The 50062-nt window shown below is 64.1% G+C and carries 42 protein-coding genes; 19 read left to right on the forward strand and 23 right to left on the reverse strand.

Translation table 11 applies throughout. From position 1 onward, the window contains the following. The 4 genes from RJQ10_RS05245 to egtD all read left to right on the forward strand — a co-directional run. Window positions 1–929 (forward strand): efflux RND transporter periplasmic adaptor subunit (locus RJQ10_RS05245; protein ID WP_350144338.1); only part of this gene is annotated, 929 nt, incomplete at its 5' end. Continuing rightward, window positions 929–4036, forward strand: coding sequence for an efflux RND transporter permease subunit (locus tag RJQ10_RS05250; RefSeq protein WP_350144340.1), 3108 nt, complete (start codon window positions 929–931; stop codon window positions 4034–4036). The genes RJQ10_RS05245 and RJQ10_RS05250, both read left to right, overlap by 1 nt. Window positions 4037–4119: 83 nt before the next feature. Further along, window positions 4120–5460 carry an ergothioneine biosynthesis protein EgtB gene (egtB, locus tag RJQ10_RS05255; RefSeq protein ID WP_350144342.1) on the forward strand — a complete coding sequence of 447 codons (1341 nt, stop codon included), beginning with the start codon at window positions 4120–4122 and terminating at the stop codon, window positions 5458–5460. Window positions 5461–5516: 56 nt separating this feature from the next. Continuing rightward, entirely contained in the window at window positions 5517–6422 is a 906-nt protein-coding gene (gene egtD, locus RJQ10_RS05260) for an L-histidine N(alpha)-methyltransferase (protein WP_350144343.1), read from the forward strand. A gap of 4 nt (window positions 6423–6426) precedes the next feature. Here the strand turns inward: egtD and RJQ10_RS05265 are convergent, their stop codons facing one another. From RJQ10_RS05265 to malQ, 7 genes are read right to left on the reverse strand one after another with little or no spacing between them, the layout of a single operon-like run. After that, on the reverse strand, window positions 6427–7974 hold the full coding sequence (locus RJQ10_RS05265) for a glycogen synthase (protein ID WP_350144345.1): 1548 nt from the start codon (window positions 7972–7974) through the stop codon (window positions 6427–6429). A gap of 2 nt (window positions 7975–7976) precedes the next feature. Further along, on the reverse strand, window positions 7977–9611 hold the full coding sequence (locus tag RJQ10_RS05270; protein ID WP_350144347.1) for an alpha-D-glucose phosphate-specific phosphoglucomutase: 1635 nt from the start codon (window positions 9609–9611) through the stop codon (window positions 7977–7979). 24 nt (window positions 9612–9635) lie between these two features. Further along, window positions 9636–10904, reverse strand: coding sequence for a glucose-1-phosphate adenylyltransferase (gene glgC, locus RJQ10_RS05275; RefSeq protein ID WP_350144349.1), 1269 nt, complete (start codon window positions 10902–10904; stop codon window positions 9636–9638). 42 nt (window positions 10905–10946) lie between these two features. Beyond that, window positions 10947–13403, reverse strand: a complete 2457-nt coding sequence (locus RJQ10_RS05280) for a glycogen/starch/alpha-glucan phosphorylase (RefSeq protein ID WP_350144351.1) — start codon at window positions 13401–13403, stop codon at window positions 10947–10949. 22 nt (window positions 13404–13425) lie between these two features. Next, on the reverse strand, window positions 13426–15555 hold the full coding sequence (gene glgX, locus RJQ10_RS05285; protein ID WP_350144353.1) for a glycogen debranching protein GlgX: 2130 nt from the start codon (window positions 15553–15555) through the stop codon (window positions 13426–13428). Further along, window positions 15552–17789 (reverse strand): 1,4-alpha-glucan branching protein GlgB, encoded by a 2238-nt coding sequence (glgB, locus tag RJQ10_RS05290; protein ID WP_350144355.1) that lies wholly within the window; start codon window positions 17787–17789, stop codon window positions 15552–15554. Before glgB ends, glgX begins: the two co-directional genes overlap by 4 nt. Then, complete coding sequence (malQ, locus tag RJQ10_RS05295) at window positions 17786–19849, reverse strand: 4-alpha-glucanotransferase (RefSeq protein WP_350144357.1); 2064 nt, start codon at window positions 19847–19849, stop codon at window positions 17786–17788. Before malQ ends, glgB begins: the two co-directional genes overlap by 4 nt. Before the next feature lie 133 nt (window positions 19850–19982). On the opposite strand from malQ, the gene RJQ10_RS05300 reads away from it, so the two are divergent. Then, the gene (locus RJQ10_RS05300; protein WP_350144359.1) at window positions 19983–21359 is read left to right on the forward strand and encodes an ATP-binding protein; all 1377 of its coding nucleotides are present in this window, start codon (window positions 19983–19985) and stop codon (window positions 21357–21359) included. Beyond that, complete coding sequence (locus RJQ10_RS05305) at window positions 21352–21882, forward strand: response regulator transcription factor (RefSeq protein WP_350144361.1); 531 nt, start codon at window positions 21352–21354, stop codon at window positions 21880–21882. The genes RJQ10_RS05300 and RJQ10_RS05305 overlap by 8 nt, the downstream gene beginning before the upstream one ends. Before the next feature lie 11 nt (window positions 21883–21893). Here the strand turns inward: RJQ10_RS05305 and RJQ10_RS05310 are convergent, their stop codons facing one another. The 4 genes from RJQ10_RS05310 to RJQ10_RS05325 are packed head-to-tail and all read right to left on the reverse strand — an operon-like array spanning window position 21894 to window position 25758. Further along, window positions 21894–22694 carry an enoyl-CoA hydratase/isomerase family protein gene (locus RJQ10_RS05310; RefSeq protein ID WP_350144363.1) on the reverse strand — a complete coding sequence of 267 codons (801 nt, stop codon included), beginning with the start codon at window positions 22692–22694 and terminating at the stop codon, window positions 21894–21896. A 32-nt stretch (window positions 22695–22726) separates the two neighbouring features. Continuing rightward, window positions 22727–23698 carry a methylmalonyl Co-A mutase-associated GTPase MeaB gene (gene meaB / locus RJQ10_RS05315; RefSeq protein ID WP_350144365.1) on the reverse strand — a complete coding sequence of 324 codons (972 nt, stop codon included), beginning with the start codon at window positions 23696–23698 and terminating at the stop codon, window positions 22727–22729. Window positions 23699–23724: 26 nt separating this feature from the next. Beyond that, window positions 23725–24111, reverse strand: a complete 387-nt coding sequence (locus tag RJQ10_RS05320) for a cobalamin B12-binding domain-containing protein (RefSeq protein ID WP_350144367.1) — start codon at window positions 24109–24111, stop codon at window positions 23725–23727. 12 nt (window positions 24112–24123) lie between these two features. Further along, on the reverse strand, window positions 24124–25758 hold the full coding sequence (locus RJQ10_RS05325) for a methylmalonyl-CoA mutase family protein (protein WP_350144369.1): 1635 nt from the start codon (window positions 25756–25758) through the stop codon (window positions 24124–24126). A gap of 156 nt (window positions 25759–25914) precedes the next feature. Between RJQ10_RS05325 and RJQ10_RS05330 the strand changes: the two genes are divergently transcribed. From RJQ10_RS05330 to RJQ10_RS05360, 7 genes are all read left to right on the forward strand, one after another. Beyond that, window positions 25915–27090, forward strand: coding sequence for an iron-containing alcohol dehydrogenase (locus tag RJQ10_RS05330; RefSeq protein WP_350144371.1), 1176 nt, complete (start codon window positions 25915–25917; stop codon window positions 27088–27090). Between the two features lie 24 nt (window positions 27091–27114). Further along, the gene (locus RJQ10_RS05335; RefSeq protein ID WP_350144373.1) at window positions 27115–27777 is read left to right on the forward strand and encodes a TetR/AcrR family transcriptional regulator; all 663 of its coding nucleotides are present in this window, start codon (window positions 27115–27117) and stop codon (window positions 27775–27777) included. Window positions 27778–27799: 22 nt separating this feature from the next. Next, window positions 27800–29416, forward strand: coding sequence for an AMP-binding protein (locus RJQ10_RS05340; protein WP_350144375.1), 1617 nt, complete (start codon window positions 27800–27802; stop codon window positions 29414–29416). A 62-nt stretch (window positions 29417–29478) separates the two neighbouring features. Continuing rightward, a complete protein-coding gene (locus RJQ10_RS05345; protein WP_350144377.1) occupies window positions 29479–31677 on the forward strand; it encodes a TonB-dependent receptor in 2199 nt (732 codons plus the stop codon). 121 nt (window positions 31678–31798) lie between these two features. After that, window positions 31799–32812 carry an LLM class flavin-dependent oxidoreductase gene (locus tag RJQ10_RS05350; RefSeq protein ID WP_502880215.1) on the forward strand — a complete coding sequence of 338 codons (1014 nt, stop codon included), beginning with the start codon at window positions 31799–31801 and terminating at the stop codon, window positions 32810–32812. 41 nt (window positions 32813–32853) lie between these two features. Next, window positions 32854–33756 carry an MBL fold metallo-hydrolase gene (locus tag RJQ10_RS05355; protein WP_350144379.1) on the forward strand — a complete coding sequence of 301 codons (903 nt, stop codon included), beginning with the start codon at window positions 32854–32856 and terminating at the stop codon, window positions 33754–33756. Between the two features lie 46 nt (window positions 33757–33802). Continuing rightward, window positions 33803–35059 carry a cytochrome P450 gene (locus RJQ10_RS05360; RefSeq protein ID WP_350144381.1) on the forward strand — a complete coding sequence of 419 codons (1257 nt, stop codon included), beginning with the start codon at window positions 33803–33805 and terminating at the stop codon, window positions 35057–35059. Here the strand turns inward: RJQ10_RS05360 and lipB are convergent. Genes lipB through RJQ10_RS05415 form a run of 11 tightly spaced genes read right to left on the reverse strand, consistent with a single transcriptional unit; the run spans window position 35049 to window position 44824 of the window. Next, window positions 35049–35678, reverse strand: a complete 630-nt coding sequence (gene lipB, locus RJQ10_RS05365) for a lipoyl(octanoyl) transferase LipB (RefSeq protein ID WP_350144383.1) — start codon at window positions 35676–35678, stop codon at window positions 35049–35051. The genes RJQ10_RS05360 and lipB overlap by 11 nt on opposite strands. 4 nt (window positions 35679–35682) lie before the next feature. Then, window positions 35683–35952, reverse strand: coding sequence for a YbeD family protein (locus RJQ10_RS05370; RefSeq protein WP_350144385.1), 270 nt, complete (start codon window positions 35950–35952; stop codon window positions 35683–35685). A 12-nt stretch (window positions 35953–35964) separates the two neighbouring features. Further along, window positions 35965–37140, reverse strand: coding sequence for a D-alanyl-D-alanine carboxypeptidase family protein (locus tag RJQ10_RS05375; RefSeq protein WP_350144387.1), 1176 nt, complete (start codon window positions 37138–37140; stop codon window positions 35965–35967). 49 nt (window positions 37141–37189) lie between these two features. Then, window positions 37190–38011 (reverse strand): septal ring lytic transglycosylase RlpA family protein, encoded by an 822-nt coding sequence (locus tag RJQ10_RS05380; protein ID WP_350144389.1) that lies wholly within the window; start codon window positions 38009–38011, stop codon window positions 37190–37192. Then, window positions 38008–38988 (reverse strand): lytic murein transglycosylase B, encoded by a 981-nt coding sequence (gene mltB / locus RJQ10_RS05385; RefSeq protein ID WP_350144391.1) that lies wholly within the window; start codon window positions 38986–38988, stop codon window positions 38008–38010. The genes RJQ10_RS05380 and mltB overlap by 4 nt, the downstream gene beginning before the upstream one ends. A 47-nt stretch (window positions 38989–39035) precedes the next feature. Next, window positions 39036–40181 (reverse strand): rod shape-determining protein RodA, encoded by a 1146-nt coding sequence (rodA, locus tag RJQ10_RS05390; RefSeq protein ID WP_350144393.1) that lies wholly within the window; start codon window positions 40179–40181, stop codon window positions 39036–39038. Then, window positions 40174–42027 (reverse strand): penicillin-binding protein 2, encoded by a 1854-nt coding sequence (mrdA, locus tag RJQ10_RS05395; RefSeq protein WP_350144395.1) that lies wholly within the window; start codon window positions 42025–42027, stop codon window positions 40174–40176. The genes rodA and mrdA overlap by 8 nt, the downstream gene beginning before the upstream one ends. Before the next feature lie 40 nt (window positions 42028–42067). Beyond that, window positions 42068–42538, reverse strand: coding sequence for a 23S rRNA (pseudouridine(1915)-N(3))-methyltransferase RlmH (gene rlmH, locus RJQ10_RS05400; protein ID WP_350144397.1), 471 nt, complete (start codon window positions 42536–42538; stop codon window positions 42068–42070). Next, window positions 42538–42873, reverse strand: a complete 336-nt coding sequence (gene rsfS / locus RJQ10_RS05405) for a ribosome silencing factor (RefSeq protein WP_350144399.1) — start codon at window positions 42871–42873, stop codon at window positions 42538–42540. The genes rlmH and rsfS overlap by 1 nt, the downstream gene beginning before the upstream one ends. Window positions 42874–42896: 23 nt before the next feature. Continuing rightward, entirely contained in the window at window positions 42897–43571 is a 675-nt protein-coding gene (gene nadD, locus RJQ10_RS05410; protein WP_350144401.1) for a nicotinate-nucleotide adenylyltransferase, read from the reverse strand. Continuing rightward, window positions 43568–44824, reverse strand: coding sequence for a glutamate-5-semialdehyde dehydrogenase (locus RJQ10_RS05415; RefSeq protein ID WP_350144403.1), 1257 nt, complete (start codon window positions 44822–44824; stop codon window positions 43568–43570). The genes nadD and RJQ10_RS05415 overlap by 4 nt, the downstream gene beginning before the upstream one ends. Before the next feature lie 87 nt (window positions 44825–44911). Here RJQ10_RS05415 and RJQ10_RS05420 point away from each other — a divergent pair, with 87 nt between their 5' ends. From RJQ10_RS05420 to bfr, 3 genes are all read left to right on the forward strand, one after another. Continuing rightward, window positions 44912–45550, forward strand: coding sequence for a 2-hydroxychromene-2-carboxylate isomerase (locus RJQ10_RS05420; protein WP_350144405.1), 639 nt, complete (start codon window positions 44912–44914; stop codon window positions 45548–45550). 79 nt (window positions 45551–45629) lie between these two features. Continuing rightward, window positions 45630–45833 (forward strand): bacterioferritin-associated ferredoxin, encoded by a 204-nt coding sequence (locus tag RJQ10_RS05425; protein ID WP_350144407.1) that lies wholly within the window; start codon window positions 45630–45632, stop codon window positions 45831–45833. Window positions 45834–45928: 95 nt separating this feature from the next. Next, complete coding sequence (gene bfr, locus RJQ10_RS05430; RefSeq protein ID WP_350144409.1) at window positions 45929–46411, forward strand: bacterioferritin; 483 nt, start codon at window positions 45929–45931, stop codon at window positions 46409–46411. Window positions 46412–46426: 15 nt separating this feature from the next. On the opposite strand, the gene grxD is transcribed toward bfr, so the two are convergent. Beyond that, window positions 46427–46756, reverse strand: a complete 330-nt coding sequence (gene grxD / locus RJQ10_RS05435) for a Grx4 family monothiol glutaredoxin (RefSeq protein WP_350144411.1) — start codon at window positions 46754–46756, stop codon at window positions 46427–46429. A gap of 255 nt (window positions 46757–47011) precedes the next feature. Here grxD and RJQ10_RS05440 point away from each other — a divergent pair, with 255 nt between their 5' ends. The 3 genes from RJQ10_RS05440 to RJQ10_RS05450 form a co-directional block, all read left to right on the forward strand. Further along, entirely contained in the window at window positions 47012–48184 is a 1173-nt protein-coding gene (locus RJQ10_RS05440; protein ID WP_502880216.1) for an aspartate aminotransferase family protein, read from the forward strand. Between the two features lie 32 nt (window positions 48185–48216). Further along, complete coding sequence (gene argF / locus RJQ10_RS05445) at window positions 48217–49128, forward strand: ornithine carbamoyltransferase (RefSeq protein WP_350144415.1); 912 nt, start codon at window positions 48217–48219, stop codon at window positions 49126–49128. A gap of 290 nt (window positions 49129–49418) precedes the next feature. Further along, window positions 49419–50062: ATP cone domain-containing protein (locus tag RJQ10_RS05450; protein WP_350144417.1), on the forward strand; the 644-nt coding region annotated here is incomplete at its 3' end.

The following is a 50062-nucleotide window of genomic DNA, read 5'->3' on the forward strand; positions in this document are numbered from 1 at the left end:
CCCAGCGCGTCGAGCCGGAGCCCTTCGAGAGCCGCCTGACCTTCAATGGCACCCTGATGGCCGATCAGTCCATCAATATTCGCAGCGAATTACGCGGCAAGGTCGAGCACATCCAGTTCACCGACAGCCAGAATGTGCAGAAGGGCGACCTCATCGTGGTCATAGAATCCGGCGAGACCGAGGCAGAGTTGCGCTCGATGCAGGAGCAACTGGCCCTGGCGGAAACCCGGGCCGAGCGCCTGCAAAACCTGTTTCGCAGCGGCTCGGTAACCGCCAGTGAGCGGGACGACGCGGTCAGCCAGCGAGAGGTGCTGCGGGCGGAGGTCGAGCGACTGCAGATACGGCTGGCCAAAAGCCGCATTACCGCACCCTTCGACGGCACCCTGGGGCTGCGCCACATCAGCCCCGGCGACCTCATTGAAGCCGACACACTCATCACTACCCTGCAGACAGTGACCAAGCTGACGGTGGATTTCAGCGTCCCCGAGCGCTTCCTGAACCTGGTACAGCCGGCCACGGAACTTTCGCTGCGGGTTGCCGGCCACGAACGGCCCTTCACCGCCATCGTCCGGGCCATCGACCCGCAGGTGGACATTGCCACCCGCACCCTGACCGTGCGCGCCGACGTCGACAACCCGGAACGCAGGCTGCTCCCCGGCAATTACGCCCGGGTGGAGCTGGTGAGCCGCAACGATGCGGCGCTGGTAGTGCCCAGCGTCGCCGTGCTGCAAAGCCTGGACGCGGTGTCGGTGTTCACGGTGGAGGACGGCGTTGCGGTTCGACACGCCGTGCAGACCGGCCACCGTGACGAGACCCGGGTTGAAATCCTGCAGGGACTGGACCCTGGCGCCGAAATCATCACCTCGGGTATCCAGTCGGTTCGCGAAGGCCAGAGAGTCAACATCCAGCGCCGCACGGACCTGGGCTGATGCGCCTGCATGAGCTGAGCATCCAGCGCCCGGTACTGGCGATGGTCATGTCCATTGTCATCATCGTCTTCGGCCTTATCGGCCTCGGCGAACTGGGGGTCCGCGAATTCCCCATGGCCCAGCGCCCCATCATCTCGGTGCAGGCGGCCTACCCGGGCGCCAACGCCAGCGTGGTGGAGAGCCAGATCACCGAGGCGCTGGAGGAGGAGCTCAACACCGTCTCCGGCATCCGCACCATGACTTCGATCAGCCGCGAGGGCCTGAGCACGGTGGTCACCGAGTTCAATCTCGGGGACGACCTCGACACCGCGGCCAACGACATTCGCGACCGCGTGGGCTCTGCCCTGCGCCGCCTGCCAGCCGACGCCCAGGCTCCCACCGTCACCAAGGCCGACGCCGACGGCGACCCCATCATCTTCCTCAGCGTGCGCAGCCAGCAACGCAGCCTGCTGGAGCTGAGCGCCCTGGCTGACGACCTGTTCAAGACCCGCTTCGAAACCATCAGCGGCGTGGGCCAGGTCGATATCTGGGGCTACAAGGAATATTCCATGCGCCTGTGGCTGGACCCGGACTTGCTGGCGGCCCACGGCCTTACCGCCATCGATGTGCGTGAGGCACTCCAGGCCGCCAACGTCGAGCTGCCCACCGGGCGCCTCGAGGGCGACAGCATCGATCTCAACATCCGTACGTTGAGCCGCCTGGGGGAAGATCCGGAGGACTTCGAGAACCGGATCATCAAGCGCAACGGAGACCGCGTGGTTCGGCTGCGGGACGTGGGCCGGGCCGAACTCGGCGCCCTGAATGAACGCACGGTGCTGCGGCGGGACGGGATAACCAATGTCGGCGTGGTGCTGCGGCCCCAGAGCGGCGCCAACGAAATCGCCATCGCCGACGAGTTCTATCGCCGCCTGGCCATCATCGAACGCGACCTGCCGGCGGATGTGGACGTGGCAGTGGGCTTTGACAACACGGAATTCATTCGCGCCAGTATCCGCGAAGTCATCCAGACGCTGTTTTTCGCCCTGCTCCTGGTCTGCGCAACAATCTTCGCCTTCCTGCGCGAGTGGCGCACCACCATCATTCCCCTGATCACCATTCCCATCAGCCTGATTGGCACCTTCTTCGTGCTGTATCTGGCCGGCTTCTCGATCAATGTACTGACCCTGTTGGGCATGGTGCTGGCCATCGGCCTGGTGGTGGACGACGCCATCGTGGTGGTGGAGAACATCTACAAGCGCGTCGAGCAGGGCCAGGCCCCCGCCCTGGCCGGCGCGGAAGGGGTACGCGAGATTTTCTTCGCGGTGATTGCCACCACGCTGGCGCTGACCGCTGTGTTTGCGCCGCTGATTTTCCTCGGCGGCCTCACCGGGGTGCTGTTCCGCGAATTCGGCGTAACCCTCGCTGCGGCGGTAATTATCTCATCGTTTGTGGCGCTGACCATGGCGCCCATGCTCTGCTCGCGCTTCCTCAAGAACCGCGCCCGGCACCCGGCCCTGTACCGGGCCACGGAGCCGTTTTTCGAACGCCTGGCCGACGGCTACCGCAACTCCCTGCGCAGTTTCCTGCACCACCGCAGCTGGGCACCGCTGATTCTGCTGGCCTGCATCGGGCTGGTCGTCACCCTGTACCGCGCCCTGCCCCAGGAGCTGGCGCCGCTGGAGGACCGGAGCCAGCTGATAGTCTCCACCCGGGGCCCGGAAGGCGCCGGTTTCGACTACATGTTCGACGCCATGACCCGCTTCGACGATATCATCCGGGAGAGCATCGGCGAGGATGTAAAAGCCCGTCTGACGGTGACTTCCCCTGGATTTGGCGCCTCGACCACGGTGAACTCCGGCTTCTCCCGGGTCATCCTCAAGGACCCTGCCGAGCGCGAGCATACCCAGGCCGAGGCGGCGTCCATCCTGTCCGCCGCGCTGGCGGGGTTTCCCGACCTGCAGGCCTTCGTGCGCCAGTTCGACACCATCAATGTCGGCGGTCGCGGCCTGCCGGTACAGTTTGTGGTGCAGAACACGGACATCAACAAGGTCAGGGAGGTCATTCCCCGTTTCATGGAGCGGGCCCAGCAGCACCCCGCTTTCAACTACGTCGATGTCGACCTCAAATTCAACCAGCCGGAACTGGTGCTCGATATTGACCGCGACCGCGCCGAGGCCCTTGGCGTCAGCACCCGGGACATCGCCGATATCGTGCAGGCCTCTTTCAGCGGCCAGCGCTTCGGCTACTTCCTCAAGGACGGCAAGCAGTACGAAATCATTGGCCAGATGGTGCGCGCCGGACGCAATGACCCCACCGACCTGGCACGCCTTTCCGTGCGTGCGGCCGACGGCAGCATGGTGCCGCTGCAGAACCTGGTGAATGTCCGGGAACAGAGCTCTGCGCCCGTGCTCTACCGTTTCAACCGCTTCACCGCCGCGACCTTCTCCGCCAACCTGGCCGAGGGCGTGACTCTGGGGGCGGGGGTGGAAGCCATGCGCGAGATCGCAGCGGCGGTGCTCGATGACAGCTACAGTACCGAACTGGCCGGGCAATCCCGGGAGTTCGACGAGACCGGCAGCAGCCTGCTGTTTGTCTTCGTGCTGGCCCTGCTGCTGATCTATCTGGTACTCGCCGCCCAGTTCGAGAGCTTCCGGGACCCGCTGGCCATCATGCTGACAGTGCCGATGGCGATTACCGGCGGACTGGTGAGCCTCTGGTATTTCGGCCAGACGCTCAACATTTTCTCCCAGATCGGTCTGATCATGTTGATCGGCCTGGTGACCAAAAACGGCATCCTCATTGTGGAGTTTGCCAACCAGCGCCGGGAGGCGGGTCTCGGCATCGCCGAGGCCGTCGAGGAAGCCGCGGCCGCCCGCTTCCGGCCCATTCTCATGACCACCCTGTCGACAGTGCTGGGCACACTGCCCATCGCCCTCGCGCTGGGTGCCGGGTCCCAGAGCCGGGTGCCGCTGGGGCTGGCGGTGATTGGCGGCATGCTGATCGGCTCGCTGCTGTCCCTGTACGTGGTACCCGCCGCCTATCGCGTGCTCGCCAGCCGCACCGTCAGGGGCCAGGCGGCAGGCGCGGTCGATAGCGCTGCGGGCCCTGAGGTCCCGTCACGCGGTTGAGATTGTCCTGAACAGCCCCTAGACTGAGGGAGAGTCGACTGCCGGTACATCGAGTATGCACAGGAAAGTGGCCGGGTAACGCCATGACTGCCTATCCGCAAGCACAGGGCGATCGCCAGTGGGCCGAACAGGGTTGCGCCGGCATCGGCATGGACCCCGGTAGTCGGCTGGTCCAATGTTACGAGGCAGTGCGCCGGGCCTCGGAACAGTTCTGCGCCCCCCTGGCGATCGAGGATTACGGGCTTCAGGCTGCCCCGGAGACCAGCCCGCCAAAGTGGCATCTCGCCCATACCAGCTGGTTTTTCGAGACCTTCCTGCTGTCAGAGTTTCTGTCGGGCTACCGGTCACCCTGGCCGGAATATTCCTACCTGTTCAACTCGTACTACAACGGCATCGGCGAACAATTCCCCCGCCCCCGGCGCGGGTTGCTGTCGCGGCCCGGACTGGAGCAGGTTTACGCCTATCGCCACTGGGTGGACGACCGCATGCGCGAACTGCTCGCTGACGACAACCATGCCGATCGCCTCCAGGTGCTCCAGCGCACCCGGCTGGGAATTCACCATGAACAACAGCATCAGGAATTGTTCTTCACTGACCTGAAGTACAGCTTTTCCTGCAACCCGACCAATCCGGTTTACCAGGTTTGCGAGGAACCGGCGTATCGCGCCGGAGAAACCTCGTTTCCCTCTGCCTGGCAAGAGTTCGCTGGTTGTGAAACCACCCTCGGCTATCAGGGCGAAGGGTTTTGTTTTGACAATGAACTGCCCCCCCATAGAGTGCTGTTGCAGCCGTTCAGGCTGGCTAACCGGCCCGTGACCAACGCTGACTATCTGGCATTTGTCGAGGCGGGCGCCTATCAGCAGCCAGAATGGTGGCTGGCGGACGGCTGGGCAGAGTTGCAACAACAGCGCTGGCGGAACCCCCTGTACTGGCGGCAACAGGATGGCGAATGGTTCGAATATACGCTGCATGGGCTGCAACCATTGCGCCCGCATGCTCCGCTGGCCCACGTCAGCGCCTACGAGGCGGACGCGTTTGCGCGCTGGTCAGGTTGTCGCCTGCCCTCCGAGGCAGAGTGGGAACATGCCGCCCGAAACTGTCCGGTCGCAGGGCAATTTGTTGAGACCGGGATCTATCAGCCAGTGGCTATCACTGGCACTACAGGCATGCAGGGCATGTTCGGCTCAGTCTGGGAGTGGACGTCCAGCAGCTATGCGGCCTATCCGGGGTTTTCGGTTGCGGCGGGCGCGGTCGGTGAATACAACGGGAAATTCATGTGCAACCAGCTGGTACTGCGGGGGGGCTCCTGTGTCAGCAGCCGGGCGCATCTGCGCAGCAGCTATCGAAATTTCTTTTACCCCCGTGATCGCTGGCAGTTCAGCGGGATCAGGCTGGCAAAAGATATGGAACAGTTGCTGACATGAATCGGCCGCGGACAGTGACTAAAGTTCCGCATGACAACCCCGTTCACCGTGAACTCATGGCCGGATTGCAGTCCGGGCAAAAGACCATCAACCCGAAATACTTTTATGACGAGGCCGGTTCCTGTCTCTTCGCACAAATTACCGCGCTGCCGGAGTACTATCCAACGCGAACCGAGACCGCGATACTGCAGAGCCATGCCGAGGACATCGCCGGGCAGGTGGGAAAGCAGAGGGTCGTCATCGAACCCGGTGCCGGCAACTGCGAGAAGGTTCGTCATCTCATTCCCGCACTGCAACCGAGCTGCTACGTCCCCGTGGATATATCCACAGACTTCCTTGCCGATGCCGCTGTGGCCCTCAATGAGTCCTTCCCGGAATTGCGTATTGAGCCGGTTGCCGCGGACTTTTCCCGGGCGATCTCCCTGCCTGAGTCGGTCGGCTGCCAGTCCGCGGTAGTTTTCTATCCGGGCTCGACAATTGGCAATTTCGAGCCCGCTGACGCGGTAAAGTTCTTGCAGCGGATGCGCAGCCTGGCTGGGCCCGCGGGTTCAGTTCTGGTCGGGGTCGACCTGCACAAGGACGATGCAATCCTGACCGCCGCCTACAACGACCGGGCCGGGGTCACAGCGGCATTCAACCGCAATGTACTCCTGCACCTGAACAGGCTGCTCGGGGCAGACTTCAAGCCTGAGCTGTTCCGGCATCATGCGTTTTATGACAGGGAGAAGAGACGTATAGAAATGCACCTGGTGAGTGAGCTTGAACAGACTGTGAACTGCGGAAGCACAGCGCTGCATTTCGCAGCGGGCGAGTCTATCCACACCGAGAACTCCTACAAATACACTCCGCAGGACTTTTCCGCGCTGGCCGCCGCGGCAGGCCTCAAGCTTGAACAAAGCTGGTCCGACCCCGGCGAGCTGTTCAGCGTCAACCTGCTCAGCGTGGCCGACTGCTGCGACTGACGACCTACCGGTACAGGCGTGCCTCATAGGCTCGCGCCACATCGCTCCAGTCAAACCGGGCAGCCGCTGCCTCCTCACTGATACGGGACCAGGCCGCCGGATCGGCGGCGCGCAGCATCAGCACCTGGTCGAAGCGCTGCAGCAGATGGCGCGCCTGCTCCGCCTCGCCGGCGCCGTCGAAGGCAAAGCCATTCACGCCGTCGCGTACCGTATCCGCAAGCCCGCCGACCGCGTGTACCAGGCAGGGCTGACCGGCCCGCATCGCCAGCATCTGGCTGATACCGCAGGGCTCGAAGGAGCTGGGCATCAGGAACAGGTCGCCCCCGGCATAGAGCATTTCCGACAACGGTTCCGAGAAGCCGCGCAGGAACAGGAAGTTATCCGAGCGGGCAGCGACCGCGGCGAAAAAGTCCTCCAGAGCCGGGTCGCCACTGCCCAGCAGAATGAACAGCCCCCGGCGTCCGAGCCGCTCAAGTATCTGCTCCAGCACGCTGCGCCCGCCGACGGCGACCGTGCGCAACAGGCGCACCTTCTGGTCGGTGAGGCGGCCCACCGAGGTCAGCAGAATCGCCGGCCGCTTCCGCCGCCGCCAGCGCTCCAGCGTGCTGGCGCCCTGCACCGCCGCAGCAGATCCCGGTTCCTCCCGCCAGCGTTGCAGCTGCGCACGCAACCCCGTCACCAGGGCGCCGAATTCAACCGGTGCCGCGCGGGATGAAGGGTACTCACAGCCATTGAGAATACCCTCCAGGCGCCCCTCGCGATCGGCCTGCCGCAGATCCTCCGCCAGGCCCTCGCCGGCGTCCCCCTGGATCTCCCGGGCGTAGGTCGGCGACACCGCATGCACCTTGCGGCACAGGCGTATACCGGCGCGCATGGGGTTGAAGCAGTCCGGGTAGCGGGGGTCGCCGACAAAGTCATAGTCGTAGCGCAGGTGGGGAAACCAGGCTTCCAGGGCCGAGTCATCCCCGCGCAGGGGACGGATACCCTGCAGCGCCAGATTGTGGATCGTATAGACGAAGTGAAGCTCACCCAGCCCTGCAAACCCCGGTTCAAAGCGAGCCAGGACAGGAACCATGGCCGTGTGCCAGTCGTGCAGATGGACCCTGTCCGGCCACGCCAGCGCACCGTCCCGCAGGCCAGTGGCAACTGCGGCACAGAACAGGGCAAACTTCGAGGCGTCGGTAGCAAAGGGGCGGTCGGGACCGTCATCGCAGTAGATTCGCCCCGGGCCGCAAGGTGCCAGCAGCGGGTGCTCCAGCACCTGGCAGCGCAGCCGCGGGTGCGCTGGATCCGGCGGCAGTAACCAGAGCTCGACGCGCTCCGTGTGCCCGCGAAAGTCCACCTCCAGGGCAGTTTGCAAGGTCGCACCGGGGAGTCGCGAGAACTGCTGGTAGCCCGGCACCAGCACCGTAACCTCGTGGCCCAGCGCCGCGAGGGCGCGGGGCACATCCCGGATCACATCGCCCATGCCACCGACCTTGCCGCCCGGCAGGGAACCGTTCTCGGCGGCGACCAGTAGCAGCCTCAGTGGCCTGTCCTGCGGTCGTCCCACGCTCAGGTAATGACGTCGGGCTGTTTGCGGCCAAGCAGGCGGGTGATGCCGGCCAGCTCGTCTCCGGCCGCAATCAGCGTCGCCAGGGCTCTCTGTGGCGCCTGCTCCAGCAGGGCCGGGTCGTGCTGGTAGCGGTCATAGTAGACTCGCAGGGTTGCACCGGCAGTGCCGGTGCCCGAGAGCCGGTAGACAATCCGCGCACCATCGGTAAACAGGATGCGCAGGCCCTGGCCAGCGCTGACGCTGCCGTCCACCGGATCCGTGTAGCAGAAATCATCGGCGGCCTGGACCGTATAACCACCCAGGCACTGACCCGGCAACTCGGGCAGGCGTTCACGCAATGCCTCCATCAGCGCTGCGGCCTGGTCTGCGTCCACCGCCTCATAGTCATGGCGGGTGAAATAGTCGCGCCCGTAGCGCTGCCAGTGCTCGCGCAGGATGGTGCGGGCGGGCTTGCTCAGGGACGCTATCAGGTTGAGCCAGAACAGTACCGCCCACAAGCCATCCTTCTCGCGTATATGACTGGAGCCCGAGCCAAAACTCTCCTCGCCACAGAGCGTGATGCTGCCGGCATCCATCAGGTTACCGAAATATTTCCAGCCTGTGGGAGTCTCAAAACACGGGATACCCAGTTCGGCCGCGACCCGGTCCACTGCGCGGCTGGTGGGCATGGAGCGGGCAATACCCGCCAGCCCGCCGGCGTAGGCCGGAATCACCGTGGCATTGGCGGCCAGGATCGCCAGCGAGTCACAGGGATTGATAAAGACCCCGCTGCCCAGCACCATGTTGCGGTCCCCGTCGCCATCGGAAGCAGCGCCGAAGGCCAGGGGCTCATCCCCGTTCATGCGTGCGACCAGGTCCCCGGCGTGGGCGAGGTTGGGATCGGGGTGGCCACCGCCGAAATCTTCCAGCGGTACGGCATTGATCACGGTCCCCGGGGGGGCGCCCAGGCGCCGCTCGAGAATCTCCAGCGCATAGGGACCGGTGATCGCATGCATGGCATCGAAGCACATGTGAAACCGCCTGTGGCCAAGCAGCGATGCGATTTTCGGGAAATCGAACAGCGACTCCATCAGCTCGGCATAGTCCGCCACCGGGTCTATGACCTCGACTGTGGTACTGCCCAGAGTGACTGTACCGGGCCGGTCCAGGTCGATATCCGGCGTATCCAGTACCAGGTAGTGGTCGAGCCGGGCAGTCGCCGCATGGATGGCCGCGGTCACCGACTCCGGGGCCGGCCCGCCATTACTGCCATTGAACTTGATCCCGAAATCGCCCTGCGGACCCCCGGGGTTGTGGCTGGCCGAGAGCACAATGCCACCGTCAAGGCCGTACTTGCGAATGACGCAGGAAGCAGCAGGCGTCGACAGAAGGGCTCCACGGCCCACCAGTACCCGCTTGAATCCGTTCGCCGCAGCCATGCGCAGGATCACCTGCGCGGCATGCCGGTTGTAGAAACGACCATCACCGCCGAGCACCAGCGACTTGCCGCTGCAATCGCCAAGTGCATTGAAGATCGACTGAACGAAATTCTCCAGGTACCCGGGGCGGCTGAACTCCGCCACCGTCTTGCGCAGACCGGAGGTACCGGGCTTCTGCCCCGCCAGGGGCTGGGTGTTAACCCTTACTACTGACATTCATGTTCCTTGCGAAGAAAGATATCAGGCATAGCCCTCGGGCTGGCCCAGCATACCGCGGGTGACCAATACCACCCCGCTGTCGGTCACCCGCAGCCCGTTGGCACGGTCCTGGCCGGCATCATGCCCAATTACCATTCCCTTGGGAATCACACAGCCGCGATCCACGATGGCATTGCGCATCTGCACATTGCGACCCACCTCCACCTCGGGCAGGATCACCGACTTGTCGATCGTCGAGTAGGAGTTGATCCGCACATTGGAAAACAACACCGAGTTGCTGACCAGGCTCCCGGAAACGATACAGCCCCCCGAGACCATGGAATCCACCGCGCTGCCACGGCGGTCATCGCGGTTGAACACGAACTTGGCCGGCGGCAGCTGCTCCTGGTAGGTCCACAGGGGCCAGTCCTTTTCGTACAGATTGAGCGATGGCGAGGTGCCGATCAACTCCATGTTGGCCATCCAGAACGAGTCCAGGGTGCCGACATCGCGCCAGTAGGCCTTGCCGCCGGTCTCGGGGTCGCGGAAGGGATAGGCGTGCAAATGGAAGTTCTTCAGCAGCTCGGGGATGATGTCGTTGCCGAAGTCGTGCGAGGACTGCAGATTGGCGGCATCCCGGATCAGGCGCTCGAAGAGAAAATCGGTGTTGAATATGTAGTTACCCATGGAGGCCAGGGTCAGGCCGGGCTTGCCCGGGATCTCCGCCGGCTGCGCCGGCTTCTCCTGAAACGCAGTCACCCGATTGTTCGAGTCCACCTGCATGACGCCGAAGGCGTTGGCGGCTTCCGCCACCGGCACTTCCAGGCAACACACGGTCATCTCCGCGCCGGACTCGACATGGGCGACCAGCATCGGCCCGTAATCCATCTTGTAGACATGATCACCGGAGAGAATCATCACGTACCTGGGCATTTCCGCCCGGATGATATCCAGGTTCTGGTAGATGGCATCCGCTGTCCCCTGATACCAGTCTTCCGAATAGCGCTGGGATGCGGGCAGAATTTCCACATACTCGCCCAGCTCTTTCTTGAAATGAGTCCAGCCACGCACCAGGTGGCGCACCAGGGAGTGCGCCTTGTACTGGGTCAGCACGCCAATGCGGCGGATCCCCGAATTGACGCAATTGGACAGGGGGAAATCGATAATGCGGTACTTGCCACCAAAATACAGCGCGGGCTTGGCGCGCCAGTTGGTCAGCTCGTACAGCCGCGAGCCCCGCCCGCCCGCGAGCACCAGCGCCATGGTGTCCCGGGTAAGGCGGCTGACATAGCGGGGATTCTGGTCGTCCATGGGCCTTCTCCTTCAACCATCGTTGCTACGGTCGGCAAATGATCACCAGACTGGCCGGCCGGGAAACCATATCTCATCGGCGTACTCGCCGATAGTGCGATCACTGGAAAACCGGCCGCTGCAGGCCGTATTGAGGATGCTCTTGCGGGCCCACAATGCGGGGTCGCGGTAGCAGTCACCCACGGACTGCTGCGCATCCACGTAGCTGCGAAAGTCCGCAGCGGTCATCCAGGGATCGCCGCCACTGCGAATCGCCGCCACGATCGGGTCAAAGATCCCGAACTCCAGCATATTGAAGTGGCCGGAGTCGAGCAGCTGCATGACCCTGGCCAGGTCCTCATCGCCGGCAATCAGGGCTGCCGGGTCATAGTTCCCGCGCCGGGCCTCCACCTCTTCCGCAGTCAGGCCGAAAAGGTAGAAATTGTCCTCTCCCACCGCCTCCCGGATCTCGATGTTGGCGCCATCCAGGGTGCCGATGGTGATGGCGCCGTTCATCATGAATTTCATGTTGCCGGTACCCGAGGCTTCCTTGCCAGCGGTGGATATCTGCTCCGACAGGTCGGTGCCCGGGCAAATCACTTCCATCGCCGTGACCCGGTAGTCCGGCAGGAACGCCACCCGCAGCCAATTGCTGACCCGCGGGTCACGATTCACCACCGTTGCCACATTGTTGATCAGCTTGATGATCAGCTTGGCCATGGCGTAACCGGGCGCGGCCTTGCCACCAAACAGGATACAGCGTGGCTGGATATCGGCAGTGTCGCCGTTGAGCACCCGCGCGTAGAGGTGAATAACGTGGAGTATGTTGAGCAGCTGGCGCTTGTATTCGTGGATGCGCTTCACCTGCACATCAAACAGCATATCCGGGGCAAAGCTGACCTTGCACCGGTCCTCCACCAGGCGGGCCAGGAGCGCCTTGTTGTCGCGCCGGATCGCCATGAAGCGCTCCGCGAAGCCGCTGTCGCCAGCCAGTGGCGCCAGTCCCTGCAACTGCTCCAGATCGGTCACCCAGCCCGGGCCAATGGTTTCGTTGAGCAGCCCCGCGAGACCCGGGTTGCACTCCGCCAGCCAGCGTCGCGGCGTCACCCCGTTGGTCTTGTTGTTGAATTTCTGCGGCATCATTTCATGGAAATCGCGGAACAGGCCCTCGGTCAACAGCCGGGTATGCAGGGCGGCCACGCCGTTGACCGAGTGACTTCCAACAATGCCGAGAAAGGCCATCCGCAACATGGGTTCAGGGCCCTCCTCCACCAGCGACATCCGGGCCTGGCGCCCGGTATCACCGGGCCAGTGATCCGCGACCCGCGACAGGAAGCGGGCGTTGATCTCGTAGATGATTTCCAGCAGCCGGGGAAACAGCTCGCCGAACAGGCTTACCGGCCATTTTTCCAGCGCCTCCGGCAGCAGGGTGTGGTTGGTATAGGCCATGGTGGCATTGGTAATCACCCAGGCCTCGTTCCACTCCAGGCCGTGTTCGTCCAGCAGCAGGCGCATCAACTCGGCAATGGCAATGGTGGGGTGGGTGTCATTGAGCTGGAAGCCGTTGCCTGCGGCGAAGCCGGTGAAATCCTCGCCATTGGCCGCGACCCAGCGCGCCAGCACATCCTGCAGGCTGGCCGATGCCAGAAAATACTGCTGCCGCAGGCGCAGAACCTTGCCCTGCTCACTGGCATCGTTGGGATACAACACCATGGTGATCTGTTCCGCCTCGTTCTTGGCGGCCACCGCATCCGTATAGCTGCCGGCATTGAACTCGTTAAAGTCGAATTCGTCGGTAGCCTCGGCTTTCCACAGGCGCAGGGTGTTCACCGTACCGTTGCGATAACCGGGAACGGGGATGTCGTAGGGTACCGCCAGTACATCCCGGGAGTCCGCCCAGCGCACTCGCCAGGCGCCGTTCGCGTCCTGGTAGTGTTCACTGCGGCCAAAGAACTGGATGCGCCGGGTTGCCTCAGGACATTCGATTTCCCAGGGATTGCCGTGGCGCAGCCAGCGATCGGGGTACTCGACCTGGTAGCCGTTCTCTATGCGCTGATGGAACATCCCGTACTGATAGCGGATACCGTAGCCGGTGACCGGCAGCTGCAGGGTCGCACAGCTGTCCAGGAAACACGCGGCCAGGCGGCCCAGGCCGCCGTTGCCGAGGCCGGCGTCCAGCTCCTCATCCTCCAGTTGCTCCAGCTCGCAGGCCCAGGACTGCAAAGCCGAGCGCACCGATTCCTCCAGATCAAGGTTGAGCACCGCATTGCCCAGGGTCCTGCCCATGAGGAACTCCAGCGACAGGTAGTTTATGGTCTTGGAACCCTGCTCGCGGCACCGCTCCCGGGTGTCCTGCCAGCGGGCCACCAGCTGGTCGCGCACGGTCAACGCCAGGGCCTGGTAGAGATGGAATCGCGTTTCACACCCACTGTCATCACGCCCCAGGGTCAGGCTGTAGTGGCGCTGTAAATCTTCTTCCAGGGTGGTGGCCTTGAGGGCGCGGGCCAGATTCTGGTTCATGGGCAGAGTCGCTCCGTGGGCATCAGGGGGACGGCGGGGCCGTCGGATGGGTGTCTTCGATCGTACAATTGGTGAGTATCTGCATTGAACAGGGCGCCAGCATCACGGTGACCGGAGCCAGCAGGCAGGGCGCGTCCATCCCGCTCCCGGCGTCCGGGTCCGCGGTGTCCACCACCAGCCGCCAGCCCGGGGTCGCTATCGCGGGGAGGGTGAAACTGTGTTCTTCACGGGCGGCATTGAAAATTACCAGCAGGCAGCGGGACTCCCCGGTCCGGGGATCGGGTTTCTCCGTCAGCAGGTAGCCCAGCAGCTGATTGCGGTGCTCGTGCCAGTGCTCGTCCCGCATCAGGCGGCCTTCCCCGTTCAGCCACTGGATGCCGTCATCGTGGGGGTCATTGGGACGGTGCCGGTACTCATAGGCCTGCAATACCGGAAACTGCCGACGCAGGTCCAGCAGCCTGCGGGTGAAGGCCACCAGCTCCGCCGCGGAGCCGTCACCGTCCTCCCAGTCCACCCAGTTCAGCCCATTGTCCTGGCAATAGGCATTGTTGTTGCCGTGCTGGGTACGGCCGCGCTCATCACCCGCCAGCAACATGGGCACGCCCTGGGACACCGCCAGGGTCGCCAGCAGATTCCGCTGCAGGCGCCGCCGCAGTGTCTCCACCGCGGGATCATCGCTGGGCCCTTCGACGCCCTGGTTATCACTGAAATTCTCGCGATGTCCGTCGTTGTTGTCCTCGCCATTGGCCTCGTTGTGGCGACGGTTGTAACTGACCAGGTCGCGCAGAGTGAACCCGTCGTGGCTGGTGAGGAAATTGATGCTGGCGCGGGGGCGCCTGCCTGCGTGCTCGAAGATATCGCCGGAACCGTGCAGGCGGCGGGCCAACTCCGGCAGCTGGCCGCTGTCACCCCGCCAGTAACGCCGCACCGTGTCCCGGTAACGATCGTTCCACTCACTCCAGTGCGCCGGAAACCGACCCAGCTGGTAGCCTCCGGGGCCGACATCCCAGGGCTCGGCGATCAACTTGCAGGAAGACAGCAGCGGGTCCTGGGACACCACCTGGAAAAAAGTGGCGGCGCTGTCAAAACCGTGTTCGGTACGCCCGAACACCGTGGCCAGGTCAAAGCGGAAACCGTCGACGCCCATATTGCCGGCCCAGTAGCGGAGACTGTCGGTGACCAGCTGCATCACTCGCGGATGACGGATGTTGAGCGTATTGCCGCAACCCGTGTCGTTGACATAAAAGCGGCGGTCGCCGGGCAGCAGCTGGTAGTAGGACAGGTTGTCGATGCCGCGGAAACTGAGGGTCGGTCCCAGGTGGTTGCCCTCGCAGCTGTGGTTGAATACCACGTCCAGGATGACCTCCAGCCCCGCCTGGTGAAACCGGTCCACCATCTGCCGGAATTCGTCCGGGTCGTTGCCCCCCAGATAGGCCGGGTGGGGCGCAAAGAACGACAGCGTGTTGTAGCCCCAGTAATTGCCCAGGCCCTTTTCGAACAGGTGATACTCGTCGATGAATGCATGCACCGGCAGCAGCTCGACCGTGGTAATCCCCAGCGCCTTCAGGTAGCTGATCACCGCCGGCTGGGACAGGCCCGCGAAGGTGCCGCGCAGGGCTTCGGGGACCTCCGGATGACGCAGGGTGAAACCGCGCACATGGGTCTCGTAGATCACCGCCTTGCGCCAGGGCACCAGCGGGGTAAGGGCATTGTTGCACCAGTCGCTGCGCTCGCAGACCACGGCCTTGGGGACCCAGGCAGCGTTGTCGCGGGTGTCGAACGCGAGGTCCTGGGCGCTGTCGCTGCGCGGGTAGGCAAAGTGCGCTTCGTGCCAGCTGAAACGGCCGGCGAGCCGGGGCGCATAGGGGTCCAGCAGCAGCTTGTGGGGATTGAACCGGTGGCCGGCGTGGGGTTCGAACCGGCCGTGTACACGATAGCCGTAGCAGGTCCCCGGGCGCACTCCCGGGACATAGCCGTGCCAGATATCGTGAGTGCGCTCCGGCAGACTAAGGCGGGCAATCTCGTGCTCTCCCGCCGGGTCATACAGGCACAGCTCAACGGCGGTGGCGTGGGCGCTGAACAGGGCAAAGTTGGTGCCCTCGCCGTCAAAGCTGGCACCGAAAGGGCGCGGTTCACCCGCCAGTATCTTCATGGCCCCGGCTCCGTATCGTCCGCCAGCAGCATAATCGTTGCCAGTGGCGGCAAGGTCAGGGTCAGGGTCCAGGGCTGGCCATCACAGGTGCCGGCTACCGCTTCCACCCCGCCCATGTTGCCCTGGCCACTGCCGCCGTATTCGTGGGCGTCGGTGTTGATGCACTCCCGATACCAGCCCGGGCCCGGTACTCCCACCCGGTAGCTACGATGCACCTGCGGGGTCATGTTGGACACTACCAGCAGCCGCCGGCGGTTATCCTGCCCCCAGCGCAACCAGGCGTATACGGACAGCGACCTGCGATCCGCCTGCAGCCACTCAAACCCGCCGGGCTCGCAATCCTTCTCATACAGCGCGGGCAGACCGCGGTAGAGTGCGTTGAGATCCCTCACCAGCTGCTGTACCCCCCGGTGCGGTGCCTGCTCCAACAGTTCCCAGTCCAGGCCGCGGTCGTGGTTCCATTCCCGGCGCTGGGCAAACTCGCTACCCATGAACAGCAGCTTCTTGCCGGGGTGACCCCACATGAAACCCAGGTAGGCGCGGAGGTTGGCAAACTGCTGCCACTCGTCTCCGGGCATTTTCTCCAGCAGGGCGCCCTTGCCATGTACCACTTCGTCGTGACTCAGGCACAGCACAAAATTCTCGTCCCAGGCATAGACCATGCTGAAGGTCAGCTCATCGTGGTGGTAGCGGCGATGGATGGGGTCCCGCGCCATGTAACGCAGGCTGTCGTTCATCCAGCCCATGTTCCACTTGAAGCCAAACCCGAGGCCGCCGGCGTATACAGGCCGGGATACACCGGGCCAGGCGGTGGATTCCTCCGCCACCATCATCACCCCCGGGTGGCGCGCATGGACCCGCTCGTTGACCAGCTGCAACAGGCGGATCGCCTCCAGGTTCTCACGGCCGCCCTGTTCGTTGGGCAGCCATTCGCCGGCCTTGCGGCTGTAGTCCAGGTACAGCATGGAGGCCACCGCGTCCACCCGCAGGCCGTCCAGGTGGTACTCCTCGAGCCAGTAGTTGGCGTTGCTGAGCAGGAAACTCACCACTTCGCGGCGCCCGTAATTGTAGATCAGGGTGTTCCAGTCCGGGTGGAAACCCTTGCGCGGGTCCTCGTGCTCGTAGAGCGCGGTACCGTCGAAGCGGCCGAGACCGTGGGGATCCGTGGGGAAATGACCGGGGACCCAGTCCAGCAGTACCCCAAGGCCGTGCTGGTGACAGCGATCGACAAAGCTGCGGAATTCGTCGGGCGTACCAAACCGGATTGAAGGGGCATAGAGGCCCACCGGCTGGTAACCCCAGGATCCGTCAAAGGGATACTCGCTGACCGGCATCAATTGCAGGTGGGTGAAGCCCAGCTCCAGCGCGTAGGGGATGAGTTCATCCGCCAGTTCCAGATAGCTGAGGTAGCGGTTGCCCTCCCGCTCGCGGCGCCGCCAGGAACCCGCGTGGACTTCGTAGATGGCGACCGGCCGCTGTTGCTGGGCCACGCGGGACGCCATCCAGCTGCCGTCCCCCCAGGCATAGTGCCCCTCCCGCAGCAGCACCCGGCTCGCGGTTTCCGGCGGATGTTGCATGGCATGGGCGAATGGGTCGGCCTTGAGCGGCAGTACCCTGCCGCCGGCCGCCGTGACCTGGTACTTGTACAGTGCCTGGTCGGCGACCCCGGGAATGAAAATCTCCCAGACACCCGAGGCCGGATGGCGCCGCAGTCCGTGCTGGCGGCTGTCCCAGCCATTGAAGTCCGCGACAATGGCCACCCGCTCCGCGGACGGTGCCCAGACCGTGAACAGCACGCCATCGACACCCGCAACGGTGCGGGGCCGGGCGCCAAAATGGCGGTAGGCGAATTCCTCGGTGCCCTCGGAGAACAGGTAGAAATCCCCGTCGCTGACCTGGGGCGGAAAGCGGTAGGGATCCTCGATCTCGACCGGGCCACTCGTGGTTTCCACCCGCCACAGATAGCCGGCACCGCCGGACCGCGCCTCCAGGGCGGCCTCGAACAGGCCCTCGGCATGGATCCGTCGCAGCTGGGCGAGCACCTCGCCACTCTCGCGATCCACCATCGCCACGGCCTGCGCCCAGGGCAACAGGGCACGCGCCACCAGACCCGCACCGCCGGGATGTTCATGCAGTCCCAGCACCGCAAAACTGTCGCTGTGCCGGCCGTTCACCAGTGCCTCGATCTGGCCCCGGTCAAGGACCGGGGGGGCCACTCTGCCTGCGGCCTTCATGCCCGACGCTCCCGGTCTACCGCCGCCAGCAGCGCCTGCACCCTGGGCGCGGCAAAAATGTCCGCGGTGGACTGCAGCTGCTTGCGCCGCCAGTTGGGGTATTCGCGCCAGGTGCCGGGAATGTTCACCGGCTCAGCCAGCAGCTGCAGGTCTTCCAGCTGCAACAGCAGCAGGCGGGAGGCGGACCGGGCACAGGCCCGATGGATCGCGCTGCACAGATTCATGTCCAGCTCTCCCCCGACTTCCGCCGGCAACAGGCCATTGCCCTCCAGCCAGGCGCAGAGTTGTGCGCGATCCGCCTCTCGCTGTCCCTGCTCCCGGGCCAGGGCATCCTCATCGGCAATCAGGCCCAGCTCCCGTCGCCGGCGCAGGTCGCTGCCCTGCCACCAGTCGGCGAGCGTGGGCACATCGTGGTTGGTCACCATCAACAGCACATCCGGCGGAAACTCGGCGGGCGCCCGGAAACGGCCATCGTGATGCTGCTCGAAATAGAACAGGCGATTCCCCAGCAGGGCACTGCCCTGCATGGCCTGACGAAACTCCTCGGGTACCACGCCCATATCCTCGCCAATGACCACACAGCGGTTACGCCAGCTCTCCAGCCGCAACAGGGCAAGCAGCTCGTCCCGCGGATAGAACACGTAGAGGCCGGCGTTGTCCTCCGCGTCGTGCAGGCACCACCATAGGCGCATGAGCGCCATGACATGATCCACCCGCAGCGCCCCACAGGCGCTCATGTTCTTGTGCAAGAGGTCAATGAAAAACCTGAACCCGCTCTCCCGCAGGCGCAGCGGATGGGGTACCGGCAGCCCCCAGTCCTGGCCGTGGGGGGCAAAAGGATCCGGCGGTGCGCCGATGCTGGCTTCGGTAAGGTACAGGCCCCGGGCCTGTTCCACCTCGCAGCCGCGGCCCACCGCCCCGACCGCCAGATCCCGCATCAGGCCGATGCGCATGCCGGAGTCCAGCGCCAGCTGCTGGCAGTGCTGCAGCTGGCAGCTGGCCAGCCACTGTAACCAGGCATAGAACTGGGGGTCTGCCCGATGGCTGCGCGCCCAGGCATTGTGGCGGGCCTCGTAGCGGGCAAAGCCTTCCAGCGCACTGCCGCCCTCGGCCACGAAGCGGCGGAAGGCCCGCCCGCGCTCGGTGCCGGCCCGACGTTGCTCCCGGCGGAAAACGCTGAACATGGCCTCCAGCGCTTCATATTTGAGCCTGTTCACGCCCTCATAATCCACCAGCGGCGCTGCCTGCAAGCGAGCGCGCCGCTCCTGCCAGGCCGCCGTGGCGAGGGTCCCGACGACCGCGTCCCACTCGGGCTCACGCTCCGGGTCGATATACTGTGGGTTCAGGAAGCGACGGTCCGAGGGACTGTAAGGGCTGGCGATGGCATCGCCATCCGTGCAGGGGGCGTGCAGGGGGTTGAGCCCCACCAGATCTGCCCCGGCAGCGGCCGCCAGTGGCAACAGTTCACGCAGGTCGCTGAAGTCGCCCAGCCCCCAGTTGCGCGCGGAGCGCAGTGTATACAGCTGGCAGCTGAAACCCCACACCCGGTCGTGGCCGGACGGCTGCGGGGCGTAGAAGCGGTCCGGGCAAGCCATCACCCGCGAACTGGCGGACTGCAGGCCATCCGTCACCCGCAGGGCATGGTAACCCGGTACCAGGGACGGCAGCGGCAGCCTGCGGGCGCTGTAGCGCACCCCATCGGCGTGATAGTCGCCGACCTCGGCCAGCGCATCCGGCCGACATTCGCCCGCCACCAGCTCACCGCTCTCCAGAGTCAACTCCCAGCTAAAGGTCGCCGCCAACTGGTTGGGGTGAACGCGCAGCGAGACCTCCGGGACCGCCGCGGCCACAACACTGTGGTGAGGCAGCCAGTGCCGCCACGGATCGACATCCAACCGATCCACCGCCGCAGCCAGCGCACCGGGGTCCCCGCTGTCCACGCCCATCAGGCGCAACACCCGCTGCCGGTGGGCCATGGGCACCTCCTGCCGCTGGCCACCGTAATCGAGGTAGTCGGCGGAAATTCCACAGAGATACAGCAGCTTGTCCAGTTCGGTCATGAAGGATCCGGTAATGGCAGGGAGTGCGATCGCAGCGGCGCACAGCCTTTATCATACGTGAGATCGACGCCTAGGAAAGGTCTTCTGCAGGCCGCGCCCACTTCGCGGCTCATCAACCGTCCACTGTGACCAATTGTCGCTCCCCGCAATGCCGGGGGCCCGCTATACTGACGCCGTGTTCACCGCCGCCGCCAACCCGAATTCCGCCTACAGCCCTTCGCTGGCCAACCTGCGCAGCCTGCTGGCCATCCGCGCCATCGCCCTGCTGGGCCAGGCCGGGGTGCTGGCCTATGTCCTGCTGGTGAGCCGCACTACCCAGAGCCTCTGGGGCATGACCATCAGCCTGGTGCTGCTGGCGCTGGTCACCGTGGCCAGCCTGTGGTGGAGCACCCGCGCCCGGGAGGTTGGCAACCGCCAGTTCTGCGCCCAGTTGATGGTGGACGTACTGGGCTGGAGCGCGCTGATGTACTACAGCGGCGGCGCCGACAACCCCTTTATTTCCTACTACATCGTACCGCTGGTGGTGGCAGCTGCGGTGCTGCCCTGGCGCTATACCTGGCTGGTTGCCGGGACTTCGGTAGCTGCCTACAGCCTGTTGCTCTATTATCGGGTGCCCTTTCCCCTGTTTTCACCCCACGCCGCCATGGGACACAGCCAGGGCAGCGTCCACAGTCTGGGCATGTGGTTCAACTTCCTCTTCAGCGCGGGGCTTATCACCTACTTTGTCGTGCGTATGGCTGCGGTCTTGCGCGACCAGGAGGCAGAGGCAATGCGGCGCCGGGAGGATCGCCTTCGCCACGACCAGATCCTCGCCGTGGCCAGCCTCGCCGCCGGCACCGCACACGAGCTGGGCACGCCGCTGGCCACCATGACCCTGCTGGTCGATGAACTGTGCGAGGGGCCGGGTTTGAGCCCCGAAGCCAGAGATGATGTCGAGCTGCTGCGCCAGCAGCTGCTGCAGTGCCGCGGCACCCTCGCGGAGTTGAGCCGCACCGCTGAACTCTCCGCCGCCGGCGAGCGCCAGCAGACCCCGGCCGACCGCTTCGTCCGCGGCGGAGTGGAGCGCTGGTCGGCGCGCAGGCCGCGTGTGTCCTGCAGCTTCGCCAGCAACGGCCGCGGCGGTGCACCTCTGATCGCCTTCGACCAGACCCTGCCCCAGGCCCTGGAAAACCTGCTCAACAATGCCGCCGACACCGGGTCGGACAGCATCGCTGTCACCCTGGACTGGGACCCGGAGGAAGTGCGCATTGCGGTCCGTGACCGGGGCCCCGGCGCCCCGGCGGCCCTGCTGGCACGCATGGGCGACAGGCCCGCCGATTCCACCGCGACAGAGCCAGCCACCGCCAGCCCGGCAGTCGATACCCAGGGCGGACTGGGGATAGGCCTGGTCCTGGCGCGCGCGACCGCGGAGCGCCACGGCGGCCGCATTACCCTGGCCAATGCGGAGGGTGGAGGCTGCCTGGCGACCTTGCAGCTGCCCGTGGCAACCGCGGAGAGCAGCGATGCCTGATCGCGCCAGGATCCTGCTGGTGGACGACGACCCCACCTTCAGCCGTGTGCTGGCGCGAGGGCTGACCCGCCGGGGTTTCGACTGTCGCTGTTGCGCCAGTGCCGGGGCGGCGCTGGCCTGTTGCGAGGAGTTTGGCCCCAGCCATATCCTGCTGGACCTGAACATGCCGGGGCAGTCGGGCCTCGCGGCGCTGCCCGCGTTGCGAGCTCTCGCGCCCGAGGCGGCGCTGGTGGTGCTCACCGGCTATTCCAGTATCGCTACCGCGGTCGAGGCGATCAAACTCGGGGCCACCCAGTATCTGTGCAAACCGGCCGGCATTGAGGAAATACTGCAGGCCTTCAGCGGCCAGCGGCCCGAAGTCGAACCGGCGACCCAGCCTCCCTCCCTGGAGCGGCTGGAATGGGAGCACCTGCAGCGGGTGTTGAATGAAAACCAGGGCAATATTTCCGCCACCGCGCGCGCCCTCGGCATGCACCGGCGCACCCTGCAGCGCAAGTTGCAGAAACGGCCGGTAAAACGCTAGGCACGCATCAATCAGCGATCCCGGAACACCGGCGGACGCTTCTCGACAAAGGCCTGCGCGGCTTCCGCAGCGTCCTCACTGAGAGCCAGCAGAGACTGGTGCCTGTCCTCCATGGCCATGGCGGCATGCAAGCTGGGGGCATCAATGGCGTAATTGAGAGCTTCCTTGGTCAGGCGCAGGCCCATTGGCGTCGCCCGCAACATCTCCTCGAGGTAGGGGCCAGCCGCCTGCGACAGTTCCGCATCTGGCACCACCTCCGACACCAGGCCGGTAGCCAGCGCGCGGGGGGCGTGGATAAACCGCGCGGTGAGCAACAGTTCCGACGCCACCGCAGAGCCGACCAGGCGCGGCAGGAAGTAGCTGCTGCCCATATCACAGCCCGTCAGGCCGATAGCCAGATAGGCCGCGTTCATGCGCGCAGACTCGCCCGCTATGCGGATATCCGCCGCCAGCGCCAGGCTGAAACCGCCGCCACAGGCCGCACCCTGCACCAGTGCAACGATCGGCTGGGGACAGGCACGCATGGCCTGATAGATCCGCGCGATGCTGCGCTGCACCTTCCACACCGCGTGCGGCCCCCGTGGCTGCGGGTTGAACGACGGATCGGTCAGGTCGAGCCCGGCGCAAAAGTGACGCCCGCGGGCTCGCAGCACCACCACCCGGGTCTGCTCACGCTCCCGCAGGCCCTCGAAATAAGCCAGCAAGTCCCCGACCAGCACTGCGTTGAGGGCGTTGCCACTTTCCGGCCGGTTGAGGGTAACCCAGTCAACCGGGCCCCGGTGTTCGATCTCCAGGGGAGATGCCTGTTCCATAGCGTGCCGTCCTCGCCGAATCGCCGACCGCTTCAGGTCATTGTGCTGTCATTTGCCTGATCGTACATCAGCGCCAGCATCTGTTCACCAGCCTCGGCCATATCCAGCCTGCCATCACTGATCGCGAGAATCCGCGCATCCACTTCCTCCTCAGCGAACAGACGCTGCACCCTGTCGGCGAGTACCGCATCGACCATGCCTCTCAGCTCGGAACGCACCTGCGCAAGGCGCCTCTGCATGAGCTCGCCGGAAGCCGTGATGGCAGCGCGGTGTTCCCTGATAGCCTGCCATAGCGCCGCGGCCCCCTTGCCCTCGGTGGCGATCGTTTCCAGTATCTGCGGTCGCCGAGCGGGGGGCAGCGAGGCCAGGGCGCCCTCGAGGTCGCGGCGGGTGGCTTCCAGTCCGGCCTTGTCCGCCTTGTTGATGACAAAAATATCGGCCACCTCCATGAGGCCCGCCTTGTTTGCCTGAACCTCGTCGCCCCAACCCGGGTTGAGCACCACCACCACGGTATCAGTCGCTGAGGCCACGTCCAGCTCCACCTGCCCGACACCCACGGTTTCTATCAGGGTCAAGGGCCAGCCGCAATGCTCCAGCAGACGCCGGGCGCTGCGGGTCGCCATGGCGAGGCCGCCGAGGTGGCCACGGGATGCCATCGAGCGAATAAACACTTCCGGCGATGCGGTGTGGGCCTGCATGCGCACGCGATCCCCCAACAGGGCGCCGCGACTAAGGGGCGAGGACGGGTCGACCGCGAGCAGTGCAACCTGCTGGCCGGGCTCTTCGAGAATTTCGCCCAGCAGGGTGCTGACCAGAGTGGATTTACCGGCGCCCGGAGCACCGGTAATACCCACGGTGTAACTGCTGCCCGGCCTGACCCTGAGCTTGCGCTCAAGGCTGGTGGAAGCGCTGCCACCGCGCTCCAGGACGCTGATCAGCCGCGCCAGTGCGCCCCGGTCACCCGCCACCGCGCGCTCAAGCTGGAGCGCCAGATCATCCGGCATGGTAGGCCCTCCCGGCATCGGAGACCTCAGGCCAGACCGGTCAGCCGCCTGGCAGCAGCCACGATATCTGGCAACTGGCTGCCCGGGGGATACACTTCCACGCCCAGCGCTTCCAGTTTGCGCTTGGCGTGGGGCGGCACCACGCCGCCGACAAAAATCGGCACCTCGGGACGCGACTCGCGGACCATACCGATGGCCCTGACCGCGACATCGACATGGCCGCCGATATTCAGCCCGACCAGATCCACGTCCTCGTCAACGCTGGCCTGCACCACCTCTTCGGGCCTGGCCATGCCGATCATGATCACCTCGAAACCCGCATCCCGCAGGGCCTTGGCGACCACGGTGGGGCCGCGCCAGTGTCCGTCGAGACCGGTTTTCGCCATCAGGATTCGTTTGCCTGCTGTATTCATTATTGTCTTGCCTCAGGTCTGTATCGGGGTGGCCCAGTCGCCAAACACGGCGCGGTAAACATCGCCGATTTCGCCCAGCGTCACCTCCGACTCCAGGGCATCCATCATGGCCGGCATGATATTGCGGCCATCGCGGCAAACCCTCTCCAGTTCGTTCAGGGCCTGGCCGGCGCCGGCTTCGTGGCGCGTTCTGCGGACCTCCTGCAGCCTCGCCAGGGCTACATCATAGGCGTCGTCCGCGCCAATGAAGCCGTCGACTTCAAAGGGCGAGATATCATCCTGGTGGTCGGTGACACCGATAATGACCTGCTCGCCGCTTTCCTGCTGGCGGAAGTCCTCGCTCTGGTTTTCCGCGGCCCGCTCGTGCAGCCAGCCCGAGTCCAGTGTGGCCAGGAAGCCGCCCTGCTCCTGGATCTCTTCAAAGAAACCCCAGGCGCGCTCAACCAGTTCAGCAGTCAGCGCCTCGACATAGTAGGAACCACCCAGCGGGTCGGTCACCGACTGGATATTGGTCTCCTCCTGCAGAATCTGCTGGATGCGCACAGACATCTGGTGGGCGTGCTCCGAGGGAATCGACAGCGCCTCGTCGTAGCCAGAGACGCCCAGGGACTGCACCCCCCCCAGAGCGGCGGCGAGCGCCATTACGGTACCGCGGACAATATTGTTCAGCGGCTGTTGATAGGTCATGCGCGAGCCCGCCGTCACGCAGTGGATGCGCAGGTTGGCGACCTTGGGATTGGTAATTCCGTAGCGCCGTTCCAGCAACTGCACCCACATCAGGCGCGCCGCGCGCATCTTGCTCGCCTCTTCGAACAGGTCCATGGAGGCGCGAAAATTGACGCCACTGCAGGCGCGGGCGGCGTTCTCCAGCGGCATGGTCTTGCGCCGCTTGATCTCCTCGAGATACTCCACGGCATTGGCAAACAGGGCGCCCAGCTCCTGGTAGGCGTTGAGACCGGTGTCGGCGCCGTTATACCCGGCAATGGAGACCGGGACCCAGCGGGGCAGATGCTTGTCGCAGAATTCCATAATGTCGGCGTTGAAGCGCAGGCCGTCCCGGGTCGGAATCTGCTGCTTGGTGACGCAGCCCAGATAGGTCAGGAAAAAATCACTCTGACCTGTACCCGGCAGCTTCGCCAGGTCGAGGCCCCGATGCCTGGCAACTGTCCAGTAGCCGGCGAGCGCGAAGGGAGCGTGCTGCACCACGGCGCCGCCAGCGTGGCCGAAACTGGTCGCCAGCGGCAGATCCTTCATGCAGATATCGATGTCGCGGACGCTCTGCATGACCGCTCCGGTGAGGCCCACGTCCTCGCGCCGGGCCACAACATCCGGATGATCCACGTTGTAGCAGTGGTCACCGGTGTTGCGATCGTGCTCCATAATAAACCCGGTCTCGCCCTGCTCCAGCAGGAAGCGGATGCGCTCATTTTCGTCCTCGGGCTTGCCAAAGCCGCTGAGCTGGAAGATGCGCCAGGGCTTGGTGCGGTAGCCGCCGGGGTGGGCGCCGCGCTGGAATGGCGTCGCGCCGGGGTCAGAGGACATGCGCTCCCGGTGTTCCGGCGGGACATCGCGTTCACTGTAAAACGGTTGCAGGGGAAGGCCTGACGCCGACTTCCATTCCCTGTCCTTATTGTTATCTACACTCATAAGCAGCAGTAATCAGGTGAAGGGTGGTCGCTGCAATTTAGTACCCGAAGCCTTATTTGTCTACCCCGAAATATTTTATTCTTGACTACCAGTAAAAAAAGATTACTCTCTCAATCATAGAGCTTGACTAAAAATAACGAGAGCCAGGGATCCACAATGACCGTATCCGCGAGTGTGGTCGATCTGACCGCGACTGAAAAAGTGTTTATCGGCGAACCCGCCGCCAAAGCTATTGCCAGCGAAGCTGATCGCCTCGGAGCCAGGCGGATTTTCCTGATGGTCAGCCGCGCTCTGAATACCGGCACCGACGAGATCGACAAAATCCGCAGCGCGCTGGGCGCGCGGGTCGCAGGCACCTACGACGGCATGCCGCCACACGCCCCGCGCAGCGCGGTTCTGGCGGCCGCGGCCATGGCCCGGGAAGCGGGCACCGACATGATCGTCACGGTGGGCGGCGGCTCGATCACCGATGCCGGCAAGATTGTCAGCCTGTGCCTGAAACACAATCTGCGAGAACCCGATGACATGGAGCCTTACCACGTCTATGTCGATGACCAAGGCAATGTCATCAAGCCTGTGTTCGAAGGACCTGAAATTCCTGTAGTCATTTGCCCAACCACGCTGTCCGGCGGCGAATTCAATCCGCTCAGCGGGGCCACGGACGAAAAAGTCCACCACAAGCAGGGCTTTGAGCACCGGCGAATGGCGGCGGCAAGCATTATTCTTGATCCCGCCCTCACCCTACACACCCCGGAGTGGTTGTGGCTGTCCACCGGTGTGCGCTCGGTTGACCACGCCCTGGAAACGCTGGGCTCACTGCAGTCCAACGACTTCTGTGATGGCATGGCCGACTGTGCCCTGCGCCTGCTGGCCGAAGGGCTGCCACGGGTCAAGCGGGATCCGGGTGATCTCGAGGCCCGACTCAAGTGCCAAGTCGGCGTATGGCAGTCGATGATACCCATCACCGCCGGCGTACCCATGGGCCTGAGTCACGCCATCGGCCACATCCTCGGCGGCACCTGTGACGTGCCACACGGCTATTGCTCCTGCGTCATGGCTCCCGCGGTGCTGGCGTTCAATGCACCGGTCAACGGCGACCGCCAGCGGCGCATCAGCGCCTGCTTTGGCCAACCGGACCGCCCGGCCAGCGAGGTGGTCGATGAGTTCATCCGCGACCTGGGCATGCCGCGCTCCCTGTCCGATGTCAACGTAAGCCGCGACCAGCTGGAGCACATCGCCGAATACACCATGCTGGACTTCTGGGCCCGGACTAATCCGCGCACGGTCAATGCGGCCGCGGATGTCCTGCCGGTCCTGGAAATGGCCTACTGACACCGCAGTTGAAATGGAGTTGAAGTGACCGCAACCCGCCCTGGCAAGAGCCTGAAAGCAGAGCTGGCCCTGTTCAAGCGCCGGCGTATCCGCGACGAGGCGAGCCACCTTTTTTTCCGCCTGGGCTATGAAGGAACCACTATTGACGCCATAGCAGAGCAACTGCAGGTAACCAAACCATTCATCTACAGCTATTACAAAAACAAGGGTGAGATTCTCTACGACATCGCAGAAGTAGGCATCACGCTGTCGCTGGAGGCACTGGAGGAATGTCTGTTGACCAAAGGCTCAAGCTGGGACCGGCTGAAACTGGTAGTAGACCAGGTTGCCAGGATCATCATCGAGAACCAGGAACACATTGTCGTCTACCAGCGCGAGGAAAAGAACCTGGACCAGGCGCTGGCGCGACAGGTGCGGGAAAAGCGATCCCTGTTTGACCACCGCCTGGCAGAAGTCCTGACCCAGGGCCACAGAGACGGTCAGTTCGATATTGAGGATCCGGTCCTGACCGCCACCACGATCGGCGGGATGATGAGCTGGGTCGCATTCTGGTATCAACCCGGTGGCCGTTGGTCTGAGGCCGAAATCATCACCCACCTGATCCGAAGCATAGAGCGCCTGCTCCTGCCGCGACCTCGCACGCCAGGGGCCAGCGCCGGCCGCAAGGGCAGCGAGGCCCAGCAATGAACAGCAAAAACGGAGCCTGCTCATGACAGCAACCCGATGCACAGACCCGCGCGTGCCGGCGAGAGAAGCCTGCGTGGTGCGCGACCTGATAGACCGCTGGGCCACCGTCCAGCCCGACCAGACCTATGCCGTGTTCGAGGATGGTAGCACTTGGAGCTACGCCGAGCTGCAGCATCGGGTTGCCGGTGTGGCGGCCGCCCTCCACGCACGCGGTGTCCGCCAGGGTGACCATGTCGCCGCCTGGCTGTTCGGCGGCCCGGAAGGCATCCTGAGTTTTTTTGCCATCAACTACCTGGGGGCCGTGTTTGTGCCGTTCAACACGGCCTATAAAGGACGGTTGCTGGAGCATGTGCTCGCCAATTCAGATGCACGCCTGCTGATCGCCCACGGCGACCTGATCGAGCGCCTGGAGGAGGTGGATACGGCCCTGCTGGAGCGTGTGGTCTATACCGGAGAATCTGCTGCCAGCATCAGCCTGCCCGCCGAGCCCTTCGCGACTCTAATCGCCGAGCAGGCTGAACCGCCCGCTCTTGAGCGCCCGATAGAGCCCTGGGATACCCAATCGATCATCTACACCTCAGGCACTACCGGACCGTCCAAGGGCGTGCTCTCGTCCTACCTGCACCTTTACACCAACGCGGGCCCGGAAACCTGGCATTTCATCACCGGCGAGGACCGGTTCCTGATCAACATGCCGCTGTTCCACATCGGCGGCATGGGTATCATTTTCGTCATGCTGGCTCGCGGCGGCTCCATATCGGTAATGCAGAATTTCAGTACCGAGCGCTTCTGGCCATTTGTCCGGCAAACCGACACCTCGGCCGCTTTCCTGCTCGGTGTGATGGCAACGTTTCTGCTCAAGCAGCCGGCCTCCAGTGACGACCGGGACCACAAGCTGCGCAAAGCCTTCATGGTGCCATTCACTGAAACCGCCCTGGACATGCACGAACGTTTCGGCATCGACATCTACACCATTTTTAACATGACCGAGATCTCCTCACCCATTGTTTCCGAACCCAACCCCCGTCGCCGTGGCACCTGCGGCAAAGTGCGCCCCGGAGTTGAAGTGCGCCTGGTGGACGAGCACGATTGCGAGGTTGCCACCGGGGAAATCGGCGAGATGCTGGTGCGTACTGACCGACCCTGGGGCATGAACCACGGCTATTACAAGAATCCGGAGGCCACCGCAGAAGCCTGGCGCAACGGCTGGTTCCACACCGGCGACTGCTTCCGCCAGGATGAGGAGGGATTCTTCTATTTCGTCGACCGGCGCAAGGATGCCATCCGCCGCCGGGGTGAAAACATCTCCTCATTTGAAGTCGAGGCCGAGGTCGTGGCCTATCCCGCCGTCCGCGAGGCCGCTGCCTACGGTGTGCCCAGTGAGCTGGGCGAGGACGATGTCATGGTTGCGGTCGCTGGGGTCGACGGCATGGAGCTGGATGCGGAAGCACTGCTGCGCTTCCTGGCGGAGAAAATGCCCTACTTCATGGTTCCACGCTATATCAGGATCCTGCCCGAGCTGCCCAAGACACCTTCGGCAAAGATACAGAAACACCTGTTGCGCGCCGAAGGGATTACCAGCGACAGCTGGGATCGCGAGGCACACGGAATATCTTTGCGCCGCGACAGATTGCATTAGGGACGGGGCGGGGAAACGCATTTACCTTGGCTAAAATCACGATAAAAACGAGGATTCAAACGATGCAAATTCACAAGCGAAACGCGATTTTTTCTGGTCTCATCGCAGCGCTGGCCCTGGCCGGCTCCGCGCAGGCCCAGAACACCCTGGAAGAAGTAGTGGTGACAGCGACCAAACGCGCAGTCAGTCTCGATGACTTCTCCGGCGGCGCCAATGTACTCGGGGCTGACGCCCTTGGTCCCGGTGGTATCGAAAATGTCCGCGACATGCACGTCGCTGTGCCAAACATGTCCATCGGCGACCAGTTTGGCTTTGCGCGGGTTTTTATCCGCGGCATTGGCATGACCAGCATCGACATTGGTGGCGAGGGAGCGGTTTCCTTTCTCCAGGATGGTGCAATCATCCCCCGTCCGGCGGCGCAGTTGGCCGGAATGTTTGACCTGGAACAAGTGGAAGTACTGCGCGGGCCACAGGGCACGCTGTACGGCAGGGGGGCAACCGCGGGGGCGATCAATCTGGTGACCGCGAAACCCGGAGACGAGTTCGGCGGCTTTGCCAACTTCACCGCCGGCAATTATGGCCTGACCACCTTCGAGGGCGCTATTGATCTGCCGGCCACGCCCGAGCTGAACATTCGTCTCGCAACCAAGATCGAGAAGCGTGATGGCTACGGCGACAACCTGTTCAGCGGCTCTGATATCGATGACCGCGACGCCCAGGCCTATCGGGCGACCTTCGCCTACAACCCCGATGCGAACTGGGATGCCACCCTGTCATTGCAATACTATGAAGAGGACGACAACAACTTCGGCTTCCACTACTTTGGCCCCTCCGCGGGCTCTGCGGCTGGCGCCCCCTTCTCGGTGCTCTTTCTTGGCGGGCAGACAGTTTTCGATGTCGGTGGCAGCCTCTACGACATCTACTCCGACCAGGAGGCTATCAACCAGCGCGAGGGCTACGGCGGTATCCTGACACTGAATTTCGAACTCAACGAAGACACCAGCCTGCGCTCTATTACCTCCCTGCAGGGTATGGACCGCTTCCTGCGAGACGACCTTGATTCCACCGAGGTCGACCTGTTTGGACGCAATGACTATGTGGAAGAAAGCGAGTCTTTCAGCCAGGAGTTCGTGCTCAACTTTTCCGGCGACGGCTATGACATTCTCGCCGGCGTCATGTACCTGGAAGAAGAGCTGTACGGGAATGTCTTCGTGCCCTTGAACAACGTCTGCTTCTTGCTCGCACCGGAACTGTGCGGCACCCCGACCGGCGACTTCATAAACAGCGGTCGCTACGAACAGAACGGCGATGTCGACATCACTGCCTACGGAGCCTTCGCTGAAATCACCTACCCGGTTAACGACACGTTCACGATTATCGCCGGGCTGCGCTACAATTACGAAGAGCGTGATGGCACCGGGTTCTTCGTCTTCGATGCTGCGGGTATCGACATCAGTACCAACAAGTCAGCGGACTGGGATGACATCACACCACGCCTTACCCTGGAGTACCGCAGCGACAGCAACTCCCTGCTCTACGCGACGTATACCCAGGCCTTCAAGTCCGGCGTCATCAATACCGGCAGCCTTAGCGACCCACTTGATCCGGAAACGGTGGATGCTTTCGAGGTAGGTTACAAGTGGAGCCGCGAGGATGGCACTCTGTCTCTCTCCATGGCGGGTTTCTACTATGACTATCAAGATCTGCAGATATCCTTTGTCGACGCCACCAGCACGGTAACCACGATCAACGCTGCAGAAGCGGAGAACTACGGCCTGGAGCTGGAACTGAATGCGAATCTGGGGAGCGGGGTCTCAATGGACTTCTTCGCCACCTACCTGAGCGCAGAGTACAAGGAGTTTTTCAATGGTGATTACGCAAATGGTTTTGCCATCGCTGACCTGAGCGGCAATACATTGCCCAATGCGCCGGAGTACACCGCCAAGCTGGGAGTCAATTACGAAACCCGCCTTGGCGATGGCGATCTCAGGCTGCGCGGTGAAGCCTATTACCAGGACGAGATATTTTTTACCGAATGGAACCGCGCTGACGCCTACCAGGACGGCTATGGCCTGCTCAATGCCAGCGTCGACTATGCCTTTGCGGGCGGCAACTGGATGGTCAGCCTGTGGGGCAGGAACCTGTCCGATGAAGAGGTCATTTCCAACAACATCATTACCGCACCGCTGTACAACTCAGTCAGGGTGGGATCCATGCTGCCACCCCGCACCTACGGTGCCAGCGTGATGTACCAGTTCTGATACCCAGCCCCGCCGCGGCAGCAGCCGCGGCGGCATCCCATCTGTCAGTTTCGTGCAAGGATAATCAATGGCCGGGAACGACCCGCTTGCTTTGGGCGTGTTCATGCCCAATTGCTCAAATATGCCTTCCATTTCAACCCACGGCGTTGTCGCCGACCAGTGGCATTACGCGAACAACGAACGCATAGCCCAGCTGGCCGAGAGCCTGGGATTCGACTATCTGTTCCCGGTCAGCCGCTGGCGCGGCTTCGGCGGCGACACCAACTACCTTGGCACTTCGCTGGAGACCACTACCTGGGCTGCCGCGCTGCTGCGCGCAACCCAACGGATCAGGATTTTCTCCACCGTACACGTTCCCCTGTTCCACCCGATGGTCATCGCCAAGATAGGTGCGACACTTGCCCACTTGAGCGGCGACCGCTGGGGACTCAATGTGGTCAGCGGCTGGAGCCAGCGCGAATTCGGGATGATGGGGCTGACCCTGGATGAGCACGGCCGACGCTATGAACGCTCCTCGGCCTTCATCGAGATTCTGCGGGCGCTTTGGGACACGCGGGGGGAGCCTGTGAACCACCGCTCGGACTGGTACGCGATCAACGACGGTGTTTCACTGCCGCGCCCGGCACGCATGCCCGAAATCGCCAATGCCGGGGTTTCGGCGGACGCCCAGGCGATGACTGCCCGCCTCTGTGACTGGTCTTTCATGTCGGGAGCCAGCATAGAAGCGCTGCCCGGACTGGTCGACACCATCTCGGCCCAGGCCGAGACCCAGGGACGCCGGGTGAAGACCGCCATTTTTCCATTTCTGCTCTGGCGCGACAGCGAGGCCGAGGCGCTGGCTGAACTGCAGCGCATCATCGAGCAGAAGGATGAAGTAGCCACCCACAACTGGCTGCACGATATCAGCGCAGGCAGCGGCTCCTTCGACGAGTTCACCGGCAACATGATCGCCGCCAGCGGTGGCGGCCTGCCATTGCTGGGAGATGCGGAGATGGTGGCGGAACAGCTGCGCGCAATTCACCACAGCGGGGTCGATGCAGTGATGGTCACGCTGCAAGACTATGAACGCGACCTGCAGCGCTTTGGCAGGGAAATTCTTCCCATCCTGCGCCGTATGGGTGTCACCAGATACTGACACCGCCCTGTCAGAGACCCACCAAACCCGGGAGAAACGACATGCTGAGCTTTACCAACGGCGATTTCAGAGTCTACAACATCGAGGAGTGGCAGGGTGAGTTCGCCAGCCCGGAGCAACTCTTCGCCGGCTTCGACGCTCGCGAGTTTGCCGGCTTTGCCGGGCAGATACCGCATTCTTGCTACAGGCCGGAAAGCAACAGCCTGTACGCGTTTCTGCAGAGCTGGGTTATCACAGCCGGCGAACTGACCATCCTTTACGACACAGGGGCCGGCAACCACAAGGATCGTCCCGGTATCCCCGTGTTTGGCGAGCTGGACACGCCATTCCTTGCCAATCTCGCCGCTGATGGTTTCGAGCCAGAAAACATCGATATCGTGATCTGCTCGCACCTGCATATTGACCATGTCGGGTGGAATACGCGGCTGCTGGATGGGCAGTGGGTCCCCACATTTCCCAACGCTCGCTACCTGCTCCCGCGCATCGACCGCAGCTACTGGGATCCCGGCATTACCGATGGCCCCCGCCCCTCACCCACAGGTGCCCAGGTGAACGCCAACGTGTTCGAAGACAGTGTGCAACCGATTCTTGATGCCGGGCAGGCACATCTGGTCGAGGACGGACACGTTGTCGCACCAGGGATAACCCTGACCCTGCACCCGGGCCACACTCCCGGCCATCTGGTCCTGAACCTGGACAGCGCCGGGGAGCAGGCCATGTTCGTGGGCGATATCCTGCACCATCCTGCCCAAATATTTCAGCCGGACTGGAACAGCGTGTACTGCGAAGACCCGGCCGCAGCCAGGTCCAGCCGCCGCCAGATCCTGGCTCGGGCTGCAAGGACCGGCGCCCGCGTGGTGCCTGCGCACTTCGGCGGCACGCACTTTGCGTGGGTGGAGGTGCACGGGGACGGCTTCCGACCCCGCTTCGGGAATCAGACCTGACAGCGAGTGGCCCTCACCCCAAACCCTGATCACAGGAGACAGGCCCATGCACACCGATGCTGCCCCCCACACTGCGCGTCCCGCCGTACATTTTGACCCCACCGATCCCGACTTGATCGCCGATCCCCACAGCGCTTTTTCCCGCTTGCGGGCCAGTAAACCCCTCGCCTGGAGCGAGGCCGGGTTCTGGATAGCAACCCGACATGACGATGTGCGCTCGGTCATTATCGACCGCAAGAACTTCGGCCAGGGAGACTTCACGCGCAATATCCAGCTCTACTATGGGCCAGATTTCGATGTCTTCGCCCACTCCGCCTATCACTGGCTGTCGGAAGTGTTTGTGTATCAGGACCCGCCGCGGCATACCCGCATCCGGGGGCTGGTCTCCAAGGCGCTGACGGTAAAGCGGGTCAGGGAGATGCGGCCGGAGATCGAGACCATCACCCATCGCCTGCTGGACCGGTTTGCGGCTGGACAGGGGATGGAACTGATTCACGACTTTGCCTACCGGCTGCCAACCCTGGTCATGTGCCACATGCTCGGGATCGACGAGGAGGAAGCCGACGATGCGCTGCTGGACCAGCTCAACCAGGCAATCGCCGACTCGTTCCTGGTCCTGGAGATGCGCCCGCTGACTGACCTCGAGCTGGCGCTGGCAAACCGCCAGATCGACTTCCTGGAGGAGTTTTTCCGATCCATCTTCGAGCGCCGGCGGATACAACCCCGGGACGACCTCGCCACCGCCCTGCTCAACGCGCGTGAAGGTGACAGTCAGCTCACCGAGCGGGAAATGGTCACAGTCGCCATCGCGCTGTTCGGTGCGGGGTTTGAAACCACCGCGCACATGATTGGCAACGGCATACTCACCCTGCACCGGCACCCCGAGCAATGGCGCAAGCTGGTCGAACATCCGGATCTTGCGCCCGCCGCCACGGAGGAGATACTGCGCTACGAGAGCTCCCTGATAGCCACCTACCGCACGGCATTCCATGATACAAAAGTTGGCGGCCAGACGGTGAGGGCGGGCGAGCGTGTGCTCGCCGTGCTGGCGGCAGGAAATCGCGACCCCGCGGTATTCCCGCGCCCGGATGAATTTGATATCGAAAGAGAGGGTGCACACCATCTCGCCTTTGGCGGCGGAATCCACTTTTGCGTGGGTGCGGAGCTGGCGCGCCTGGAGGGCGACGTTGCGTTCCGGGCTCTCGCCGAGCGGCTGCCGGGCATGCGAACCGATACAGCGCGGCCCCGGTGGCGCCCCGGTTTCATGTTTCGCGGCCTGGAGCGACTGGATATCAGCTGGTAATCATGGCCTCGAGCCTGGCCGCCACCACCCCCAGCAAGCGCTCCCCAACCTCCTCCATCTCCAGCACCGTGCCGGGCAAAAGTTCAGCCATGGAGGTCACCCGCAAGCCCTCGTGGCCACAGGGGTTGATACGCTGGAACGGTTCCAGGTCCAGGTCAACGTTGAGAGCGAGGCCGTGATAGCTGCAGCCCCGGCGCACCCGCAGGCCCAGCGAGGCAATCTTGTCGCCGTTGACGTAGACACCGGGGGCATCCGCGCGTGGCGCCGCCGCAATGTCATAGGTCGCCAGCAATTCGACAAGGCTCTCCTCGATCAGGGTCACCAGCTGGCGCACGCCGAGGCTGCGCCGGCGCAGGTCCACCAGCAGGTACAGCACCCACTGGCCCGGCCCGTGGTAGGTGACCTGGCCGCCGCGATCCACCTGGATCACGGGGATATCACCGGGGGCCAGGACGTGCTCGGCCTTGCCGGCCTGGCCCTGGGTGAACACCCGCGGGTGCTGCAGCAGCCAGAGTTCGTCTGGCGTGGAATCGGAGCGGCTGTCGGTGAACTGCTTCATGGCCTCGAAGGTAGCGCCATAATCGGCTGCGCCGGGCAGCCGGCGGCAGAGCACTTGCATGACCTCAGATCACCATGTTGACAATGCCCGTCGCCATCAGGTCCTCGTGCAGGGCCTTGAGCTGCTCCGGCCCCGTCGCGGTGATAGTGATGGTCATGGATGTAAAGGTGCCCTTGCTGCTGCCCTTGACGGTAATCAACTCCTGGTCGAAACCCGGCGCATGGCGTTCGAAAACCTCCACAATCAGGGTTTCGAATTCGCCGCAGCTGCGGCCCAGGACCTTGATCGGGTAGTCGCAGGGAAACTCGATCTTGGGCGGTTCTTCAACGCTCACGACCAGGCATCCTCACACACTGAACAGTTTGCTGATCCACATCTTGATGCTGTCCCAGATGCGCGCAAAGAAACCCGATTGTTCCACCGACTCCAGGGCGACTATCGGCGCGTCAAACACGGTTTCACCGTCCAGTGACAGGCGCACGGTACCGAGCTCGTCACCGCGACTGATCGGCGCGATTAAGGTCGGCAACAGCTCCACATCGGTCTGCAGCTGCTCGCGCTGGCCCCGCGGCAGGGTCACTTTTGCGGGTTCGAGAACACCGACGGCGACGCTGCCCTGAACTCCCTTCCACAGGCGCGGTTCGGCGAGCACCTGTTCCGGTTCGAACAGGTCCGCGGTTTCAAAGAAGCGGAAGCCGTAGTTCAGCAGGCCGCGGGTTTCGTTCTTGCGCACGGTGGGACTGCGGGTACCCATCACCACCGATATCAGCCGCATGCCCTCGCGCTCTGCGGAGGCCACCAGCCCGTAGCCGGACTCGCTGGTATAGCCCGTCTTGATACCGTCGACACTGGAGTCTTCGCCCAGCAGGGAGTTGCGGTTGTACTGGCGAATATTGTTGTAGGTGAACTCGCGCTTCTTGTACAGCGCGTAGTGCTCGGGGAAATTGTTGATCATCGCAGCGCCCAGGGTCGCCAGGTCGCGCGCGGTGACCACCTGCCCGTCCGCTGGCAGGCCGTGGGAGTTCACGAAATGTGAGTTGCTCATGCCCAGGGCCTGGGCATAGCTGTTCATCATTTCGGCAAAAGCGGCTTCGCTGCCAGCCAGGTGTTCGGCTACCGCCACGGTGGCATCATTGCCCGAGGAGATGATGATGCCGTGCTCCAGGTCGCGGATGGACACCGCTTTGCCGGGCTCAATCCACATCAGCGAGGAGCCGGCAAACACAGGGTTCTGGGACCAGGCATTGCGGCTGACGGTCACCATATCGTCGGCGCTCACCCGGCCGGACTCCACCTCTCCCGCCAGCACATAGGCGGTCATCATCTTGACCAGGCTCGCCGGCGGCCGGGGTACGTCTGCATTGTGCTCCACCAATACCGCTCCGGTATGGGCATCCACCAGCAGGTAGGCCTCGGCGGCCACCTGGGGCGGAGCGGGAATGATCGCGGACTGGGCCAGGGACGACTGCGTGGCGGCAGCGGTAGCGAGAACAAACAGGGTGGAGATCAACAAACGTTTCATAACTGCAATGGACTCAATGTGTGGGTAAAAAAATGGGGGCGGGGCCGCCCTACGGCAGCAACTGCGTACCCGTATAGCCGCTGGCTTCGAGGCGCTGCTGCACCAGCAGGATTTCCTCGTTGGTCTCCATCGGTCCTATCCGCACCCGGTACAACAGCCCGCTGCCGGTATCCACCGGGCTCACCGCGACCGGCGATGTCACCAGCGACTGCAGCTCCGCACGCAGGCGCTGGGCGGATGATTCGGAGCCAAAGGCTCCCAGCTGCACGAAACGGTAGCTGCCCAGCAGCGTACCACGGCGGTCATCGATTCCGGCCAGGTTGATGACCTCGACTTCCACCGGTGCCGTGCCCACTTCCATGAAACCGAGCTTGACCGCAGCCCCGTAGGACAGGTCGATCAGGCGATCGCTGTGGAACGGTCCCCGGTCATTGACCCGCACCACGATACTGCGGCCGTTCTCCAGGTTGGTGACCCGGGCATAGCAGGGTATGGGCAGGGTCTTGTGTGCGGCGGATGCCGAGTAAATATCGTAGACCTCGCCGTTGGAGGTTTTCTGGCCGTCGAACTTGGTGCCGTACCAGGAGGCAATGCCACGCTCCCGGTAATTGGCCAGGCTCGGAAGTATGTGATAGGTCTCCCCAAGGACGGTATAGGGACTCAGGTTGCCCAGGGCGAGGATCGGGTCCGGCCGGGGCACCGCGTCCTTGACATCTTCCGGGCGAATATGGCGCAGGGGCGGGCCATCCTTGCTCACATCCCGCTCCGCTACCGGGGGCTCCCCGGGCTCGACCGGCACCGGCGGCCGGGTCGCACAGCCCACCGCCAGCAGGGACACTGCCACCAGCAGCACCAGACCGCGGGCGATCACGGCTGTATCCCCGCTGCCAGGCGCTGGCCCAGCTGGTGCACGCTCATGGCGTACATGGCGCTGTGGTTGTAGCGCGTGATGACATAGAAATTGTGCAGCCCCAGCCAGTGTTCATGGCCGTCCTCCAGTTCGAGGCGAACAGCCGTCGCCAGGGCCTGCGGATCCAGAGGCTGTGCACTGCGCAGGCCCGCCGCGTTGAACTCGGCCACGCTGCGCGTGGGGACCAGACCCGCGTTGAACCAGTCCCCTGGCACATCGGGGCCGGCCTCTGCGGCGACGACGATGGTTTCGCCACTGCGCCAGCCGTGACGGCGCAGATAATTGGCCACACTGCCGATGGCGTCCACCGGGTTGTTCCAGATATCGATAACGCCGTCGCTGTCAAAATCCACCGCATAGGCGCGGTAGCTGCTGGGCATGAACTGGCCGTAGCCCATGGCGCCGGCATAGGATCCCATCATGGCCAGGGGATCCAGCTGCTGCTCCGCGGTGAGGATAAGGTAGTTCTTGAGCTCCTTGCTGAAGAAGGCCGCGCGGCGGGGGTAATCAAACGCCAGCGTCGCCAGCGCATCGATGACCCGGTAGCTGCCCGCGATGCGCCCGTAGAAGGTCTCCACACCGATGATGGCAAGTATGATTTCCGCCGGCACCCCGAATTCGGCCTCGGCCCGGGCGAAGGTTTCGCGGTGAGCCGCGTAAAACCCCAGCCCCTCCTCCTCGCGCTGCTCGGTGAGGAAAATCTGCCGGTACTCGTACCAGGGCTTGACCCGTTCCGCAGGCCGCGACATGGCCTCCAGAATGCGCTCCTGGCGCTCGGCCTGAGCCAGCACCTGCAACAGTCGCTCCCGATCCAGCCCCCGGTCCTCGGCCACGAGTTCATCGACCAGCGCCCGGGCTCCCTCATGATCGCCGTACCCGGCCGCGGCCGAGGCCACGAACGACCACAGGCACAATGCCCCCAGACTCCGTTTGAACATCGCTGTCATCATGCCCTGACTCTCATGGAAACCCCTGTATTCACTTCTCATCGGCGGCCGCCGGTGTCCGCGGTGGACACGGCCATGAGCACGCCAAAACCCGCCATAAGGGTAACGATCGAGGTACCACCTGCGCTCACCAGGGGCAGCGGCACCCCCACAACAGGCAGCAGGCCCGCCACCATGCCCATGTTAACAAAGATATAGACGAAAAACGTCAGCGTCAGGCTGGCCGCGACCATGCGCCCGAAGTTGCTGTTCGCACTCACGCCGATCCAGAAACCGCGCAGGACGATCAGCAGATACAGCGACAGCAACACCAGCACCCCGCGCAGTCCGAACTCCTCCGCCAACACGGCAATGATGAAGTCGGTGTGGCTTTCGGGCAGGAAATCCAGCTGTGACTGGGTGCCCTTGAGCCAGCCCTTGCCCTCCCAACCGCCGGAGCCAATGGCAGTCTTGGACTGAATGATGTTCCAGCCCGCACCGAGCTTGTCGCTTTCCGGGTTGAGCAGGGTCAGGATGCGCTGCTTCTGGTAATCTTTCAAAACGTACATCCATACCGGCCAGGCGGACAGTACCGCCAGTACCACAGCTCCCACCATATAGCGCCAGCCGATACCGGCGATGAACAGCACAAACAGGCCGCTGGCCGCGATCAGCAAGGCGGTCCCCAGATCGGGCTGCAGCAGAATCAGCACCGAGGGCAAGCCCACCAGCAACAGACAGGCCAGCACATACTTGAACCTGGGCGGCAGGGAGCGGGAGGCGAGGTACCAGGCCACTGTCAGCGGCATCACCAGCTTCAGGATCTCCGAGGGCTGGAAGCGGAAACCCGCAATTTCCAGCCAGCGCTGGGCGCCCTTGGCCCCCACGCCGACAAACATGACCGCGACCAGCAGGCCGAGGCCCAGCAGGTAAAACCAGGGGGCCCAGCGCCGATAGCGCTGCAGATCGATCTGGGCCGCGACAAACATCACGCCGTAGGCGAGGAGAAAATACTGCCCCTGGCGGATGACAGCTCCCAGCTGCTTGCCCGACGCGCTGTAGAGCACCACCAGGCCGAACCCGGTCAGCGCCAACAGCAACAACAGCAGCGGAATATCCACGTGCAGGCGCAGCGCCAGCGGCGAACGACGAGACAGGTCGGCGCTGTCGCCGGGGAGTTGCAACCGGCGAACATAGTCACCCATCGGCAACCTCGTCTCCCGCCAGCAGCCAGGCGTCCAGTACAGCGCGGGCAATGGGCGATGCCGCCGAGGCCCCGCCACCGTTCTCCACAATCACCGCCACCGCGATGGTCGGCGCCTCATAGGGGGCAAAGGCGATAAACAGGCCGTGGTTGCGATGGCGCTCGGCAACCTCGGCCTCGACATAAATTGCGCCCTGTGCAATGCCGATCACCTGCGAGGTACCGGTCTTGCTAGCCATTTCATAGCGCATGCCCTCGCCGATCTTGCGGGCAGTTCCGCGAGCGCTATGGACCACGGCGCGCATGGATTCGTGCACCGCATCCCACTGCTCGGACGTGGCCTCCAGGGTATCCAGCACGGGCGCCTCCTGCGGTTCATCGCCGATCAAGCGCACCAGGCGCGGCGCCCGGTGTTCACCCCGGGTTGCCAGCACTGAGGCGGCTACCGCCAGTTGCATCGGTGTCGCCAGCATGTAGCCCTGACCGATGCCGGCACTCAGCGTCTCGCCCGGGTACCAGGGCTGGTTCATGGCCTCCCGCTTCCAGCGGGTCGAGGGCAGCACACCGGCTCGCTCGTTGGTGGTGTCGACACCAGTGCGGCTGCCCAGCCCGTAGGCAGACAGATACTCATGCATGCGGTCGATCGTCAGGCGCCGGGCGAGGTCGTAGAAGTAGACGTCACAGGACTCCGCGACCGCCATGTGCATATCCACCCGCGCGGCGTGTCCGGTACCGCGGATTTTCAGTATCCAGTCCCGGTAGCGGCGCGAGTCGCCGGGAAGGCTGTACCAGCCGGGATCGGGTACGGTGCTTTCCGGCGTCACCAATCCTGACTTCAGCCCCGCCATCGCCATCATCGGCTTGATGGTGGAACCGGGGGGATACTGGCCCTGCACCGCCCGGTTGAACAGGGGCACATCAAGGGAGTCGCGCAGGGCGCCGTAATCAGCCCCGCTGATGCCGTTGACGAACAGATTGGTATCGAAGCCGGGAGTGGAGACCATCGCCAGCACGCCGCCGGTGAGGGGATCGATGGCGACCACCGCCCCGCGCTGGTCACCGAGGGCATCGAAGGCTGTCTGCTGCAGACCGAAGTCGAGGTGCAGGCTGATATCGCCGCCCGGAACCGGGTCATAGCGCTCAAGCACCCGCAGCACCCGCCCGTGGGCATTGGTTTCCACGTTCTGGTAACCCACCTCACCGTGCAGCAGGTCCTCGTAGAATTTCTCCACACCGACCTTGCCGACATGAAAAGTGCCGCGGTAGTTGCGCTCGTCCAGCTCCTGCGCCTCCTGTTCATTAATGCGCCCGACATACCCCACAGCGTGGGAGAACAACTCGCCATAGGGGTAATGGCGCACCAGCTGCGCATCCACTGTGACACCGGGCATGCGGTGCCGGTTCACCGCCAGCAGCGCCCTTTCCTCTTCGGTCAGCCGGAATCGCAGCGGCACGGCCTCGTAGGGCCGGCGTCGCTGCAGCTTCAACTGGAAATTCTCCAGGTCTGCGTCGGAGATGGGCACCAGGGCCTGGAGCTCGTCCAGAGTGGCGTCGAGGTCCTCGACCCGCTCGCGCACGACCGAGAGGATGTGGCTGGGCCGGTTGTCCGCCAACAGCACCCCGTTGCGGTCGTAGATCAGGCCCCGTTTTGGCGGCAACGGCTGCAGCTGCACCCGGTTGCGCTCCGATTGGGTGCGGTAGATCTCGTAGTCGTTGATCTGCAGGTCGTAGTAGCGCGCCAGCAGGGATGCCAGCAGGGCCAGCACCACCAGCACGGAGAGCACCGTGCGGGCACCGAAGATCCGGATATCGCCGCTGGGGTCCTTGAGTGGGATGTGTTGTGGCATCTGCTACCGTCGCCTGCGCGATTACTGGTCTGGGCGCGCGTCAGGCGCGATGATACGGGTGCCCGGCAGTGATTGTCCAAGCGCGATACAGCTGTTCCGCGAGCAACACCCGCACCAGGGGGTGTGGCAGGGTCAGCGCACTCAGTGACCAGCGCTGCCGGGCGAGCGCGAGACAGGCCGGGGAGAGACCATCCGGCCCGCCAATCAGCAGGCTGACGTTGTCGCCGCCCATCTGCCAGCCCGCCAGACGTTCCGCCAGCTGCTCCGTGCTCCAGCTTTCGCCGCGAACATCCAGGGCGATGACCTGGTCTCCAGCGGGCAGCGCCTTGACGATCTGCTCACCCTCCCGTTCCCGCAGCTGTTCCGGCTTGCTGTCCCGGCCCCGGTGGGCCAGCGGCAGTTCGCGCCACTGCAGGCGGATTTCCCTGGGCAGGCGCTTGCTGTATTCAGCCACGCCCTCGCCCACCCAGGCCGGCATCTTGCCGCCAACGGTAATGACCGTCAGCCGCATCAGGACTCCTGGCCGGTATCGACCCAGAGTCGCTCGAGGTCATAGAAGTCTCGCGTCGCGGGAAGCATGACATGCACCACGACATCACCGAAGTCCACCAGGACCCATTCGCCGGGGTTCTCACCCTCCACGCCAAGGGGGCGAACGCCTTCTTTCTTGGCTTCCATGGCAACATGGTCGGCCAGCGATTTCACGTGCCGGTTGGACGTACCGCTGGCGATGACCAGGTAGTCCATGACATCGGTCAGCTGGCGGACATCGAGGGTTACGATGTTGACCCCCTTGATATCTTCAAGGGCGGCAACAACAAGTTCTTTCAGGGCTTCGGCTTGCATCCGGTCGGGTTCTCTCCAGGGGTTCAGTTGTTGTCAGCCGTATCGCGGTACAGCTGACGGGTTTCAATATAGTCCAGTACGGGCTCTGGCAGCAGGTAACGCGCGGACCGCCCCGCCCGGCACAGGGCCCGGATATCGGTGGCGGAAATATCCAGCGGCCGCAGCTCCAGCATCAGGACCCCGCCGGCGGGCCGCGCGCGCAGGGCGCCCGCAGACTCCACCCGGTGCGCCGCCAGCCAGTCCGCCACCGGGCCGGCAGCGGGCAGCTGCCAGCCCGGGCGGGCTATCACGATAACGTGGGCGTAATCCAGCAGGGCCTGCCAGCGGTGCCATCCAGCCAGCCCCAGCAGGGCATCGCAACCCAGCACCATACCCAGGCTGCGCGCGGGGCCATAGTCGTGGCGCAAACCCGCAAGGCTGTCGATGGTCCAGGATGGACCGCTGCGGTCCAGCTCCCGTCGATCGCAGACCAGGCGCGGCTCGCCGGCCACCGCCAGCTCCACCATGTCCGCACGGCACTCCGCAGGACAGGCCGGCGCGGGTCGATGCGGCGGGTTGGCGGCAGGCATCAGGTGGAGGCGCTCCAGACCCAGCATCTCGACCAGCTCCAGGGCCGAGCGCAGATGGCCGTTGTGGATGGGGTTGAAGGTGCCGCCGAGGACGGCCACGGGGCTGGCTGTTGCCGCGTTGGCACTCAACGGCGAACCTGCCCCTCACCAAAGACAACATACTTGCGGGAAGTCAGGCCCTCGAGACCCACCGGACCGCGGGCGTGGAGTTTGTCGGTGGAAATGCCGATTTCCGCCCCGAGGCCGTACTCGAAGCCGTCCGCGAAACGTGTCGACGCGTTGACCATCACCGAACTGGAATCCACTTCCCGCAGGAAGCGCATGGCATTGCCGTGGTCGCGGGTCACGATACTGTCCGTGTGCTGCGAGCCGTAGTGGTTGATATGGGCGATCGCTGCGTCCAGGTCGTCCACCACCCGCAGGGCCAGTACCGGCGCCAGGTATTCCTCGTGCCAGTCCTGCTCCGTAGCCGCGGTGATGTCGGGCAGCAACTCCCGGCTGCGCTCACAGCCACGCAGCTCGACTCCTTTGGCCGCGAACGCCGCCGCCAGCTGCGGCAGCAGCGTGCCAGCCTCCGCCGCCGCGACCAGCAGGGTCTCCATGGTGTTACAGGTACCATAGCGCTGGGTCTTGGCGTTGACCGCGATCTCCAGCGCCATGACATGATCGGCACCGGCATCAATATAGACATGGCAGACACCGTCCAGGTGCTTGATTACCGGCACCCGGGCATCGCGACTGATGCGCTCGATAAGGCCCTTGCCACCCCGGGGGACGATGACATCGACATACTCGGGCATGGTGATGAGAGCCCCGACCGCGGCGCGATCGGCGGTGGCGACCACCTGCACTGCCGCGGCAGGCAGGCCCGCGGACTCCAGACCCCGGGTTATGCAGCCGGCTATGGCGGCATTGGAGGCCAGGGCCTCGGAGCCGCCGCGGAGAATCGTGGCGTTGCCCGACTTCAGGCACAGGCTGGCAGCCTCCACGGTCACGTTGGGACGGGATTCGTAGATGATACCGATCACGCCCAGCGGCACCCGCATCCGCCCTACCTGGATACCACTGGGCATGGTGTTGACATCGCTGATGCTGCCCACCGGATCCGCAAGGGCCGCCACCTGGCGCAGCCCGGCGAGCATGCCGTCGATGGCCGCGGGAGTCAGTTCCAGACGGTCCAGGAGGGCGGCATCGAGACCGCGTTGGCGACCGCGGGCGAGATCTTCGGCGTTGGCAGCAGCCAGCTCGGCGCGGGACTCATCCAGCGCCGCACAGGTGGCCAGCAGGGCGGCATTGCGCTGGGCCGTGGAGGACGCCGCGACCTGCCGGGAGGCGGCGCGGGCGGCGCGACCCAGATCCTGCATGTACTGCTCTACACTCATTCCTGCTTTCCGGCCCCGAGACAAACGGCGATTATACCTGAAGGGCGTCGGACGTGTGCTACTCTGCGCCAAAACGCCGGAGCCGCCATGCACCCCACGCCCGTCCTCGAATGCTTCTACGATTGTTCCAGCCCCTGGACCTACCTCGCCTTCAGCCGCCTGCGGCCCCTGAGCGCCCGCCTCGGGGTACCGGTCAGATGGCGCCCAATCCTGGTCGGCGGGGTGTTCAACGCCGTCAACAAGGAGCTCTACGCGGCCCGGGAAGGCATGTTCAGCAACCCGCGAAGGCTGCGACACTACCAGAAGGACCTCGCCGACTGGGCGGAATTCTGCGGCCTGCGGATCAGCCACCCGGACGTGTTCCCGGTCAACTCGGCCCGGGCCATGCGCGGCGCGCTGTTCGCCGCCGACCGGGGCCTGCTGGAACCCTGGTCGGCGGCAGTATTTGCGGCCTACTGGGGCGACAACCGGGATATTTCCCAGCCAGACGAGCTGGCGGCCATCGCCGGCAGCGTCGGACTGGAACCCGAGGCGCTGCTGGCAGCGACCACCGACCAGGACTACAAGGACAGGCTGCGCGCGAACACCGACGAGCTGGTGACAAGGGGCGGCTACGGCTCCCCTACCCTGTTTATCAACGGTGACGACATGTACTTCGGTAACGACCGCCTGCCGCTGGTGGAATACCGGCTGCAGCAGCTGCTCGCCACCACGAGCCGGGCATGACCGCCGATCCGGCAATTGTTGACAATGGTTCTCATTAGCATTAGGCTGACCGAACTCTCAATTGACAGGTAGCCAGACTATGTATGTATGTGTCTGCAGGGGCGTGACAGACCACCAGATTCGGGCCGCGGCCCGCGAGGGCGCCAGCTCGGTCGATGAACTGCGCGATTGCCTCGGGGTCGCCAGCCGCTGCGGCAAGTGCAGCGCCCTGGCCGCGGACATACTGCATGAGTCCCTGCGCGAGCAGCCGCCCCAGCCCGCACTCTACTACGCCGCCGGTTGAGCGCGCCGGCACTGGCGCGGCCACGCCGCGGTTGACTGCACCCGGCCATCCCTGCAAGCTTGGCGCCACAGCTTCACACCCCGCGGAGGTTCAATGTGAAAGGCGATCCCCAGGTTATCGAGCACCTCAACCGCATACTTGGCAACGAACTGGTTGCCATCAACCAGTATTTCCTGCACTCGCGCATGTACCGCGACTGGGGCCTGCAGGAACTGGCGGACCACGAGTACCACGAGTCCATCGACGAGATGAAGCACGCGGACCGGCTGATCCAGCGCATACTGTTCCTGGAGGGGCTGCCCAACCTGCAGGACCTGGGCAAGCTGTTGATCGGGGAGAATACGGCGGAGGTCCTGCGCTGCGACCTGAAGCTGGAGCACCTTGGCCACCAGGACCTCAAGGACGCCATCGCCCACTGCGAAGCCGTGGGCGACTATGCCTCGAGAGACTTGCTGGCAGATATCCTGGCAAGCGAGGAAGAGCACATTGACTGGCTGGAGACCCAGCTGGGCCTGATCGAGAGAATCGGCCTGGAGAACTACCAGCAGACCGCGATGCACACGGTCAAGCCCGACTGACCGAGTGCATCCTGTTCAGCCCGCGCTCTGCGCGGCCGCGGCTTCCTTTACCAGCGTCTGCAGTTCGCCACTGGCGAACATCTCGGTAACGATATCGCAGCCACCGATCAACTCGCCGTTGATCCACAGCTGGGGAAACGTCGGCCAGTTGGCGTATTTCGGCAGGTTGGCGCGGATATCCGGGTTGGCCAGGATATCGACGTAGGCAAAGCGCTCCCCGCAGGCCATCAGCGCCTGCACGGTCTGGGCGGAAAAGCCGCACTGGGGCTGGTTGGGCGAGCCCTTCATGTACAGCAGGATGCCGTTGCTTTCTATCTGTTCCTTAATGGTGTCGATGATATCCATGTAAATGCAGGCCTTTGTCGTGGGTGGTCGTTGGACCAGAACTGAGGGCGAAAGTTTACCTGAATCTGGGGGAAAACACAGGGGCGCCGGGTGCCGACGGGTGAGCCGCCGCAGCGCGCCGGGTCCGGGCCCCGGGGGCAGAGCGTGAATTGCCAACGGCCCGGGATACCGCTATCATCCTCCTCCTGACAGGCAGCTAGCGCTGCCTTTTTGCGTTTCAGGGCCCGGCATCCGGGCCTTCGCACCAGGGAGAATGTGCCGGTGTCCGCGTTGATGCAAACCTATGCCAGGCTGCCCGTGACTTTCAGTCACGGCGAGGGTGCCTATCTGTTCGATACCGAGGGCCGTCGCTACCTCGACGCGCTGTCCGGCATCAGCGTGACCAACCTGGGCCACGCCCATCCGGCGGTGACCGCAGCAATCTGCGAACAGGCCAGCCGACTGCTGCACACCTCCAACCTGTACCACATCGCCGCCCAGGAGGCGCTGGCCGATGCGCTGACGGCTGTATCCGGGATGGAGACGGCGTTCTTCTGCAACTCCGGGGCGGAGGCCAACGAGGCCGCGATCAAGCTGGCGCGGCTGTACGGCCATCAGCGCGGAATCGGGAAGCCCACCATCATCGTCTTCGAGAACGCGTTTCACGGCCGCACCCTCGCCACCCTGAGCGCCACCGGCAATCGCAAGATCCAGGCCGGGTTCGAGCCCCTGGTGAGCGGCTTTACCCGGGCGCCCCTGAACGACCTGGAAAGCCTGCGGCATATCGCCGCCAACAACCCGGACGTGGTCGCCGTATTGATCGAGCCGATCCAGGGCGAAGGCGGTATCCGGGTCGCGGATCCGCAGTTCATGCAGGGTCTGCGCGCGCTGTGCGACCAGCACCAGTGGCTGCTGATGCTCGACGAGGTACAGTGCGGCAATGGCCGGGCCGGGCACTATTTCGCCTGCCAGGGCATGGCGATTGTGCCGGAGGTTATCACCACCGCCAAGGGCCTGGGCAATGGCGTACCCATCGGCGCCTGCCTGGCGCGGGGTCCTGCGGCAACGGTGTTCGCCGCCGGCAATCACGGCTCTACCTATGGCGGCAACCCGCTGGCCTGCGCCGCGGGCCTGGCCGTGGTCAACACGGTTGTCAACGAGCAGCTCGCCCCGCGCGCCACCGAGGCAGGAGCACGGCTGCGCCAGCACCTGCAGGACGGCCTCGCCGGCTATCCGGGGCTGGTCGAGATCCGCGGCCGCGGCCTGATGATCGGCGTACAACTGCACCGCGACTGCGGCGAGCTGGTGGCGAAAGCGCTGGCAGCGGGCCTGCTGATCAATGTTACCGCCGGCAACACCATCCGCCTGCTGCCGCCGCTGATCTGCAGCGATGCGGAGCTCGATGAACTGGCCGCAGGCCTTGTCAACCTGATCCGGGACTTCGACTGAGGTCCCCAAGCACCTTTCCGCAGGAACTCTCCATGGCTTCACCACGGCACTTTCTCACCCTTCTGGACTTCAGCCCTGCCGAGCTGCAGGGGCTGATCACCCGCGCCTCGGAGATGAAGCGCGCCCACCGGGCCGGCGACGACCAGCGTCGCTTTCCCGGCAAGGTACTGGGGATGATTTTCGCCAAGTCATCCACCCGTACCCGGGTCTCCTTTGAAGCCGGCATGGCGCAACTGGGCGGACACGCCATGTTCCTCTCGCCCCAGGACACCCAGCTCGGCCGCGGCGAGCCGATAGAAGACAGCGCCCGGGTCATTTCCTCAATGGTCGACATCGTGATGATCCGGACCTTTGGCCACGACATTGTCGAGCGCTTCGCCGCCTGCTCCTCGGTGCCGGTGATCAACGCCCTGACCGACGACTTCCATCCCTGCCAGTTGCTGGCGGATATCCAGACCTGGACCGAGCACCGCGGCCCGGTGGCGGGCAAGACCGCCTGCTGGGTCGGGGACGGCAACAATATGTGCCAGTCCTACATCAACGCCGCCCGCCAGTTCGACTTCCAGCTGCGCATCGCCTGCCCACCGGGTTTTGAGCCCAGATCCGAACTGCTGGCGGCCAACCGCGACCGGGTCGAGCTGACCCACGACCCGGTGACGGCGGTACGCGGCGCAGACCTCGTGGTCACCGATGTCTGGGCCTCCATGGGCCAGGAAGCGGAGCAGAAAACCCGCGCCCGCCAGTTTGCTCCCTACCAGGTCAACGAGGCACTGATGGCCCACGCGGCAAGCGACGCCCTTTACATGCACTGCCTGCCTGCCCACCGGGGCGAGGAAATCAGCGCCGGGTTGATGGATGCGGCCGACACGGTGATCTGGGACGAGGCGGAAAACCGCTTGCACGCGCAAAAAGCGCTGATGGAATTCCTGCTTCAGAACCGCTAATAACCGCCGCATCTATCCTGCCAAATTCTTAGAAGAAATTATTCAGTATAGAGCAGGCAACACCCTCGACCGGCCGTCGTCGGGGGCCGCTCCAACCCCGTAGCGGCCTCCCGGGTAAGTGGGTACGGACCTACCAATCCACGAACATCTTATCCACAACATAAACCCAGACTTGCGGCCTTGCATTGTCCCTGCAGCCGCATTATCTTGTGTGCGTCATCGCTGTCTACCCCAAGATGTGGGGTCTGAACAACAAAAATGCCTCCAGCACCACCTTTTTTGGAGTTGCCATGCAAACAGATACCACCCCCGCCAACGGCCCCCAATCCAGCCGTTCCACTCCCGATGTGCACCCGGTCTCAGGCAGCATTGCCGCCACCGCCCCGGGCCAGCTGCGGGTTATCAAGCGCAACGGCACTGTGGTGCCCTTTGAGGAGAGCAAGATCTCGGTGGCGATCACCAAGGCTTTCCTCGCCGTTGAGGGGGGCACCGCTGCCGCCTCAACCCGCATCCATGAAACCGTCGCCAAGCTGACCGACCAGGTCGCCAACACCTTCCGCCGGCGCATGCCATCCGGCGGCACCGTGCACATCGAGGATATCCAGGACCAGGTGGAACTGGCCCTGATGCGCGCCGGCGAGCACAAGATCGCCCGCGACTACGTCATCTACCGCGAAGAGCAGGCCCGCAAGCGCGCGGCCCGCAAGGCGCTCTCCCCGGCCGCCCAGGAGGCCGCCGGCAGTATCAGCGTGGTGCAGCTGGACGGCAGCCGCGCCCCCCTGGACCTGGAGCGCCTGCACACCATCGTCACCGAGGCCTGCACCGGGCTGGCGGATGTCAGCAGCAGCCAGATCATCGACGAGGCCCTGCGCAACCTCTACGATGGCGTCACCGCCGCTGAACTCTCGACGTCACTGGTCATCACGGCCCGCAC

It is taken from the genome of Haliea sp. (assembly GCF_040222615.1).
Lineage (GTDB): Bacteria > Pseudomonadota > Gammaproteobacteria > Pseudomonadales > Halieaceae > Haliea.

Excerpts from the sequence above, each read along its gene's own strand:
- RJQ10_RS05250 (WP_350144340.1), top strand. The coding sequence starts at position 929 with ATGCGCCTGCATGAGCTGAGCATCCAGCGCCCGGTACTGGCGATGGTC.
- egtB (WP_350144342.1), top strand. The coding sequence starts at position 4,120 with ATGACTGCCTATCCGCAAGCACAGGGCGATCGCCAGTGGGCCGAACAG.
- egtD (WP_350144343.1), top strand. The coding sequence starts at position 5,517 with ATGGCCGGATTGCAGTCCGGGCAAAAGACCATCAACCCGAAATACTTT.
- RJQ10_RS05270 (WP_350144347.1), bottom strand. The coding sequence starts at position 9,611 with ATGTCAGTAGTAAGGGTTAACACCCAGCCCCTGGCGGGGCAGAAGCCC.
- glgC (WP_350144349.1), bottom strand. The coding sequence starts at position 10,904 with ATGGACGACCAGAATCCCCGCTATGTCAGCCGCCTTACCCGGGACACC.
- RJQ10_RS05280 (WP_350144351.1), bottom strand. The coding sequence starts at position 13,403 with ATGAACCAGAATCTGGCCCGCGCCCTCAAGGCCACCACCCTGGAAGAA.
- glgX (WP_350144353.1), bottom strand. The coding sequence starts at position 15,555 with ATGAAGATACTGGCGGGTGAACCGCGCCCTTTCGGTGCCAGCTTTGAC.
- glgB (WP_350144355.1), bottom strand. The coding sequence starts at position 17,789 with ATGAAGGCCGCAGGCAGAGTGGCCCCCCCGGTCCTTGACCGGGGCCAG.
- malQ (WP_350144357.1), bottom strand. The coding sequence starts at position 19,849 with ATGACCGAACTGGACAAGCTGCTGTATCTCTGTGGAATTTCCGCCGAC.
- RJQ10_RS05305 (WP_350144361.1), top strand. The coding sequence starts at position 21,352 with ATGCCTGATCGCGCCAGGATCCTGCTGGTGGACGACGACCCCACCTTC.
- RJQ10_RS05310 (WP_350144363.1), bottom strand. The coding sequence starts at position 22,694 with ATGGAACAGGCATCTCCCCTGGAGATCGAACACCGGGGCCCGGTTGAC.
- meaB (WP_350144365.1), bottom strand. The coding sequence starts at position 23,698 with ATGCCGGATGATCTGGCGCTCCAGCTTGAGCGCGCGGTGGCGGGTGAC.
- RJQ10_RS05320 (WP_350144367.1), bottom strand. The coding sequence starts at position 24,111 with ATGAATACAGCAGGCAAACGAATCCTGATGGCGAAAACCGGTCTCGAC.
- RJQ10_RS05325 (WP_350144369.1), bottom strand. The coding sequence starts at position 25,758 with ATGAGTGTAGATAACAATAAGGACAGGGAATGGAAGTCGGCGTCAGGC.
- RJQ10_RS05330 (WP_350144371.1), top strand. The coding sequence starts at position 25,915 with ATGACCGTATCCGCGAGTGTGGTCGATCTGACCGCGACTGAAAAAGTG.
- RJQ10_RS05340 (WP_350144375.1), top strand. The coding sequence starts at position 27,800 with ATGACAGCAACCCGATGCACAGACCCGCGCGTGCCGGCGAGAGAAGCC.
- RJQ10_RS05345 (WP_350144377.1), top strand. The coding sequence starts at position 29,479 with ATGCAAATTCACAAGCGAAACGCGATTTTTTCTGGTCTCATCGCAGCG.
- RJQ10_RS05350 (WP_502880215.1), top strand. The coding sequence starts at position 31,799 with ATGCCTTCCATTTCAACCCACGGCGTTGTCGCCGACCAGTGGCATTAC.
- RJQ10_RS05355 (WP_350144379.1), top strand. The coding sequence starts at position 32,854 with ATGCTGAGCTTTACCAACGGCGATTTCAGAGTCTACAACATCGAGGAG.
- RJQ10_RS05360 (WP_350144381.1), top strand. The coding sequence starts at position 33,803 with ATGCACACCGATGCTGCCCCCCACACTGCGCGTCCCGCCGTACATTTT.
- lipB (WP_350144383.1), bottom strand. The coding sequence starts at position 35,678 with ATGCAAGTGCTCTGCCGCCGGCTGCCCGGCGCAGCCGATTATGGCGCT.
- RJQ10_RS05375 (WP_350144387.1), bottom strand. The coding sequence starts at position 37,140 with ATGAAACGTTTGTTGATCTCCACCCTGTTTGTTCTCGCTACCGCTGCC.
- mltB (WP_350144391.1), bottom strand. The coding sequence starts at position 38,988 with ATGTTCAAACGGAGTCTGGGGGCATTGTGCCTGTGGTCGTTCGTGGCC.
- rodA (WP_350144393.1), bottom strand. The coding sequence starts at position 40,181 with ATGGGTGACTATGTTCGCCGGTTGCAACTCCCCGGCGACAGCGCCGAC.
- mrdA (WP_350144395.1), bottom strand. The coding sequence starts at position 42,027 with ATGCCACAACACATCCCACTCAAGGACCCCAGCGGCGATATCCGGATC.
- rlmH (WP_350144397.1), bottom strand. The coding sequence starts at position 42,538 with ATGCGGCTGACGGTCATTACCGTTGGCGGCAAGATGCCGGCCTGGGTG.
- rsfS (WP_350144399.1), bottom strand. The coding sequence starts at position 42,873 with ATGCAAGCCGAAGCCCTGAAAGAACTTGTTGTTGCCGCCCTTGAAGAT.
- RJQ10_RS05415 (WP_350144403.1), bottom strand. The coding sequence starts at position 44,824 with ATGAGTGTAGAGCAGTACATGCAGGATCTGGGTCGCGCCGCCCGCGCC.
- RJQ10_RS05420 (WP_350144405.1), top strand. The coding sequence starts at position 44,912 with ATGCACCCCACGCCCGTCCTCGAATGCTTCTACGATTGTTCCAGCCCC.
- RJQ10_RS05425 (WP_350144407.1), top strand. The coding sequence starts at position 45,630 with ATGTATGTATGTGTCTGCAGGGGCGTGACAGACCACCAGATTCGGGCC.
- grxD (WP_350144411.1), bottom strand. The coding sequence starts at position 46,756 with ATGGATATCATCGACACCATTAAGGAACAGATAGAAAGCAACGGCATC.
- argF (WP_350144415.1), top strand. The coding sequence starts at position 48,217 with ATGGCTTCACCACGGCACTTTCTCACCCTTCTGGACTTCAGCCCTGCC.